The 57,671-nt window shown below is 65.9% G+C and carries 50 protein-coding genes and 1 tRNA gene (2 of these 51 cut by a window edge); 21 read left to right on the top strand and 30 right to left on the bottom strand.

What is annotated here, in order from left to right; genetic code table 11:
* Positions 1 to 314, bottom strand: partial view of a TlpA disulfide reductase family protein gene (locus L8G49_RS11695; RefSeq protein ID WP_242185859.1) — the 5' portion only. Its footprint begins 187 nt before the window's first position; only the first 314 of its 501 coding nucleotides appear in the window; it begins with the start codon at positions 312 to 314; its stop codon lies off the left edge, out of view.
* Between the two features lie 111 nt (positions 315 to 425).
* Between L8G49_RS11695 and L8G49_RS11690 the strand changes: the two genes are divergently transcribed.
* Positions 426 to 746 (top strand): HNH endonuclease, encoded by a 321-nt coding sequence (locus L8G49_RS11690; protein WP_242185856.1) that lies wholly within the window; start codon positions 426 to 428, stop codon positions 744 to 746.
* Between the two features lie 143 nt (positions 747 to 889).
* On the top strand, positions 890 to 1,765 hold the full coding sequence (locus L8G49_RS11685) for an SDR family oxidoreductase (RefSeq protein ID WP_242185854.1): 876 nt from the start codon (positions 890 to 892) through the stop codon (positions 1,763 to 1,765).
* 419 nt (positions 1,766 to 2,184) lie between these two features.
* Here L8G49_RS11685 and L8G49_RS11680 read toward each other — a convergent pair whose 3' ends face one another.
* From L8G49_RS11680 to L8G49_RS11660, 5 genes are all read right to left on the bottom strand, one after another.
* Positions 2,185 to 2,718 (bottom strand): GNAT family N-acetyltransferase, encoded by a 534-nt coding sequence (locus L8G49_RS11680; protein ID WP_242185852.1) that lies wholly within the window; start codon positions 2,716 to 2,718, stop codon positions 2,185 to 2,187.
* Positions 2,715 to 3,287 (bottom strand): 4'-phosphopantetheinyl transferase superfamily protein, encoded by a 573-nt coding sequence (locus L8G49_RS11675; RefSeq protein WP_242185850.1) that lies wholly within the window; start codon positions 3,285 to 3,287, stop codon positions 2,715 to 2,717. Before L8G49_RS11675 ends, L8G49_RS11680 begins: the two co-directional genes overlap by 4 nt.
* Entirely contained in the window at positions 3,284 to 7,327 is a 4,044-nt protein-coding gene (locus L8G49_RS11670) for a Pls/PosA family non-ribosomal peptide synthetase (protein WP_242185849.1), read from the bottom strand. The genes L8G49_RS11675 and L8G49_RS11670 overlap by 4 nt, the downstream gene beginning before the upstream one ends.
* A gap of 201 nt (positions 7,328 to 7,528) precedes the next feature.
* On the bottom strand, positions 7,529 to 10,084 hold the full coding sequence (locus tag L8G49_RS11665; RefSeq protein ID WP_242185847.1) for a TonB-dependent receptor: 2,556 nt from the start codon (positions 10,082 to 10,084) through the stop codon (positions 7,529 to 7,531).
* A gap of 330 nt (positions 10,085 to 10,414) precedes the next feature.
* Complete coding sequence (locus tag L8G49_RS11660) at positions 10,415 to 11,419, bottom strand: YncE family protein (RefSeq protein ID WP_242185844.1); 1,005 nt, start codon at positions 11,417 to 11,419, stop codon at positions 10,415 to 10,417.
* 199 nt (positions 11,420 to 11,618) lie between these two features.
* Here L8G49_RS11660 and L8G49_RS11655 point away from each other — a divergent pair, with 199 nt between their 5' ends.
* Positions 11,619 to 12,104, top strand: a complete 486-nt coding sequence (locus L8G49_RS11655) for a DUF2721 domain-containing protein (RefSeq protein ID WP_242185842.1) — start codon at positions 11,619 to 11,621, stop codon at positions 12,102 to 12,104.
* Positions 12,101 to 13,531 (top strand): cardiolipin synthase, encoded by a 1,431-nt coding sequence (gene cls, locus L8G49_RS11650; protein ID WP_242185840.1) that lies wholly within the window; start codon positions 12,101 to 12,103, stop codon positions 13,529 to 13,531. The genes L8G49_RS11655 and cls overlap by 4 nt, the downstream gene beginning before the upstream one ends.
* 85 nt (positions 13,532 to 13,616) lie before the next feature.
* Here cls and L8G49_RS11645 read toward each other — a convergent pair whose 3' ends face one another.
* Positions 13,617 to 14,927 carry an NAD(P)-binding domain-containing protein gene (locus tag L8G49_RS11645; protein WP_242185838.1) on the bottom strand — a complete coding sequence of 437 codons (1,311 nt, stop codon included), beginning with the start codon at positions 14,925 to 14,927 and terminating at the stop codon, positions 13,617 to 13,619.
* 248 nt (positions 14,928 to 15,175) lie between these two features.
* Here L8G49_RS11645 and L8G49_RS11640 point away from each other — a divergent pair, with 248 nt between their 5' ends.
* The 4 genes from L8G49_RS11640 to L8G49_RS11625 are packed head-to-tail and all read left to right on the top strand — an operon-like array spanning position 15,176 to position 20,098.
* The gene (locus L8G49_RS11640) at positions 15,176 to 16,072 is read left to right on the top strand and encodes a hypothetical protein (protein ID WP_242185836.1); all 897 of its coding nucleotides are present in this window, start codon (positions 15,176 to 15,178) and stop codon (positions 16,070 to 16,072) included.
* The gene (locus L8G49_RS11635) at positions 16,072 to 17,772 is read left to right on the top strand and encodes a cytochrome C (RefSeq protein ID WP_242185835.1); all 1,701 of its coding nucleotides are present in this window, start codon (positions 16,072 to 16,074) and stop codon (positions 17,770 to 17,772) included. Before L8G49_RS11640 ends, L8G49_RS11635 begins: the two co-directional genes overlap by 1 nt.
* A complete protein-coding gene (locus L8G49_RS11630; protein WP_242185832.1) occupies positions 17,769 to 18,278 on the top strand; it encodes a hypothetical protein in 510 nt (169 codons plus the stop codon). Before L8G49_RS11635 ends, L8G49_RS11630 begins: the two co-directional genes overlap by 4 nt.
* Positions 18,278 to 20,098, top strand: coding sequence for a hypothetical protein (locus L8G49_RS11625; RefSeq protein ID WP_242185830.1), 1,821 nt, complete (start codon positions 18,278 to 18,280; stop codon positions 20,096 to 20,098). The genes L8G49_RS11630 and L8G49_RS11625 overlap by 1 nt, the downstream gene beginning before the upstream one ends.
* On the opposite strand, the gene L8G49_RS11620 is transcribed toward L8G49_RS11625, so the two are convergent.
* Complete coding sequence (locus L8G49_RS11620) at positions 20,036 to 20,758, bottom strand: response regulator (protein ID WP_242185828.1); 723 nt, start codon at positions 20,756 to 20,758, stop codon at positions 20,036 to 20,038. The two genes, L8G49_RS11625 and L8G49_RS11620, sit on opposite strands and share 63 nt — an antisense overlap.
* A complete protein-coding gene (locus L8G49_RS11615; RefSeq protein WP_242185826.1) occupies positions 20,724 to 22,199 on the bottom strand; it encodes an ATP-binding protein in 1,476 nt (491 codons plus the stop codon). Before L8G49_RS11615 ends, L8G49_RS11620 begins: the two co-directional genes overlap by 35 nt.
* A 274-nt stretch (positions 22,200 to 22,473) precedes the next feature.
* Between L8G49_RS11615 and L8G49_RS11610 the strand changes: the two genes are divergently transcribed.
* Entirely contained in the window at positions 22,474 to 23,793 is a 1,320-nt protein-coding gene (locus L8G49_RS11610; RefSeq protein WP_242138853.1) for a M20/M25/M40 family metallo-hydrolase, read from the top strand.
* A 204-nt stretch (positions 23,794 to 23,997) separates the two neighbouring features.
* Here the strand turns inward: L8G49_RS11610 and L8G49_RS11605 are convergent, their stop codons facing one another.
* Together L8G49_RS11605 and L8G49_RS11600 are read right to left on the bottom strand one after the other, a co-directional pair.
* Positions 23,998 to 24,405 (bottom strand): hypothetical protein, encoded by a 408-nt coding sequence (locus L8G49_RS11605; RefSeq protein WP_242185825.1) that lies wholly within the window; start codon positions 24,403 to 24,405, stop codon positions 23,998 to 24,000.
* Positions 24,406 to 24,470: 65 nt separating this feature from the next.
* Entirely contained in the window at positions 24,471 to 24,956 is a 486-nt protein-coding gene (locus L8G49_RS11600; protein ID WP_242185824.1) for a GAF domain-containing protein, read from the bottom strand.
* Positions 24,957 to 25,194: 238 nt separating this feature from the next.
* Here L8G49_RS11600 and L8G49_RS11595 point away from each other — a divergent pair, with 238 nt between their 5' ends.
* Positions 25,195 to 26,892, top strand: a complete 1,698-nt coding sequence (locus L8G49_RS11595) for a catalase (RefSeq protein WP_277923236.1) — start codon at positions 25,195 to 25,197, stop codon at positions 26,890 to 26,892.
* 70 nt (positions 26,893 to 26,962) lie between these two features.
* Positions 26,963 to 27,529: an ankyrin repeat domain-containing protein gene (locus L8G49_RS11590; RefSeq protein WP_242185823.1), complete on the top strand. Its 567-nt coding sequence runs from the start codon at positions 26,963 to 26,965 to the stop codon at positions 27,527 to 27,529.
* A 161-nt stretch (positions 27,530 to 27,690) separates the two neighbouring features.
* On the opposite strand, the gene arfB is transcribed toward L8G49_RS11590, so the two are convergent.
* The gene (arfB, locus tag L8G49_RS11585) at positions 27,691 to 28,095 is read right to left on the bottom strand and encodes an alternative ribosome rescue aminoacyl-tRNA hydrolase ArfB (RefSeq protein WP_242185822.1); all 405 of its coding nucleotides are present in this window, start codon (positions 28,093 to 28,095) and stop codon (positions 27,691 to 27,693) included.
* Positions 28,088 to 28,792, bottom strand: a complete 705-nt coding sequence (locus tag L8G49_RS11580; protein WP_242185820.1) for an RNA pseudouridine synthase — start codon at positions 28,790 to 28,792, stop codon at positions 28,088 to 28,090. The genes arfB and L8G49_RS11580 overlap by 8 nt, the downstream gene beginning before the upstream one ends.
* Before the next feature lie 109 nt (positions 28,793 to 28,901).
* Here L8G49_RS11580 and L8G49_RS11575 point away from each other — a divergent pair, with 109 nt between their 5' ends.
* A complete protein-coding gene (locus L8G49_RS11575; RefSeq protein WP_242185818.1) occupies positions 28,902 to 29,675 on the top strand; it encodes a M15 family metallopeptidase in 774 nt (257 codons plus the stop codon).
* Between the two features lie 46 nt (positions 29,676 to 29,721).
* Here L8G49_RS11575 and L8G49_RS11570 read toward each other — a convergent pair whose 3' ends face one another.
* The gene (locus L8G49_RS11570; RefSeq protein WP_242185817.1) at positions 29,722 to 32,064 is read right to left on the bottom strand and encodes a TonB-dependent receptor; all 2,343 of its coding nucleotides are present in this window, start codon (positions 32,062 to 32,064) and stop codon (positions 29,722 to 29,724) included.
* Between the two features lie 290 nt (positions 32,065 to 32,354).
* On the opposite strand from L8G49_RS11570, the gene glp reads away from it, so the two are divergent.
* Together glp and lexA are read left to right on the top strand one after the other, a co-directional pair.
* Complete coding sequence (glp, locus tag L8G49_RS11565; RefSeq protein WP_242185816.1) at positions 32,355 to 33,545, top strand: gephyrin-like molybdotransferase Glp; 1,191 nt, start codon at positions 32,355 to 32,357, stop codon at positions 33,543 to 33,545.
* Positions 33,546 to 33,601: 56 nt separating this feature from the next.
* Entirely contained in the window at positions 33,602 to 34,276 is a 675-nt protein-coding gene (lexA, locus tag L8G49_RS11560) for a transcriptional repressor LexA (protein ID WP_242138844.1), read from the top strand.
* Here the strand turns inward: lexA and L8G49_RS11555 are convergent.
* Both L8G49_RS11555 and L8G49_RS21010 read right to left on the bottom strand, forming a co-directional pair.
* On the bottom strand, positions 34,273 to 35,592 hold the full coding sequence (locus tag L8G49_RS11555; RefSeq protein ID WP_347272059.1) for a ComEC/Rec2 family competence protein: 1,320 nt from the start codon (positions 35,590 to 35,592) through the stop codon (positions 34,273 to 34,275). The genes lexA and L8G49_RS11555 overlap by 4 nt on opposite strands.
* On the bottom strand, positions 35,514 to 36,563 hold the full coding sequence (locus L8G49_RS21010; RefSeq protein ID WP_277923235.1) for a ComEC/Rec2 family competence protein: 1,050 nt from the start codon (positions 36,561 to 36,563) through the stop codon (positions 35,514 to 35,516). The genes L8G49_RS11555 and L8G49_RS21010 overlap by 79 nt, the downstream gene beginning before the upstream one ends.
* A 28-nt stretch (positions 36,564 to 36,591) precedes the next feature.
* Between L8G49_RS21010 and gltX the strand changes: the two genes are divergently transcribed.
* The 3 genes from gltX to L8G49_RS11540 are packed head-to-tail and all read left to right on the top strand — an operon-like array spanning position 36,592 to position 39,548.
* Complete coding sequence (gltX, locus tag L8G49_RS11550) at positions 36,592 to 38,058, top strand: glutamate--tRNA ligase (protein WP_242185815.1); 1,467 nt, start codon at positions 36,592 to 36,594, stop codon at positions 38,056 to 38,058.
* Positions 38,059 to 38,076: 18 nt separating this feature from the next.
* Entirely contained in the window at positions 38,077 to 39,363 is a 1,287-nt protein-coding gene (locus tag L8G49_RS11545; RefSeq protein ID WP_242138842.1) for a citrate synthase, read from the top strand.
* The gene (locus L8G49_RS11540) at positions 39,360 to 39,548 is read left to right on the top strand and encodes a hypothetical protein (RefSeq protein ID WP_242185814.1); all 189 of its coding nucleotides are present in this window, start codon (positions 39,360 to 39,362) and stop codon (positions 39,546 to 39,548) included. The genes L8G49_RS11545 and L8G49_RS11540 overlap by 4 nt, the downstream gene beginning before the upstream one ends.
* Positions 39,549 to 39,645: 97 nt before the next feature.
* On the opposite strand, the gene L8G49_RS11535 is transcribed toward L8G49_RS11540, so the two are convergent.
* The 5 genes from L8G49_RS11535 to L8G49_RS11515 form a co-directional block, all read right to left on the bottom strand.
* Positions 39,646 to 39,834 (bottom strand): hypothetical protein, encoded by a 189-nt coding sequence (locus tag L8G49_RS11535; RefSeq protein WP_242185813.1) that lies wholly within the window; start codon positions 39,832 to 39,834, stop codon positions 39,646 to 39,648.
* Positions 39,835 to 39,902: 68 nt separating this feature from the next.
* The gene (locus L8G49_RS11530) at positions 39,903 to 41,327 is read right to left on the bottom strand and encodes a HAMP domain-containing sensor histidine kinase (RefSeq protein ID WP_242185812.1); all 1,425 of its coding nucleotides are present in this window, start codon (positions 41,325 to 41,327) and stop codon (positions 39,903 to 39,905) included.
* Positions 41,324 to 42,466: a DUF2336 domain-containing protein gene (locus L8G49_RS11525; RefSeq protein WP_242185811.1), complete on the bottom strand. Its 1,143-nt coding sequence runs from the start codon at positions 42,464 to 42,466 to the stop codon at positions 41,324 to 41,326. The genes L8G49_RS11530 and L8G49_RS11525 overlap by 4 nt, the downstream gene beginning before the upstream one ends.
* A 35-nt stretch (positions 42,467 to 42,501) precedes the next feature.
* Positions 42,502 to 43,662 (bottom strand): hypothetical protein, encoded by a 1,161-nt coding sequence (locus tag L8G49_RS11520; protein WP_242138837.1) that lies wholly within the window; start codon positions 43,660 to 43,662, stop codon positions 42,502 to 42,504.
* Between the two features lie 84 nt (positions 43,663 to 43,746).
* A complete protein-coding gene (locus L8G49_RS11515; protein WP_242138836.1) occupies positions 43,747 to 44,040 on the bottom strand; it encodes an Hpt domain-containing protein in 294 nt (97 codons plus the stop codon).
* 218 nt (positions 44,041 to 44,258) lie between these two features.
* Between L8G49_RS11515 and L8G49_RS11510 the strand changes: the two genes are divergently transcribed.
* Positions 44,259 to 46,463, top strand: a complete 2,205-nt coding sequence (locus L8G49_RS11510) for a hypothetical protein (protein ID WP_242185810.1) — start codon at positions 44,259 to 44,261, stop codon at positions 46,461 to 46,463.
* Between the two features lie 75 nt (positions 46,464 to 46,538).
* Here the strand turns inward: L8G49_RS11510 and L8G49_RS11505 are convergent, their stop codons facing one another.
* From L8G49_RS11505 to L8G49_RS11465, 9 genes are all read right to left on the bottom strand, one after another.
* Positions 46,539 to 46,925: an Hpt domain-containing protein gene (locus L8G49_RS11505; protein WP_242186099.1), complete on the bottom strand. Its 387-nt coding sequence runs from the start codon at positions 46,923 to 46,925 to the stop codon at positions 46,539 to 46,541.
* A gap of 266 nt (positions 46,926 to 47,191) precedes the next feature.
* On the bottom strand, positions 47,192 to 47,527 hold the full coding sequence (locus tag L8G49_RS11500; RefSeq protein ID WP_242138834.1) for a hypothetical protein: 336 nt from the start codon (positions 47,525 to 47,527) through the stop codon (positions 47,192 to 47,194).
* 76 nt (positions 47,528 to 47,603) lie between these two features.
* On the bottom strand, positions 47,604 to 48,425 hold the full coding sequence (locus L8G49_RS11495; protein WP_242185809.1) for an SDR family NAD(P)-dependent oxidoreductase: 822 nt from the start codon (positions 48,423 to 48,425) through the stop codon (positions 47,604 to 47,606).
* Entirely contained in the window at positions 48,422 to 49,408 is a 987-nt protein-coding gene (locus L8G49_RS11490; protein WP_242185808.1) for an aldo/keto reductase, read from the bottom strand. The genes L8G49_RS11495 and L8G49_RS11490 overlap by 4 nt, the downstream gene beginning before the upstream one ends.
* Positions 49,409 to 49,525: 117 nt before the next feature.
* Positions 49,526 to 49,786: a hypothetical protein gene (locus L8G49_RS11485; RefSeq protein WP_242185806.1), complete on the bottom strand. Its 261-nt coding sequence runs from the start codon at positions 49,784 to 49,786 to the stop codon at positions 49,526 to 49,528.
* A gap of 187 nt (positions 49,787 to 49,973) precedes the next feature.
* Positions 49,974 to 50,050: transfer RNA gene (locus L8G49_RS11480), tRNA-Met, on the bottom strand.
* A gap of 59 nt (positions 50,051 to 50,109) precedes the next feature.
* Positions 50,110 to 50,625 carry a 2'-5' RNA ligase family protein gene (locus L8G49_RS11475; protein ID WP_242138830.1) on the bottom strand — a complete coding sequence of 172 codons (516 nt, stop codon included), beginning with the start codon at positions 50,623 to 50,625 and terminating at the stop codon, positions 50,110 to 50,112.
* Positions 50,626 to 50,627: 2 nt separating this feature from the next.
* Complete coding sequence (locus L8G49_RS11470) at positions 50,628 to 52,529, bottom strand: potassium transporter Kup (RefSeq protein WP_242186097.1); 1,902 nt, start codon at positions 52,527 to 52,529, stop codon at positions 50,628 to 50,630.
* A gap of 142 nt (positions 52,530 to 52,671) precedes the next feature.
* A complete protein-coding gene (locus L8G49_RS11465) occupies positions 52,672 to 53,112 on the bottom strand; it encodes an Lrp/AsnC family transcriptional regulator (RefSeq protein WP_242185804.1) in 441 nt (146 codons plus the stop codon).
* Between the two features lie 131 nt (positions 53,113 to 53,243).
* Here L8G49_RS11465 and ald point away from each other — a divergent pair, with 131 nt between their 5' ends.
* From ald to L8G49_RS11450, 3 genes are all read left to right on the top strand, one after another.
* A complete protein-coding gene (gene ald, locus L8G49_RS11460) occupies positions 53,244 to 54,350 on the top strand; it encodes an alanine dehydrogenase (protein WP_242185803.1) in 1,107 nt (368 codons plus the stop codon).
* Between the two features lie 209 nt (positions 54,351 to 54,559).
* Positions 54,560 to 55,690, top strand: coding sequence for a S1 family peptidase (locus L8G49_RS11455; RefSeq protein WP_242185802.1), 1,131 nt, complete (start codon positions 54,560 to 54,562; stop codon positions 55,688 to 55,690).
* Between the two features lie 198 nt (positions 55,691 to 55,888).
* On the top strand, positions 55,889 to 57,671 hold the 5' portion of the coding sequence (locus L8G49_RS11450; protein WP_242185801.1) for an L-dopachrome tautomerase-related protein. The gene runs 248 nt beyond the window's last position; only the first 1,783 of its 2,031 coding nucleotides appear in the window; it begins with the start codon at positions 55,889 to 55,891; its stop codon lies beyond the right edge, outside the window.

The following is a 57,671-nucleotide window of genomic DNA, read 5'->3' as shown; positions in this document are numbered from 1 at the left end:
CGCATCGCCGCCGCCTGCCGGTCGAGCAAGCGCGGCTCGGTCCGCGTTCCCGCATCGATCGCGAACACAGCCACACGCGCGCTGCCATGGTGCGCGAGCACGGTGTCCAGCTCGGCAAGCTCCCGCTTGCACGGCCCGCACCAGCTCGCCCAGAAATTGAGGATCACGACGCGCCCCGCCAGGCTGCGTGAATCGACCGTCGCGCCGTGGTAAAGCTGCACGGTGAAGGGAGGCGCCTGCTCCCCCGCACGCGGCGAGGCGACCGGAGCGATCGCCGCCAGAACGCCGATACAAGTACCGAACAGACGCTGCACCTCCTGCTCCCAAGATGGATCGACGTGGACCGATCCCGGAATATACGGTCCGAGGCTTGGCGGTAAGCCTCGTCGCACCATATTGCGCCAATGGGCGGACGTGTGAAGCGAATGGCGGGGCTTAAGCAGGCTGCGGAGCGCATGCCGGTCGGCGACTTGGCCGGACGATGCGGCCTTTGCGACCGGACACTCGGCCGAAAGATCGAGTGGCACCACCGCATCCCCAAAAGCCGCGGTGGTACCGAGGTCCTGCCGGTTCATCCCATCTGTCACCGTATCATTCACGCCAGTGTCTCCAACCAGGATCTCGCCACGACCTTCGCGGACCTCGACGCCTTGCGCGCGCGCCCGGATATCAGCCGATTCCTGCGATGGATCGCGGACAAGCCTGCGGATTTTCACGCACCGACCCGCCGCGCCGATCCGCAATAGCCGCATAGGGTCCGGCCGCCGCACCAGGACCTGCCTGCGCGGCATTCGGGCCGTTTGCGCGCATGCATTCCGTGGCCCGGCGCTCCTGGCACTTAACGACCTTTCGACCGTTCCGCTGCGACCAGAACAGCAGGATACGCTCCATGACCAACGATCCCCGCACCAACCAGCCAACGAGCTTTCCCGGCGAACCGCAGCAGCCCGCCCCCGGGCTTGTCGTCGACATGAAGACCAAGCCCGACCACGGCGAGCAAAGCTACGTCGGCAAGGGGCTGCTGGCAGGCAAGGTCGCGCTCATCACCGGCGGCGATTCGGGCATCGGCAAGGCAGTCGCGATCGCCTATGCGCGGGAGGGCGCCGACGTCGCGATCTCCTACCTTCCCGTCGAGCAGGCCGATGCCGAGGACACGCGTGTCTGGGTCGAGCAGGCTGGTCAGCGCTGTGTACTGTTGCCGGGTGACATTCGCGACCGGGATCACTGCGCCGCGCTGGTGGAGCGGACGGTTGCGGAACTCGGCGGCCTCGACATATTGGTCAACAATGCCGCGGCGCAGACGATGAATGACGATCTGGCCAGCATCGATGATGATGAGATGCAGGCCGCTTTCTCCGCAAACGTGTTTGCCATGATCCGTCTGGCCAAGGCCGCGGCGCCGCACATGCAGCCGGGGTCTGCAATCGTGAATACGACCAGCGAGCAGGCCAAGGTCGCGAGCAAGAGCATGATCGTCTATGCGGCGACCAAAGGGGCGATCTCCAGCCTCACGGTCGGGCTGTCCAATCTGCTGGTCGCGAAGGGCATCCGCGTCAACGCCGTCGCGCCCGGGCCGATCTGGACGCCGATCCAGCCGATCGCCAAGTCGCCGGAGGAACTGGAAACGCTGGGCCAGGACACGCCTTTGGGCCGCGCCGGCCAGCCCGCCGAACTCGCCCCCGCCTATGTTCTGCTGGCGTCGGCGGAAGGAAGCTACATGACCGGCGCGGTAATCGCCGTGACCGGCGGGGTTCCGATCAACTGACCGGCGGACAGGCGGTCGCGACACAGGCAACGACCGCCTGTTGGCGAGCGGCACCGCATCGCGCCAACCGCACGCGCACGGGGTGCGTGCGGTTGGCGCAAGCCGACGTCTTGGGCGCTGGCGACATCCGCTATCGCATCGAGGACGCGTCTGCCGTCCGCGCGTCGTCCCGGACGCGCGCCACATGCAGTACAAAGGCTGATTGCGGTTTCAGCCGCGGGGGCTGCAGACCGGTTGCCATCAGCGCCTGGCCCGACACTCAAGGACGACCCCCAGCGAAGCCAGGCCCAGGACCATCTGCGGCTCGCAGGCACGCGCCGCCCTGCGGAGACCATCTTTGCCGGGTCTTTCGCGCGGCCGCCCGAGCCGCGGTCGACGACGACGAAAGAACGAAACGGCAGGTACGCAGGGTCTACCGTTCAGGCGGTGCCGAGCTTTGCGATTGCCCGCTGCAAAGCGTCGTCCCGCCGGGCCGTGAGGTCCGACAGCGTGGCTTGCGCGAGGTCGAAGCGCAGTTCGTGCATCGTCATCCCGGAGCGATACCCTTCCGGCCACACAGCCGTCGGCTCGAAGCCACAACGTTCGAAGAACGGCGCGACCAGGGGCGATGTATCGACGGTCACGTACCGCGTGGCTGGATCGGCGTGACGGATGACGTGGATCAACCGCTCGAACACCAGCAAGCGACCGAGGCCGCTGCGGTGATACCGCCGCGCGGCCATCCCCCAATAGAGCAGCGCCTTGTTGTAATGGTCCCAGACCTCATAGCCGCCAAACGCCGCCGCCTCGCCATCCACCGTGACGATGAGCGCGGGACCGTCGGGCTCGTCGAGCGTCTCCTGCAACCAGTCGCGGTCGCCTGCCCCAAAATACTCGGGCAGGTTTGTATCGAAAATGGCCAGCACCGCGGAACGGTCCGTTTCCGTATAGTCGCGAACCTCGATCCTGCTCATGCTGCTTCATCCCACATCGCGACCGTTTCGATGGCATCCCCGGTATCGCGGGTCCAGCAGCGCGACCGTCCTTCACACACGGCGCTTGCGTGAACGCGATCGAGGATGCTGGTCTCGATCATTTCGGGAGTGAGACGGCGCGGCTCGCCAATAAGCTTGGCATGCGCCTCCTTGATCGTCCACCGACGCAACCACGCGCGGGGCTGGTCGCTGCGGTCCAGCTTCCGCAGCGCGGTCGCTTCGCCCGCGCTGAGCATGTCCCATAGCGGGGCCACGCCGTCGACCACCTCGCGGTCAACCGCAATCGGTCGCAGCGCGACCGCAATCAGCGACCGGCCGCCGCGTTGCGACAGCCCGATGTACCAGCCGGGTGGACTGGCCACGCGCGGTGCCCCCGCGGGACTGCGGGCAAGCTGGACGACGCCGGCGCTCAATTCGGCCCGTCGCGCAACGAGCGCACAGGCGAGCGTATGGCGCGCGGTCGGCCCCGCATCGGGCACCCGCCACACCACCGGTGCGGCGCCCTCGGGTAGCGCCGCAAGCGGACCGTCATGCCACAGCGGGGTCATGCCTCGTTCGCGATCCGGGCCGGACTGCCCTCCCAATTGGTACCGTCGGGCAAGGTCTCGCCCTTCATCACCACCGACAAATCGCCAAGCTGCGCGTCCGCTCCGATCTCGGCGTCGTAGAGAACGATCGCCAGCGATCCGATCGTTGCGCGATCACCGATGCGGATCGCCCCGACCTTCATCACCCGGTCCTCGAACAGATGGGTCTGCAGCCCTGCAAAGTCGTTGAGCGCAACATCGTCTCCGATCGTCACGAGATCGTGTTCGGTCAAATCGGTCGTGTCGATGTAACAGCGCTTGCCGACCTTTGCGCCCATCAGCCGCAGGTAGACGCCGATCCACGGTGTGCCGCGCAACGGCTCGAGCAAATTGGCGACCGCAAGATTCTCGTAGGTGGCGGTGACGAGTTCGGTGCGCCAGACGAACGGGCTCCACAGCGGCGCGGTGGTCACCTTGTAGCGCCCCACCACCGTCCATTTCAGCGCGAGTACGAACGCGCCGCAGGCCAGGCAGAAACCGACATACAGGAAGGGGAACGCCAGTCCGATGACCAACCCGCCGCGTTCGAGATCGTCGAGATCGCCGACGACGGACAACAACAGGCTGAAGAAGACGAGGAACGCGGTCAGCGACAGGGTCGTCCGGACCGCCTCGATCGATAGCCGCGTCGCGATCAGCCCGCGTGACGGATTGAAGCGGGCGCCCTCATCGAACATCGTCGCGACCTGCCGCACTGGAAGCTTGATGGCCGGCGATCCGAACCAAGTGCTGCCGGTCTCCAGCGCATCGGCCGGGTCCTCGGGCGGCTTGGACAGCACGCCGATCAGCACCTCGTCACCAATCTGTGCACCGCTCGGCAACAGGGCCGAATTGCCGATGAAGCTGCGCCGGCCAATCCGCGTCTGCGCCAGTTCGATCGTGCCATGACCGATCCTTGCTGCCCCGAAGATGACGGAGTCGGCGATGAAGCTTTCCGGCCCGATCTCGACCAGATCGGGAACGATCGCACTCGCCGTCGAGATTTCCGCGCGCCGTCCGACGGTGACGCCGAGCGCACGATACCATGGGATGACATAGAGGGTCGCGAAGATGGGGTGGAGCAGCCGCAGCGCCAGGTCGTTGATCTGTTTGACGAGCCAGTAGCGAACGTAGAAGCCGCTATCGAGTGCATACGTCCCCGCCGATACCTTGCCGAGAATCAACCGCTTCGCCGCCACCGTCAGGACGCACATCATCACGACATAGGTGATCGCGAGCAGCGGCGAGACGAGGACATAGGCATAGCCGGTGGTTGCCCAGTCGAGCTCCATGAGCGCGATCAGCCCAGGTGCGATCGGCAGGATCGCGATGATCGGCAGGAGCAGCGCGCCGATCAGCAGGCCGAGCGTCGCCGCGGGCGCCTCGCGGCGACGTCGCGTCGGACGCGCGGGCACGGCCCCCGCAACGGCAGCTGGCGACCCCGTCCAGCGCTGGCGTGGCGGTACGGTCATTTCGGCCGGCAAGGCCGACATGTCGTCGAGCACGGCATCCTCGCCGAGGACGGCGTTGCGACCGACCACCGCCTGCGAACCGACAAACGCTCCTGCCCCGAGCGTCACCGTGCCCAGGCGCAGCATTCCCCGCTCGACCGAGCTGGTGGCGATCACCGCTTGATCGCTGATGATCGCGTCGTCCCCTGCTTCAAACAGGTCTGCGGTATCGATGATGCCAGTGCCGATATAGGCGCGCTTGCCGACCTTCGCGCCCAGCATGCGGTAATAGCCGCGGATCATCGGCGTTCCGGCCAGATAGGGCGTCGCCGTGACGCCGATGATCCGCCGAACCAGCCACCAGCGGAAATAATAGCCGCCCCACAGCGGATAATCCCCGGCCTTGAAGCGACCAATGATGACCCATTTGGCGACGACGGACAGCAGCATCGTGGCGATCGGCACGATCGTGAAAAAGGCGGCGCTCAGAACCAGCGCACTGATCCGGTCCATCCGCCCGGCGAGATGGGTATAGGCGATATAGGGCGAGAACCATTGCAGGCCGGCGAGCGCATAAATCGGTAGCAGGGCGATGGTCTGCGCGGCGACGCACAGGTGCCGCTTCCAGGGCGCGATCCGCACGAACGTCCCGGCATGTTGCACCGTCACCGGTGCTGCCCCACCGATCCGCAGCGCCAGCGCGCGGATCGTGGGAGCAGCGTACACGTCCTCCAGCGACAGCCCCTGCAACCCCGGGACCTTCCGCGCGGCAGACACGAGCCGTGCGGCCTTGAGCGAATGCCCCCCAAGGTCTTCGAACAGGTCATCGAGCACCGAGACCGGCTGCGGTGCGAACGCCTCGGCCCAAACACGGTGCAACTGTTCCTCGAGCGGTGTCGCCGGGGCGGCAATCGCACGATCGGCATCGACGATAAGCTCGGGCTTGATCAGCGCCTTGCGATCGACCTTCCCGGATGCGGGCAACGTCGGCAAGGCGGCTAGCAGCTGATAGGCGGCGGGCCGCATGTAATTGGGCAGCCGTTCGGCAACGCGGGTCTTGAGATCGGCGACATCCGCCGTCTCCCCCGTCCGCGCGACGACGAACGCGGCAAGGAATTCCGCGCCATCGGGATCGGCAAAGAGCTGTACGACGGCCTGCGCGACGCCGGGTGCTTCGCCGATCACCGCTTCGATCTCGGCGAGTTCGACGCGGAATCCGCGGATCTTCACCTGCGTGTCGATCCGGCCGACGAAATCGATGTCGCCCGCCGCGTCGAGGCGCACCAGATCGCCCGAGCGATACACCCGCTCCGGACCGCCCGACACCGTATCGAACGGCGTGTGGGTGAACTTCTCGGCGGTCAGATCGGGCCGATTGACGTAGCCTAAGCCGACGCCCGGTCCACCGATAATCAGCTCCCCCTCCTGCCCCGCCGGCACCGGATGGAGCGTTTCGTCGACGATCCACGCGGTATAGCCGGGCAATGGCTTGCCGATCGTAATGCGCTGGCCGGGCTGGACCTCGGTCCAGGTCGCGGTGACGGAGGTTTCGGTCGGGCCGTAGGTGTTGAGCAACCGCAGCCCCGGCCGCGCCAGCCGACGCGGCAGATCGGGCGGGCACGCCTCGCCGCCCATGTTGATCAGCCGGAGCGTCGGAACGGGATGCTCGACCAAGGCAATGAGCGACGGCACGACGTGCCAGATCGTCGCCCCCGCATCGGCGAGCGCCACCGCGACGTCGGGACCGCTGGTTGCCAGCGACTCTGTCGCAACGAGCAGCTTGGCGCCCACGAAGAACGCGCTCCACATCGTCTCGACCGACATGTCGAAGGCAAGGCTGAAGCCCCCGAACACGACGTCACTTGGATCGAGCGCCAGGATCGCGCTTTCCGATCGGACGAGATGGCAGGCATTCGCATGGGTGATCATCACCCCCTTGGGCCGCCCGGTCGTACCGGAGGTGTAGATGATGTAGGCCAGATCGCCCGGCGTCGCGCCGGTCTCGGCCCGCGCGAGCGGTGCCACCGGTTCGGCGGCGAGGTCGCCCAGTTCCGCATCGATCGCGAACGTCGCCCCGGCCATGCTCGCTGCGCGCGCCGCGACGGTCAGCGTCAGCTTCGCACCACTATCCTCGACGATGAAATCGATGCGGTCCTGCGGATACCCCCAGTCGACCGGGACATAGGCGGCCCCGGCGCGCAGCACGCCCAGGATCGCCATATACTGATCGAGACCGCGCGGCAGGCATAGCACCACGCGATCACCACAGCCGATGCCGAGCGCCCGCAGCCGGTGCGCCAACGCCAGACTACGGCGCGCCAGCGTGTCATAAGTCCACGTCGTGCTGCGCCCATATTCCTCGCTGGCGCCGATGAGCTCCAGCGCCGGCGCCGTTCCGCGATGCACGCCTTGCGCGTCAAACAGTTCGTGCAGCAGCTCGTCCCGGGCATAGGGCTCTTCGGGCCGTAATGCGGGGGCCGGGGCGATCGACGCTTCTATCACGGCTGCGACGATCGGCGCGTCCAGGGTCGTTACCCCATCCGCCTGCATCCGAATGGCTCGATCTTTCAAAATCTTCTGTCCCGACATCCACGACTGCCGGTCTTGTGGACGGAGGCAACGGTAAATCCAAGTCGCGATGCTCAGCCGACATCTATCCGGGCGGAAAGGTGCGCGGACCGGTGCCCCACCGTCCCCGTAGGGATCGAGAGGGCGCTGCCGGTTCGTCCGCACCGCGCTACGGTGCGTTCGAACACGGCAGCGGCGTGACGATCAGAACTTGAACCGGAAGCCAGCCTCGTAGCTCTGATCGTAAAATTCGCGCTGGGTCGTGCGGTTTGACAACCCCTCATAGTAGCGCAGCGGCGAATTGTTCAGGTTCTTCGCGTTGAAATATACCGCCATGTTGCGCGTCACCTGATAGGAAGACGTCAGGTCCAGCTGCGTCCGCTGGTCCTCGAACGTATCGAACCCGCTGCCGCCGCCGACACCGAAGATCGCGGCATCGACATGGCTGAGCGACAGGCGCAGCTGAAGCCCGTGCGCCTCATAATAAGCGGCGAGGTTGTAGGTCAGCGGAGAAGTGCCCGGGAGCCGGCTGCCCTCCCCCGGGCGGATCGCGAACTGCGACCAGACATAGGTGACGTTGCCCAGGACACCGAAGCCATCAAACGGCGCGGGCAGAAAGCTCAGTTTCTGGTTGTACTGCGCCTCGATACCACGCGCGTGCGACGATTTGACGTTGGTGTAGCTCGTTACGTCATACCCCGCATAGGAGGTGCCGCCAGCGTCGACATATGTCGTATTCTGCTGGAGATTGTTGACGATATAGTTGTTGAATTCCTTGTCGAACCCACCGACCGACAGGATCCCGGAATCCGCCATGTAATATTCGAGCTGCGCGTCGAACGCGTTGACGGTGGTGGGTTTCAGACCGGGGTTGCCGACCGACACCGCGAGATTGCCGGTATCGATGACCGCGCCCGACAGAAGCTGAAGGAAGCCAGGGCGACCGATGCCGGTTGAATAGGTCGCGCGCGCGATCACCTGTGGCATCAGCTCGTAGCGCAGCTGTACCGTAGGGAACACGTTGGTATAGCGGGACTTCCGCGACGCGGGCGTGAAGACGTTGCCGTCCGCGATCGTGGTTCCGCGATACGTACCGTCGGTGTTTTCCACGCGCACCCCGGCCAGAACGCCGAGCTTCCCGAACGTGCCGGAATATTGCGCATACCCGGCGTAGACATTCTCGGTATCGTTGAAGAAACCTTGCGCATTGCGTTGCGCATTCGCGGCACTGGTGAATTGCGCCAGCGGTGCCAATACCGCGCGCATTGCCAAGATACTCGGCGCATATCCGACGTTGTAGGTTCCGTTATAATAGTCGGTGTACGGACCGCCCCCGAGTACCGCGCTCAATGGCGTCGTAGGCACGCCGGCATAGCTCACGTTGTTGGGCTGATCGATCTTGTCGCGAAAACGCAGCTTCCCACCGACCTGAAACCGACCGTCTCCGCCGAGCAACGTGGTTGGCACGGTGACGTTCAGCACGGCTGCATATTCGCGATCGTGCGCCCGCTCGGTGGCATTGTTGGCGCCGGTGAGCGTGAACTGTGTCGGATCACTGGGGTTGAAGCCGGTCGGCGTCAGCGTCGGGTACAATCCCGTGATATTGTCATAGGCAACCGTGAAGGTCGGTCGTCCGGGGCGGGTGAAGGTCGAATTGCGATCATAGTCCCGGTGATAGGTCGAGGCAGTATAGGAAAACTGATAATCAACGATCAGCTTGTCGAAATCGTTACGACCACCGGCGGCGGCGATGAAGTTCAGATGGGTTTCCTGCTCGTCGCGAAGCGTCACGCGCGCGTCGACACCGGAAGCGGTGATGACGTTGCCACTCGTCGCGATCGTATCACCCAACCCCCGATATTGCAGGATCGAGCGGTGCACCGACTCGGTATAGCCAGCGTCGTTGGCGCGAATGTAATAATGGCTCTGCGCGTCCGGGTTCCAGTCCAGCTCGCCCCCGAAACCGAAGCGGCGGCGATTGTACGAATAGCGCCGCAGGTCGAGCGCATCGAGCACCCTGTCGCCCGGCGCGCCCGGTTGGACGGCATCGAGCAACCCCGGCTCGACATCGTCGAAGCCGCGCTTGTCGGTGTGGAACGAGCCGGTCAGCACGATGGCAAACTGCTTGTCAGGGCCGAAGGCCGTGCCGGCGGCGGCCTCGCCGATGAACACGTCGCCGTTCTTGTGCGCGCTTTGATAGCCACCGCCAATCGTCCCTTCGACGAACGGTTTGTGCAGGCCAACCGCGGTGCGTGGCGTCAGTTCGACCGAGCCGCCGAGGCCTTCCGCTTCCTGATCAGGCAGGCCGCTCTTGCGGACGACGAGCCGATCGACGGCACCGATCGGCACGGTGTCGAGTTCGACGGCACGGCCGCCGCCGCCGAAATACGTCCCGCCGGGTTGGGTATTGAGCAGGGTCACGCCGCCAAACGTCGTCCCGTTCAGGTTGCCGTCGATGCCACGGATGTTGACGAAGCGTCCTTCGCCGGTGTCGATCGCGAGACTGACGCCGGGAACGCGGCCCAACGCTTCGGCGGCATTGAAATCGGGATATTTGACAATGTCTTCGGCGGCCTGAACGTTGATCAGATTGGGCGCCGCTTTCTCCTCTGCGCGCGCATTCTTGGACGCGCGGGTTGCCGTGACCACGATATCGTTATCCGGTCCCGGGGCCGACTCCGCGACGGTCTGCGCTTGCGCGCCGAGCGGGAGAAACGCGAACACCGCCGTCGGAAACAGCGACAACGTCCTGGTTTTCATAATGTTATCCCCAATCCTTGCGTTGAGCGGTCCAATGACCGCGCTTTTTCGACGCTCCCGGTTCTCTTCGGGTGGGGATTTATTGTTACAGGATTGGGACTTCGGGCCGTTCTTTCCTAAGGTTGGCAAGAAACAATCTTGAGCGCTTCGGTCCTTTGCCTGTCCATACTGGAAATTGCCGTCGCGCGTGCCCGATCACCAACCACGACGGCGCCCAGAACGAACGGCGTGGGGTTCTAACACCATTGGCGTGCTCTTCCTGCCCGGGGCTCGTGCGATGGACCGGCGGGGCGACAGCAACCACCGTGCCACCGCCGCCCCGCACGCGCGTCAGGCGCGCTTGACCACCAATACGTGAAAGGACCCGGGCACCATCGCGGGCCGGCCGCCGCCCGCGGCAGGAGCGTCAAACTTGGCCGTGGGCAGGTAGATCGCCCCCGTTTTCGGATCGAGCGCGCCGGTCCGCGCCCCGACCTCGGTCTTGACGGCGCCGGCATGCGTCACGACGCTGCCACTGATCGAGAGAATATCGAGCACGCCGTCCTTGCCGCACGGGACGAACGCGAGCCCGCGTGCCTCGTCCATGATCACTGCATCCGGCCCGACGCCGATATCGACCAGCGCCGTCAACCGGCGCGAACGCGCGTCGACGATCGCGGCTTTGCCATTGGCGCACGCGGCGATCAGCCGGCCATGCGCAACGTCGTACCCGAGGCCGGTCGGCGCCTTGCAGCCCGGGAGGGCGATCGCCTTCCCCATGACTCCGCGCGTGACATCGACCGTCTCGATCTCGTCGGAGTCTTCGTTGTTGATGAAGAGCGTTCCGTCCGATCCGAATGCCGCATATTCGAGGGCGGGCTTCACGCTGATCGTCCCGGTCACTTTGGCCGCTGCAAGGTCGATTACGGACACGGTGCCGCTGTCCGCGTTCATCACGAACGCATGCGCGCCGCTGGCGTCGAGGATGGCGGCATCGGGCTTCTTGCCGACCACGATATTGGCGGTTTGCGCGCCGGACCGGGTATCGAACAACCGCACCGTGCCGTCGGTCCCGCTCGTCACGAGCAGCTTGCCGCCGCGCAGGGGAACGACCGCGTGCCCACGTTGCACCGTGCCGAGCGTGGAGACCTTGCCGGTCGCAGTATCGATCACCGTAACGCTCGTGCTGCGCGCGACATAAACATGCGTGCCGTCCTCATCGGCGCGGGCATAGTCCCAGGAGCCATCGGGCCCCGCAATGGACTGGGCGACCGTATACGTGGGTGCAGACGTCGCCGCGACCGAGAGCGGCATGGTCGCAACGGCGAGCGAGGCAAGAAGCAATTTGCGGGGCATTGCAGTCTCCAGGATGACGGGTACGGCCTTCTGGCGCAGCCGCTCCGGCGCGTCACGTTAGGGATTCCTAATCCGCGTCTTTCACCACGGTGCCATCATCGATGCGCGGACGAGGGGACCGACCGGCGCTCGACGAGCAAGGCCAGGCGCCTCATGCAACGCTCTTTCCTTGTCGAGGCCAGCCGGGCATGAGGGACGAATGTTTGGGTCGACCGATATCTCTGGCGCGGCGCACGTCGTCCAACTGGCGCTGACCCCGATCTTCCTGCTGACGGGTCTCGCATCGTTGTTGAACGTGTTCACGACCCGCCTTGGCCGGATTTCCGACCGCGTCGATCGCCTCGCAGGCGACGCATCCAGCCATCCCCGGCAGTTGGCGCGACTGCGCCTTCGATCCGCCGCGCTCGACCTTGCCGTCTTGCTGGCGGCGCTGGCTGGCGCGCTGACATGCTGCGCCGCCCTGACGCTGTTTCTGGGTGCGCTGCGAAACGCCGGCACGGGGCAAGTCCTGTTCGCGCTTTTCGGGTCCGCACTGATCTGTGCGATCACCGCGCTCGCCGCGTTCGGGTTCGAAACGATCCTGTCGGGCCGGTCTGTCCGGGAGCAAGCGCAGCCAGGTGGCGACCAACAGGAACATGGCGCGGCCCTACCGATCGCCGGCATGCGAAACGCGGACGACACGTGAGCAGTATCGACACGGCGGTATGGTTGACGCTGGGCGCGATACACCTGGCCGTGATCCTGCGCGCAATTTTGCTGGAAGGGCGTGACACCTACGCGCGCGCGGCATGGGTCCTGCTCCTCGTCGCGCTGCCGGGGGTCGGGACCGTCCTGTATGTGCTGTTCGGGGAACGGTGGATCTCGCGCAAATTCCGCAAGCGTGCACGGGATTGCTACCACGCGCTTCTCCCCTTCGCGCCGCCAGCCTCGACCAGCCCGGTTTCGCCGGCCTTCACGGGTGCCTTTCGCACGTGCGAAGCGGCGAGCCGATGGCCCGTTTCGACCGGCAACCGGGCGCACGTCGCGTCCGGGGCGGATGCGGCGATCACCGCGATCGTGGCGGATATCGATGCGGCGACACTGACGGTGCATCTGTCCTTCTACATTTGGTTGAGCGACGGCAACGGCACCAAGGTTGTCGACGCGGTCTGTCGTGCGGCGCGGCGGGGTGTCGTTTGTCGGATCGTCGCCGATGCGATCGGCTCGCGCGCGCTCATTGGCTCCCGCCACTGGAAGCGCATGCGCGATGCGGGCGCTCGGCTCTGCGCGTCGCTGCCCGCTCCGCTCGGATTGGGTTTCCTCGCCGGGCACCGCACCGATCTGCGAAACCACCGGAAGATCATCGTGATCGACGGCGGGGCGACCTGGGGCGGCAGCCAGAACTGCGCGGATCCGGCGTTCCTGCCCAAACGGACGTTTGCCCCGTGGGTCGACATTCTGGTTCGATACGAAGGCCCGATCGCGCGGCAGGCGGAATTGATCTTCGCCTCGGCCTGGATGGCGGAGACGGGTGAAGACATGCGTCCGGTCCTGGCAACCGAAGTCCCCGGCGCGTTGCCCGGCGGGATCACGGCCATTGCGGTCGGAACCGGGCCGTTGTCTCCCGATGCGACGATGACCGATATCTTCGTCGCCGTGCTGGCCGCGGCGCGCGAGCGGGCCGTGATCACGACGCCCTATTTTGCGCCCGATCCTCCGCTGCTGAACGCGATCGTCGCCGCCGCGCGGCGCGGGGTAGAATTGACGATCGTCTTTCCGCAGCGAAACGACAGTCGGATCGTGGGCGCGATCAGCCGCGCCTATTACCCCGTTCTCGCCCGGGCCGGTGCCCGCATCTACGAATTCCGCGGCGGCCTGTTGCATGCCAAGACATTGGTCGTCGACGATGCGCTCGGGCTGGTCGGTTCCGCCAACATGGATCGCCGCAGCCTCGACCTGAATTTCGAGAATAACGTGCTGTTCGAGTCGTCTACGCTGGCGGCTGAGGTCGGCGATCATCAGCGGCGGTGGCTAGCCGATGCGGTCGAGATCGACCATGATGGCGTCGCGGAGCGGTCGCTGCTGCGCCGCCTGTTCGACAACCTGCTGACCATGGCAGCCCCCTTGTTCTGACCGAAGCGATCCGACCCAGGCGATCGCATGTTCGTGGCCGGGCGGGGTGCTGGCCATCTTTGGTGTCGGACCGGCCGGGTCGACGTCAGGGCGATCCGAACTTCCGCTCGACCGAAACCCCGGCCTTCCGCAGGAACTCGGTCGGCAACACGCCCCCGGCGCATACGATCACGTCATCATTCGCGATTTGCGCTCGCCCGCGTGCATTGACGAGCGCAACATGCCGATCGTCGATTTCCAGGACCTTGGTTCCGGTGCAGCAAACGAGCCGCCCCCCGGACACGAGCATTTCCAACGTGGCACGGTTCTTTTTTCGGGCCCGATCGAATGCCTCGCCGCGGTGCATCAAGGTCACCGTCGTTCGCGGAACATCGACCAGTGCGATGGCGGCTTCGATGGCGCTGTCACCGCCGCCGACGACCAGCACGGAGCGCCCGACATATTGTTCTGGTTCGATCAATCGATAGACGACCTTGGTCTTCCCCTCGCCCGGCACATCGAGCGTGCGCGGCGTTCCGCGCCGGCCGATGGCGAGCAGCACGCGACGGGCGTGGACGGTCCGCGCCGTCGTCGCGATCGAGAACCCGACGCCCTGCGGGACAATCTCCAGGACGCGTTCTTCATAGGCGATCGGCACGCCGGCTTCGTCGACGACCTTGGTCCAGATCCCGATCAGGTCCTCCTTGGAAATCTCGCGGAAGTTGAGCGTCCCATAGCCCGGCAGCTCGACCGGCGCGGTCATCGCGATTTTCCCGCGCGGGTAGTGCGCGACGGTTCCGCCCAGACTGTCCTGCTCGATCGTTTCGCACCGCAGCCCGGCCTGTTGCGCCGCCAGACTCGCCGAGATGCCGGCCGGTCCCGCACCCACGATCAGCAGATCCAGCATGTCGCCCGTGCGGTCGTCCTGCTTCGTTGCCGCAGCGATCGAGCCAATCGCCTGCCGGCCCTGCTCGATCGCATTGCGGATGAGCCCCATCCCGCCGAGTTCCCCGGCGATGTAGATGCCGGGCACGTTGGTTTCGAAGCTGGGGTCGACATAGGGGATGTCGACGCCCCGGGTTGCGGTGCCGAACACCAGGTCGATGGCGTCGGCCGGGCATGCCGTCTTGCAGGCACCATGACCGATGCACCGGGTCGGGTCGATCAGATGGGCTTTGTCCTCGATGAGCCCGAGCACGTTGCCCTCCGGACACGCCAGGACGCATGCGCCACAACCGATGCACGCATTGAGGTCGACGACTGGATGGAGCGAGGGAGGCTCGATCAGGCCGGCGTCGATCGCGTCATCGCGAATGGCCTTGTGGAGGTCGGAGCGGCGTTGCCGGGTGAGCACGTAGCTGGCCCAGATCGGTATGGCGGGCATCGCATAGGCAAGCCCAATCGTGAAATCGGTCACGGTATGTTCTCGACGAATTGTTAGGCGCATCGCCCTTCGATGGGCCGATACCGCAGAAATACGTAGTCAGCTGAATGGGTCCGTAACGGCCGCTTGCGATCGTCGAGCGGTGGGGAAAACGCGCTGGTTGGCGGCCGTTTCAGACTTTCGAAGGATACGTCCGCACCGGACCTTCCTTGTCCCGAATCCCTCATTCCTTTATGGTTCGAAGGCCGTGCTGGCAGGCGCAGGCGTACAGGAGCGTGTTCGTGCCTGCCCGCGTATCTGCCTTTTTCACCGCTGACGGACCTGCGCTGTCCTGGCGCCTGCCAAAGGCGTTGGCCGCCCGGATCCCGAGCAGCGTCGGCCTCGCGGTCGGCGCTGCCGTGCTGGTTGGATACCGCAACCGAGCCCATCTCGGTATCCGGCCCGATAGCGGGGTCGGATACTGGCTGGGAATCATCGGCGCCGCGATGATGCTGGTGCTGCTCGCCTATCCGCTCCGTAAGCGGCTGGGACAGGCCATTCCCGGATCGGTCGGTTTCTGGTTTCGGTTCCATATGCTGCTCGGGCTGCTTGGCCCGGTCGCTATCCTGTATCACGCACGGTTCGCCTATGATGCGCTGAACAGCGGCATCGCGCTTGCCGCGATGCTGATCGTCGCGGGTAGCGGGATCGTCGGACGCTATTTCCATGGCCATCTGTATCGCGGCTACCGGCTGCAGCACGTCGAGGCGAGCGAGCTGGCCGACACGATAATGACCGCCCGCGCGGCGGTCCGCGAGGATGCCGACGATGCGATCATGCCGGAGCTCGCATCGTTCGCGTCGCGTGCCGCCGATATCCGCGGATCGCTTCCGGTCACGATCGCAAAAGCGCTGTCCCTCACCCTGGCAATGCGGTTGCGCCAAGGCACGCTGCTCCACGAGATCCAGCATCACCTCGTCCTCGTCGCGGCCGAACGACACTGGTCGAAAAGTGACCTGCAGCAGCATCGGCGGGATGCCGCGCGCCACCTGGACGACTATTTCCGCGCGGTGCGGCAGGCCGCGACCTATGGCGCATTCGAGCGGCTGTTCGCGCTGTGGCATCACCTTCATCTTCCGCTGTTCGGCTTTCTCGTGCTGGCGGCGATCACGCATGTCATCGCCGTGCATCTGTACTGATGCGACGGCAGCTGATCCTCTCGCTGCTCGCCGTGCTGGTCGCGGTTGCCGCGTTCACGATCGTGACCCGGCAGGTTCTGGAAAGCGTCGTCAGTCCGGGTCCGCTCAGCGCGCCGCACGCCAGCCTGCGTGGCCGGTGTCTCGCCTGCCACGTGCCGTTCGCGAAGGCGGCGCAGAACACGACCTGCATCGCGTGCCACGCGCGGGTCGGACGCGATATCGCCGACCACCGCGGATTTCATGGCCGCGTTTCCGCCATCGCAACGGCCCGGTGCAGTGCGTGCCACCAGGAACATCGCGGTCCGCATGGTGACATCGTCCATTTCGATCCGCACCATTTCGATCATCGGCTCAGCGATTTCGCCCTGACCGGTGCGCATCGCGGGGTCGCCTGCCATGCGTGTCACCGCCCGCACCTGGCGTTCGCTGCCGCCCCCAGCGCATGCACGGCGTGTCATGCCAAGCAGGATGTCCACCACGGCCGCTTCGGAAAGGACTGCGCGTCCTGCCACGATTCACGATCGTGGAAGACGATCCACGCGTTCGATCACGCGCGAACCGGCTATCCCCTTATCGGCCTGCATCGCCGGACGGCCTGCGCCGGGTGCCACGGTAACGGGCGGCTGGCCGGAACGCCGCGAACTTGCATCGCCTGTCACCGCAGCGACGACGTCCACCACGGTGCCCGCGGCAGCGATTGCGCCGCGTGCCACACGCCGGCGGGATGGAAGCTCGCCACGTTCGACCATAATCGCGACACGCGCTTCCCCCTGATCGGTGCCCACGCATCGGCCGGCTGTGTGGGCTGTCACGGCCAGAACATGGCCCAACGGCATCCACCGACGACCTGCATCGCCTGCCATGCGAACAAGGATGTGCATCACGGTCAGTTTGGCGCCGATTGCGCAACCTGCCATGCCTCCACCCAATGGCAGTCCGTCCATTTCGATCACGACCGGATGACCCGATTGCCCCTGAAAGGCGCGCATCGTGGCGTCGTCTGCACCGCGTGCCACGTCGGACCGCTGCATTCGGTCAAGCCGCCCTCCACCTGCATCGGTTGCCATCGCGCCGACGACCCGCATCGCGGGCGTCTCGGTCCCAATTGCGCGAGTTGCCATAACGAAGCACGGTGGCGCGAGGCGCTGGGCTTCGACCATGGGCTGACGCGGTTCCCCTTGCTCGGGCAGCACGCGCGGACGCCCTGCATCCGGTGTCACGTCGATCGCAGCTTTACCGCCAAGGGGCTGGCCTGTGCCGCCTGCCATGCCGATGACTTTCACAAGGGCCGTCTGGGCCAAGCGCCCGACTGTGCGCAATGCCATGTCCCGAGCGGCTGGGATCGATGGCGGTTCGATCATGCGCGCCAGACCGGTTTTGCCCTTGATGGCAAGCATCAGGGCCTTGCCTGCGCAGCCTGCCACCGGGTGGCCGCACGCACCGCCAAGCTCAACCCGAGCTGTTACAGCTGCCACCGCGCCGACGATGCGCACCATGGCGCTTTCGGCCAGCAATGCGCCCAATGCCATTCGACCAAGGGGTTCCTGCCGGCCACGGTCCCGGCCCGTCTCGAGTCGACAAATGCGAGCCGCGCCCCGGCCCGGGAATGTCCATCAGACGGTCTGCATGGCGCCGTCCTGCAATGCTGGCAGCTCGCGCAACAGCGGTCGTCGCCCGACGACATCCGGAGGCGTCGATGAAAGCTCTATCCTTCGTGGCCTTCTGCCTCGCGACCCTGCTGTTCTCGATCACAGTCGTGGCCGAGGTGCCCGGGAAGCACGGGATTGTCGACCGGATGGACCATTATGCGACCGGCTTTCCGCTCGAGGGTGGCCATGAACGGGTGGCATGCGAGGACTGTCACCGCGGCGGCGTCTTCAAGGGGACGCCACCACGCTGCGGCGACTGCCACAACGGAGTCCTCGCCGAGGCGCGCGGCCCGCGACACATCCCGACGGCGCTCTCGTGCGACACCTGTCATTCGGTCCAGGACTGGCGACTGTCGCGTTTCGACCATACCGACGTGCTGGGCGGATGCGTGCGATGTCACAACAATTTCACCGCCCCGGGCAAGACCGCAACGCATCCGGCGACGAGCAACACCTGCGAGGATTGTCACGACACGGTCCATTGGAAATTGCTGCTCCCTGGCATCCACGCGTCGGCTCGCCCCGACACCCGGCGCGCGCACGGCGGCTTTGCCTGATGGTCGTCGCAGCCCCTGCGCCGCTCGCGGATTGGCAACGGCCGGCAGCCGTCGCGGCGCCGTCGACGGACCCGCTCGTCGCTGCCTGCCGCGGCACCGTGCTTGCGCCCCAGGTGGAAACGCCTGCGGCAGTGCCCGACGTCAATGCCTCGGCGACGCGGGAACGGGATGCGGAAGACGCGATCCGGAGCAGCGATACGGCGCGGGCCCTGGCGCTGCTTAGCCCGTTGGTCCTACAGCCGGGCGATCCGCACATGCCCCGCGCCTGCGAGCTGGTAGGCCTGCTGCGCGAGCGCGCTGGCAGCCAGGACGATGCCCGGGCCGTCTATCAGGCGTATCTTCTGCGTTTCCCGCAGGATGAAGGCGCGCCGCGCGTGCGGCAGCGTCTTGCCGCGCTGGGTGATCGCACCGCGCCGATCGCCAGGGCCGCAGCGCCAGGGTCGAGCGTCGCCGCGGCAAGCCGCGCGTCGCTGCGGGGTATCGTGTCGCAATTCTATCTGCACGACCGCAGCAAGAGCGTGTTCCTTTCCGCGCAGCCGGCTACGGCCTCGACCAACCCGGACCTTCGCGACAATGTCGACGAACTGTTGAGCGTCGCCGATATCAGCGGTCGCGCGACGCTCGGTACAACCCGGATCGAAGCGCGCGCATCCTTCGGTCATGTCTCGGAATATCGCCCGGTCATCCTGGTAGGTGCGGATCGCAATCGCGGGTCGTACGATCTGCTCGACCAGCTGTATCTGGACATCGCGACCGATCATGGGAATGCGTCCGTCCGGATCGGACGACAGGTCCGCTATGGCTCGGGCATCTTTGGTCGCTTCGACGGGGTCCGCGCAGGGGTGGATCTCAGACCCAATGTGCGGCTCAACGCGGTTGCCGGTTTCCCAGTATGGTCGGAACGGCAGACGTCGGTCGACCGCTCACGCGCGTTCTACGGACTGAGCGCCGAGCTGACGTCGTCGAACGGCCAGCGCGCGGTCAGCGTCTACTGGTTCGACCAGCGCGCTGCAGGACTGGTCGATCGCCGGGCGGTCGGGATCGAGGGACGTCTTACGTCCCGCCTTCTGTCGATCTCCGGCCTGGTCGACTATGACGTCGCTTTTGCCACGCTCGACGCCGCGCTCGTCAATGCCTCGATCCGGCTCGGCCGCACGTCGAACGTGACGGTCCTGCTGCAGCAGTTCCACGCGCCGACGCTTGCGCTGACCAACGCCGCGCTTGGCCAGTCCACCCCCTCGCTCGACGTGGTGCGCGACCTGCTCGCGCCCGATGCGCTGCGGCAGGCCGCCCGCGACCGGACCCTGCTGACGCGGTCCGCCAGCGTCACCTATACGCGAGACCTGTCTCCCGCGTGGCACATCATCGTGGACGGCAGCGTGTTCGATACCAGCGCTTCGCCAGCATCGTTCGGTGTACCGGGGTTCCCCGCCGCCGGCACGGAGTTTGCCTTCGGGGTTCAGGCCATCGGCGAAGGGCTATGGATGCCGCGGGACACCTGGTTGGTCGGTCTGCGCTCCGCCATCCTGCAGCGGTCGCACCTTTACGCCGGCGATCTGACCGTACGCCTGCCCATCGCCCCGCGCCTGACGGTCGCCCCGCGCCTGCGCCTCGCGCTGCGTGACCAGCGGCTCGAAACGGGTAATCAGCGAGTCCTCGCACCGTCGGTTCGCATCGTGTGGCGCCTGACCCACAATACCGAACTCGAGGCGGAGTGCGGCGGCAATTTCAGCTGGCAACGCTACACGACCCAGCGCTTAACAGGGTCGCGGTTCGAACGCGCCTTCATCGGGCATATTGGGTATCGCATTCGTTTTTAGGCCCGACGACGGGGCCTTGTGCAGTCCTGCCAGCATCCCGATCCGGACCAGGTTCGACGTTCCGTGAATGTTGATCTTCGTCATGATGCTAGCACGATACACTTCGACCGTTCGGACACTCAGCCGCAGGTCATGAGCGATCTGCTTGTTGAGGTGGCCGGCAACGATGCCTTGCAAAACCTGGCGTTCCCGGCGGGAAAGGCGGGTAATCAACGCTTGCGCGTCGGCCCGGGCATGTCCCTCGATCGCGCTATCCTCCGGGTTACCGTCGCACGTCAGCGACGACTGGACAGCATCGATCAGGACCTGGGGGTCGAACGGCTTTTCGATGAAGTCCCGCGCGCCTAGCTTCATCGCCTGCACCGCGAGCGGCACGTCGCCGTGACCCGTAATCAGGATGACCGGCGTCTCGAGTCCGCGTGCCTTCAGGCGCGCGAGCAGTTCGAGACCGGTAACGTCCGGCATGCGGACGTCGCTGACGATACAGTCACTCGACACACCGTTTGTCTGGTCCAGGAAATGCGCGGCGGACGCATGGGCCGAAACGTCAAATCCGGCAGCGCCCAGCAACCGCACCAGCGATTGGCAAACGTCCACGTCATCCTCAATCACCGAGATGCGCGGCCTATGCAGCAAGTCTGCTTCCTCCCGCGTCGGCAAGTGGCAAGCTGAACCAGAAGCGCATCCCGGCACCCGAATTTGGTTCGCATCCGATCTCGCCTCCCAAGGTTTCGACGATCGTCTTGGCGATTGACAGACCGACGCCCAGACCATCGCTCTTGGTCGACTTGAACGGCGCGAACACATCCAGCGCGCTGTCGGGTGCGACGCCCGCCCCCGTATCTACAACCGATATGACGACATCGTTCCGCGACCCCGCACGCGCCTCGACCCGGATCATACGGACCGCGCTTTCGCTCATGGCTTCGATCGCATTGCGGATCATGTTCAAGAGAACCTGCTGAACCTGAACCGGGTCGATCAGGACCGCCCCCAGATCAGGATCGAGATTCACGACCAGACGAACACTGGCATCGCGCACCGCGAACTGCACCAGCGAAACCGACTCGCTGATGATCGCCCCGACGGCAATGACCTGTCGTACTTCTGGCTTGCGTGTCACGAAGACTCGCAAGCGCTTGAGGACGGCTCCTGCACGCAGCGTATGCGCCAGCGATGTCTCGAGCGCATCCGTGAGCTGGCCGCGGTCGATGGTGGCCCGGTCGACCTCGATCTTCGCGGCACCGAGACAGGCGCCGATCGCCGCAAGGGGCTGATTGAGCTCATGCGCAATCGCAGAACCCAGCTCACCCAACGCCGTTGCCCGCGATACGTGCAGCAGCTGCCGCTGCACGTCCTCGAGCCGCGCGGCCGCAGCCAGCGCCTCGGTTTCGTCCTGCAAGTGAACCGTCAGCCAGCGCCCAGCGGCCGAGGGGACGCTGGAGGCGGTCAATCGCAACTGAAGCGCACGACCTGACGTAGTCGATCCGGTCGCCTTGATCGCGCGGTCACCATCACCTGCCGACAAGTCCTGCAGTAGCTGGCGAAGCGATCGTTGCCCTGTCGGAAGTCCCACGACGAAATCACCGAGCGGACGACCAAACACCGCATTGCCGTGCACGTCGAACAGGGCGCAGGCCGCGGCATTGATCGCCCGAACGAAACCTGCCGCATCGACGATGACGATCGGAGCGGGCAAGTGGTCGAAGATCGACTGCAAATGGGCTTCGCGAATACGAAGCTTCTCGGCAAAGACATTGCGATGCGCTTGTTTCTGGCGTTGCCATCCCCCGATCACGGCGAAACACGCCGACAGGCAACCGACCACGGCGATATTTTTCCACGTGAGCAGCGCCATCGGCAGTGTCAGGGCCATAACCGCCTGAACGACCAGGTTGGAGACCGAAGTGACGAGTCCGCCGAACGTGCCGGTCAGAAAGGTGACCAGCAGGACAGCGGCAATCCCCCAGAGGAACGGAAGCTGGATCTCCAGCACTACGTCGAACGCCACGGTGACGCACAACGCCAGGCCACACCCGACCATTGCGGCAAAACCGGCCCAAGCGTGATCGACCAGCGGCGGCGGCGTATCGTCCAGCATCTGCCACAGTCGCCTCACGCCCGCCCCCTCAGGATTAGACTTCGAACGGGCCACGAAATAGCACGGTTTGACGTACGTCGAAAGCACTTGATGAATGCCCGATGAATGTGAAGACACCGCTGGGCGCTGCCGTGTCTGGGAATGGGCGGACAGCGGCCGTCGACCATTCGAGCGCCCTGCAATTTCCTCGGGCGCACCAGGGTCGCAATGATTGCCGCCCGGGCGTCACACACAACCCCTTGAAGCGCTGGCACTTCCCCGCCACCATGCAGCGATGCGCTCGCTCCTCCCCCCCCTCGCCGCTCTCGCGATCCTTGCCACCCCCGCGTTCGCCAAGGACGCGGCCCAGCCCGTCCCGGACCCCGCCCGCCTGAAAGCCACCGTCGAAAAGCTCGTGAGCTTCGGCACGCGGCACACGCTCTCCTCGCCCGACGACCCCGTCCGCGGGATCGGTGCGGCGCGCAAATGGGCGGGGGGCGAGCTCACCCGCATTGCGGACGCGTGCCACGGCTGCATCACCGTCGCCAATATCGCGCAGACGATGACCAATGCGCGCGCGCCCAACGGCGTCAACATCGTCGACGTGCTCGGCTTCCAGCAGGGGCTCGACCCCAAGCGCGTGATCATCGTCGGCGGACACATCGACAGCCGCGTCACCGATGTGATGGACATTACCAAGGATGCGCCCGGCGCGAACGACGATGCCTCGGGTGTCGCGCTGGTGCTTGAGGCCGCACGCCTGTTGTCGAAGGAGAAGTTCCGCGCCACGATCGTCTATGCGATCTTCTCGGGCGAGGAACAGGGGCTGATGGGCGCGTCGCTGCTCGCCGATACCGCCAAGCAGCGCGGCTGGACCGTCTCGGCAATGCTCAACAACGATATCGTCGGTAATACGGTGGGGCAGAACGGCGTCCGCGTCGCCGATCGGGTCCGCGTCTTTTCCGAAGGGATTCGGGCATCGGAGGACTTGCCCGCGCAGATCGCCCGCCGCGGCAATGGTGGCGAGGACGACGGCCCGTCGCGCAGCCTCGCCAAGGCGATCGACGGAGTCGCGCAGGGGATCCCCGGCGGGCTCGACGTGATGCTCGATCGCCGCCCGGATCGCTTCGGGCGCGGCGGGGACCATGAGCCGTTCCTCAAGCTCGGTTACCCGGCGGTGCGCTTCTCGGTCGGTGCCGAAAATTATACGCAGCAACATCAGGACCTGCGCACCGAGAACGGCATCCCGTACGGCGACACGGTCGACAAGATGGACTTCCCGTATCTGGCGAAGGTCACCGCGATCAACGTCGCGACGATCCGCCGCCTCGCGGCCGCCCCCGCCGCGCCCGACGGCGTGACGATCGCGGGTGCGGTGGCGACGGATACCACCGTGACCTGGCAGCCGGTCGTCGGCGCGGTCCGCTACCGCGTGCATCTGCGCCGCAACGACGCGCAGGACTGGCAGAAAGTGGTCGAGGTGCCTGCCCCGGCGGTCACGACGGTGCTGAAGGACGTGATCGTCGACGACACGTTCGTCGGGGTCGGCGCAGTCGGCGCGGATGGGGCGGAGAGCCTGGTGACGTTCGCCGGTCCCGAGCCGCGCAAGCGCTGAGGTGGAGGATTGCCGGGTAGGTCGGTTTCAGGGTTCGCTAGCGGTACAATCACAACAGCTTCCCCGGCGAAGGCCGGGGCCCAGTAGAGGGCGACTTATGGCGGTTGCCATGCCACGTTACAGCAACCTCCGCTACTGGGCCCCGGCCTTCGCCGGGGAAGCGGGGATGGGTCGTCAAGCGGACAACCTGTCGAAGCGCGATCGCTATCGCCGCGAACGGCTGCGATGACGGCTGCGGCGCTGCACACGCGAAGCGACGGCTCTGTCCGGATAGCCATAGGATGCGCCGCTCTGCACCGTCACGACGCTGCTGCCCCCGGCCTCATACCGTCGCGCAGCACTGCCGGAATACGCCGCGTTCGTCGCGTACGTGGTAACCCCGCCGCGCGACACGACCGGCGGCAGGACGATCACGGGCGGCTCGTCGACCGAGCCGTACCCGCCATTGCGTTCGGCCCGATCGGCCGCCTCTCGCACGATCTCGCCTGCGTCGACGTAGACCGCCGGCCCCGTATCCTGTTGCGATGGCGGTGCGGGCGACCGCTGCGCCGCGGCGGCGGTCGCTCCCGACACCATAGCAAGCGCCATCGTCAAAACACCCAGACGTCGCATCAGACCCCTCCCAGCAAATTCTTGCCTGCCGGATCGGGATGAAGGTTCGGTAAACCCCGCCCCGTTCAGCCAGCGATGCGCGGGGCAAGCAACGCCATCAGCGCCTCGCACCCCGTGGCATCCTGTGCGTCGAACCGCGCCGCGCTCGGACTGTCGAGATCGAGCACACCGATCAGGCGGTCGTCATGGACGATCGGCACGACCAGTTCGGAGCGGCTCGCCGCATCGCACGCGATATGGCCGGGGAAGGCATGGACGTCCTCGACCACCTGCGTCTCCCGGGTCTTCGCCGCCGCACCGCAAACGCCGTCGCCGAGCGCGATGCGGATGCACGCGGGCTTGCCGAGGAACGGCCCGACGACCAGTTCACCACCGACCATCCGATAGAACCCCGCCCAGTTGAGGTCGGGCAGATATTGCGAGATCAGCGCTGCCGCATTCGCCATGTTGGCGATCGCATCCGGCTCGCCATCGGTGAGCGCGTCGAGTGCCGCGTGGAGATCGCGGTAGAGGTCAGCCTTGGAACTCTCGTCGATCGTGAAGGCGTACATGGCGGGAAACTCCGGAATCGTCGCGGGGGTGTGGCGGTGGCTTTAGAACGCTCCACACCTAATTGGTATCGCTCACGCTGCCGCGCCACCCCGATGCGCGTGATCGTCTCGGGCACTTGCTGTGATCGGAAAGTTCCGTTTCGGTTTCATCGCCCCGTCCCGCAGGGGGCTGCGCTGCACGGTTCGTCGCCTGCCCCGGTGCGACCAGCCGATGCTGCCAACAAGGGATCCGATTTTGATGAACGCTACCCCACGCCATCGTTTTGGCGCGCTCCTCGTCGCCGCCGCCTCGACAAGTGCGATCGCCGCACCGCTGGCGGCACAGACGCTGTCGCCCGCCGACACGCAGGTCGAGACCCGCATGACCACCGCCGCCGCCCCGACCGGCGCGGACAAGCCCGCCGCCGCACAGGCCGGCGTCAATGGTACGGTCGATGCGAAGGGCGGCGCGCGCACCACCGCGCCCGTCCAGATGACGCGCGACAATGGCGCGCCGATCGGCGAGAACCGCCACAGCAAGGCAGCGGGCGACCTCGGCCCGGTGCTGATCGAGGACACCACGCTGATCGAGAAGCTCGCGCGGTTCGACCGTGAGCGGATCCCCGAGCGTGTCGTCCACGCGCGCGGCACCGGCGCGCAGGGCGTCTTCACCGCAACCGCGGACATGGCCGTCCTCACCAGTGCCTCGCTGTTCACCGCTGGCAAGCAGACCCCGGTGTTCGTCCGCTTCTCGACCGTGATCCATCCCTCGGGCAGCCCCGAAGGCCTGCGTGATCCGCGTGGCTTCGCGACCAAGTTCTACACCGATCAGGGCAATTGGGATCTGGTCGGCAACAACCTGCCGATCTTCTTCATCCGCGACGCGATCCAGTTCCCGGACATGATTCACTCGCTCAAGCCGTCTCCGGTCACGAACAAGCAGGATCCCAACCGCCTGTTCGACTTCTTTTCGGCGACGCCCGAGGCGACCAACATGCTCGCGCACGTCTATTCCAACCTCGGCACGCCCGCATCGTACCGCACGATGGACGGCAATGGCGTCCACGCGTTCAAGCTGGTCAACGCCAGGGGCGAGGTGGTCTTTGCCAAGTTCCGCTGGATCAGCCGTCAGGGCGTCCGCAACCTCAACGGCGCGCAGGCCGCCGCCGCCGGGTTCAACTATTTGACCGACGACCTGTACGGCGAGATCGCCAAGGGCAATTTCCCCGTCTGGGACCTGATGGTCCAGACGATGAAGCCCGCGGACTTCGCCAAGCTCGACTATAATCCGTTCGATGACACCAAGGAGTGGCTTGGCGTGCCGTTCCGCAAGATCGGCGAAATGACGCTCAACAAGGTGCCCGACAATTTCTTCGAGTACACCGAGCAGTCGGCGTTCGCGCCGTCGAACATGGTGCCCGGGATCGAGGCGTCGCCGGACCGGATGCTGCAGGGGCGCCTGTTCTCCTACGCGGACACGCAGCGGTATCGCCTTGGCGCCAACGCCCTGCAATTGCCGGTCAATCGTCCGCTCGCGCCGGTCGCGAACAATAATCAGGACGGGGCGCTGAATGCATCGCAGCGGACCTCGGACGTCAACTACTTCCCCTCGACGACCGAGCCCAAGTCGACCGACGCACGCTCCCGTGCAGCGCCGTATCAGGTCAATGCGATGGTCGATGCGAAGGCCATCTCGAAGACCAGCAACTTCGCTCAGACCGGCGATTTCTACCGCGCGCTCAAGCCGCAGGACAAGGCGGACCTGATCGCCAATCTCGCGGGTGACCTCAACGTCGTCACCTCGGCGCGGACCAAAACGGTGATGGTCAGCTATTTCTACCAGGCGGACAAGGACTTCGGCACGCAGCTCGCGACCGCGGTCCATGTCCCAATGGCGGACGTCAGCCGTGCGGTCAGCGACTATCGCGCTGCCAATCCCGCGAAGCCCGCGCGCTGAGCGATCGACCGGCGACAGCCCCTGATCGGGCTGTCGCCGGTACGCCTCCGCCTCAATCGAAAAGACCGACATGGCCCTGTTTGCGATGCTTCTTGCCGCTGCAACCCCTCAGTCTGCTGCCCCCGCCCCCGCCCCTGCCCCTGCAGCATCCCTCCCTTCACCCGAGCGTCGGCAGCAGTTGCTGTTCGAGGCGGCGCGGCTTGGCCGGACCGACCTGATCGCGCCGCTGATCAAAGCGGGCGCGAACGCCAATGCCTATGACGACCGCGGCTTCACCCCGCTGATCCTCGCGGCGTACAATGGCCAGCTCGCGACGGTCGAAACACTTATCGCGCAGGGCGCGGACCCGTGCCGCGCCGATCGCGACCAGGGCAACACCGCGCAGATGGGCGTCGCGTTCAAGGGGGACGACGCGGTCGCGGCGCGGTTGCTCAAGGCGGGGTGCAACGTCAACGCGCGCAACGGCGCGGGGCAGACCGCGTTGATGATGGCGTCGCTGTTCAACCGCACCAAGCAGGTCGAGATGCTGATCGCGGCGGGCGCGGATCGCACGATCACCGACCAGTCGGGACGGTCGGCCGCATCGGTGGCGGCAGATCAGGGCAATGCGGCGATGGCGAAGCGAGTCGCGCGGTGAAGGGATAGGAGCCCAACCCCTACCCGTTCGCCCTGAGCGAAGTCGAAGGGCCGCTTGCATGACGGACCGAGGCCAGTGGCGAGACCGGGGCTTCGACTCCGCTCAGCCCGAACGGGTTGAGTCACCACCCGCAAACCGGAATTGACCGCAGACGGTGTTCGTCAGTCCACGCTGACCCGCCCCCGCCCCGCCTTCACCACCGCGCGGCCCTTCTTCGAATCGACCCGGCGTGCCTTCGCCGCCCTGCTCGGCTTGGTCTTCACCCGGCGCGCCTGCCGTTCGTGCGCGCGTTCGAGAAGCTCGACGATCCGCTCGCGCGCATCGACCCGGTTGGCCTCCTGCGTGCGAAACCGCCGCGCGGTGATGACCAGCGTACCGCCCGCGGTCATCCGGCTCCCGGCGACCGTCTTGAGCTGCTGATACGCCCAGGGTTCGAGCCCGAGCTTGAACACGTCGACTCGCAGCTGGACCGCGGTTGCGACCTTGTTGACGTTCTGCCCGCCCGGCCCCGAGGCGGCGAGGAACCGCTCCTCGATCGCATCCTCGGGCAGCTCGATCCTAGCCATCGGTCGGCGTTTCGGGAGCCGCGTCGGGTACAGCTGCCGCCACTGCATCGGCCTCGGTGAACCCCGCCGCGATGAACCGCGCAGGCAGCGGCGCCTTCGCCACGATCGGCTCCTTCCCCGCGCGTGGGATCGTCAGTTCGGCGGCGTGCAGCAGCGTCTCGCCCCCGCCCGCGCCATAGACCGGATCGCCGACGACCGCCGCGCCGAGTCCCTCGAGCGCATGGACGCGGATCTGGTGGGTCCGCCCGGTTTCGGGAATGAACTCGACGAAACTGCGCCCGTCCTTGACCGCCAGCAGCCGCCAGTGCGTCCGCGACGCCTTGCCCTCGGGGCTGCCGACCATCCGCCAGCCGTCCTCGACCGTACTCACCTTGGCGAGCGCGAGATCGATCAGGCCGCCCTCCCCCTCGACCACGCCCTCGAGCACCGCGAGATAGCGCTTGCGCACCAGCCCTTGCTCGAACGCCTGCTGCAGCCGGGCATGCGCCTTCGGGTTGCGCGACAGCAACAGGCACCCGGAGGTATCGCGGTCGAGCCGATGGACCGGCACCGGCCAGCGCTTGAACCCGAAGGTCAGCCCGTCGAGGTGGTTTTCAAGGCTCAGCGAGCCGTCGCGCGGACGGTCGACCGGGAGCCCGGCGGGCTTGTCGATGACGAGCGCCTCGCCATCGAGGAAAAGAACATGGTTTGCCAGCATGGCCGCCTCTTGCCACCGCAAGCCCGCGCATGCCAGAGGCGCCGCGTCGACAGTGGTGAGAAGACGTATTTTGCGGGGTGTTCAGTCGACGTTTCGAACGGCCACGGCGGTGTTGATCGCACTCCTGGCGGGATCGGCCGCCTTGGCCCAGCCCGCGCGACCCGGAGCACCGACCAGTCTGGTAGCGTCCGACGACGGCCGCATGCTCGGACACCTGCCGTACGGCGACGCGCGCGCGCAGGATCTCGTGATCGCGCCCTCCGGCTTCTCGGTTGGGGCGACTTGTCGCGTCCATCGTGACATGCTTCCGGATCTCGACCAGATGCTGGCGGCCGCCGCGACCGCACCGGGGGTTGGGAACAGCCTGCGCGGCATATCGTGCCACCGTGACGTCGCGCGGCAGCATGCGGTCTTCTGCCACGAGCGGCATCGCGCAACCTGCATCGATGCGGTCGATCGCGCGCGGTCCGTCGCCCCGCCGGGATATAGCGAGCATGCCACCGGCTATGCGATCGACTTCGGCCTTCGACCATCGCGCGCATGCCCCGACGTGAGCTATTGCTTCGCCTCGACTGCGCCGGGGCAATGGCTGCTGGCACATGCTCCCGATTATGGTTTCGAACTGTCTTTCCCGGCGGGCAACCGACAGGGCTTGACATGGGAACCGTGGCATTGGCGGTGGGTCGGCACGCGGGAGACAGTTCCCGGGGCCCTCGCGGCGCGCGCGCTGTTTGCCAGAGCCCGCACGCTATATCCGGCGCTTCCGATCGCGCGTGATGTTCTGGCAGCCAATGCCGCGGCCGCACCCGTACCGGGCAACAGGATCGCCCCGACGCTGTTGCCCTTGCCCGATATCGGCGGGCTCAAAATCAGACGCCGGTAGGCGAGCCAACCACCCCCGAAGGCATGGCCGGCTCGCTCCCGTCGGATCAGAACTTGCCGCTCAGCGACACACCGATGATCCGCGGATCGTTGAAGACGGCGGCGTTGTAGTTATCGAGCACGCCCTTCAGGTTCTTCTCGTTGGTCAGGTTGCGCACGAACACCGCGATCTCATACGCGTTCGCCGGTCCGGCGTAGCCGGCTTTCAGACCCGCTTCGAACGTGCCGTCGGACGTGTATTCCACCGTCTTATAGGGCACGAAGCTGGTGTAGCCCTGTACGTTCACGTCGCCCGAAACGAACAGTTTACCGCCATTGCCGAGCGGCAGGTCATAGCGCGCATTCGCGTCGAGTTGATATTTCGGGGCGTTCGGCAGGACGTTGCCATTGATCTGGGCGAGCACGGCCGTGACCGCTCCGGCACCGTTGCGGACGTTGATCGTGGGATTGAGCACGGTGCACGTCTTCGCCCCGTTGAGGAAACAGACCGGCGCATAGACACGCGTATCGTTGACCTCGGTGTGCAGCACGCTGCCCCCCAATCCCAGCGTGAAGTCGCGCAGCGGACGCCACGTCAGTTCTGCCTCGCCGCCCCATGCCTGGGCCTGATTGGCGTTGAACAGCAAGCCGTTGTTATTGGCATCGTTGCCGTTCAACTGGATGTTGTCGACCTTGTAGTAGAAGCCGGTCGCGTTGAACCGCAGCGTGTTGTTGAGCAGGTTCGACTTGACACCCGCCTCGTACGACATGATCGTCTCGGACGTCGCCGTGACGAAATCGCTGCCGAATACAGCGTTACGCCCCTGGATCGTAGGCCCGCGGAAGCCGCGCGCGACCCGCGCGTAGACGCTGACATCGCGATCGATCTGGTACAATGCACTCGCATCCCAGCTCGGCTGCGTATCGGACAGACGAACATAAGGCCGCACATTGTCGGTCGCGATCGGCGCCCCCGCGGCATTCAGGCGACGCTGGACGAGCCGTGTCGACTTGGTGTCGTTGGTGACGCGCACGCCGCCGGTGAGAGTCAGCTTGGGCAGGATCTCGTAGCTGATCTGGCCGAAACCGGCGTAGGATGTATTGACGTTGCGGATCACGACGAAGTTGTTGGGATTGCGCGCAGCCTGCCCCGGCAACAGGAAAAAGCCGCGCTGGTCGAACTCGGTCGTGTCGCGCGAATCGAAGTATATCCCGCCGATCTGCCACTTGAAGCGGCCCTTGCCGGCATTGGACAAGCGAACTTCCTGGCTGAGCTGATCAAGATCTCGTACGCGCCCTTGGCTCTCGGCGGTGAACAGCGCACCCGGATAGTTCGCGCCGATGCTGCCATCGGTATCGCCGCGGCTATAGCCTGCGGTCGTCTCATAGGAACTGATCGACGTGAGCACGACGCCGCCGAAATCGTTCGTCGCGTTGAACGACCCGCCATAGGTCTTGTACGCCTGCGGATTGTTGGCGCCTTCGTCGAGGCCGACGACGCTGCGCGGCTCCGCGCTGACGTCGTTCGACCCGAGCTTGATCGCACCGCGATGGAAGATCGTCGAGGAGCCCTTATAGTCGCGCGCATGAGCCGACAGCAGCCCGGTAAAACCGGTTTCCGGGGGCGTCAGCATCAATTGAATGCGAACGTCCTTCTCGTCGAACCCGCCGAGCTTGTCCTTGCCGCCGACGGTCCCGTCGTCGCTCGGGCCGGCATACCGGTTGTCGATCCAATTGTCGCGATGCTGGAACAGCCCCGACACGCGGAACGACAGGACGTCCTTCACGATCGGGCCACCGACGCCCGCGTCGATCGTCGCGGTATTGTAGCTGCCATAGGATGCCGAGGCGCGGCCCTCGAACGTGTTCGTCGGGCGATTGGTATCGAACTTGATGATGCCGGCGGTCGTGTTGCGTCCGAACAGCGTGCCCTGCGGGCCACGCAGGACTTCCACCTGGCGGACGTCGAACACCGGATTGGACTTCAGGACGACGTGCTCGAGCACGACATCGTCCTGGATGATCGACACGGGCTGCGAAGCGCCCAGATAGAAGTCGATGTTGCCCAGACCACGGATGTAGAAGCGCGGAAAGATGCGGCCCGTCGTCGTCTCGGCGTACAGGCCCGGAATACGATTGGCGAGTTCGAGAATATCGCCGCCGCCGGTCTGGAACGTCCGCAGCGCATCGCCACCGATCACGCCGACCGAAACCGGGACTTTCTGCAGGTTCTCGGTACGGCGCTCCGCGGTGACGACGATATCGCCGAGACCATCGGCCGTGGTGGGCGCGTCGCTCGTCGCGACAGCGACCGGATCGGGGGCCGTCTGCGCCTGTGCCATCGATGCGGCAAACACAGCGGAGCCCGCTGCCCCCGCCAGCAACACGGATTTTACAAAAGTCTTGTTCACGAAAAGGTCCCCTTGATCGTCCGGGGAGAACGGCTGCTCGACACGATCGAGCGCGCCCATTGGCGTCGCCCGCACGTCGGCCCATCCAAGGATCGGAAGCCATTCCCCGCGGCGGCGGCTAGAACGGGATTGTTTCGCAGTCATGACGAATCGTACACGGCGGCAGCATCGGGCGCACTTCAGTGATCAGGTGTGTCCTGGCGGCATCAATGCGCCGGTGGCGGCTCCGTTGGTCGCGGCTGACGACAGGGGTCGACGCAACCCGAGCGAAGGCGATAGGGACAGCCGCCATGACTGAACGCCCCCCCCTTCTTGCCGTCGAGGATGCGCAAGCGCGTCTTCTGACGCTGGCACCGCGCATTGCCACCGAAACGGTCCCCTTGCGCAAGGCCGCCGGCCGCTGGGCCGCATGCGCCGTTACGGCTCGCCGGACCCAGCCGGCGCGCGATCTTTCCGCCATGGACGGCTATGCGGTTCGCTACGATGATCTGGGCGGGCCGCTTCGCCTGATCGGAGAAAGCGCGGCGGGCCATCCCTTCGACGGCGCGCTGAATGCGGGCGAGACCGTCCGGATCTTTACCGGAGCCGCGCTGCCCGCCGGTGCCGACGCGGTGCTCATCCAGGAGGAGGCCGAGCGCGATGGCGATGCCGTCCGCCGATCGGGTGCCGGCCCCGCCCGTGGCGGGAACATCCGGCTGGCAGGCATCGATTTCCGTCTCGGCGACGTGCTCATCGATCGGGGCGATCGGCTGAGCCCGGCGCGGATCGCACTCGCGGCCAGCGGGGGCCATGGCGACCTGCTTGTCGCCCGCCGAATTCGGGTCGCGATCGTCGCAAGCGGTGACGAGCTCACCCTGCCGGGGTCGCCCTTGGAGGATGGTACGCTTCCGGAGTCCAACGGGGTCATGCTCGCTGCGATGCTCGCGGATTTGCCGGTCGATATTATCGACCTCGGCATCCTGCCCGACCGGCTGGAGACGATCACCGACGCCTTCGTAGGGGTAGACGCCGATATTCTGGTGACCACCGGCGGCGCATCGGTGGGGGATCACGATCTCATCCGGCCCGCCCTGGCCGCGGCCGGCGGGTCGATCGATTTCTGGCGGATCGCGCTGCGTCCCGGCAAGCCGATGCTCGCGGGCAAGATCGGGGAAATGCTCGTGCTCGGCCTGCCCGGGAACCCGGTGTCGGCGTTCGTAACGGGCGCGATCTTCCTGAAGCCGCTGATCGCCGCGATGGCCGGCGCGCGCGATCCCCGCCCGATGGCCTATCCGGGCATCCTGGGCGCGCCCCTCAAGGAAAACGACCGTCGCCAGGATTACATGCGCGCGACGACGCGTGCTGGGCGGGTCTACCCCGCCGACCAACAGGATTCATCGCTGCTGGCGACGCTGGCGGGCGCTGACTGTCTGATCATCCGCGCGCCCCATGCGCCGGCGGCCGCTGCCGGGGACTCGGTGGAAATCCTGCCGATCGCTTGACGCCCGCCTTTCTGTTCCGTATAGGTTCGCAGTCTGTTCCGACGAAAGGGCCCGGGATGCTAACGCGCAAACAGCATGAGCTGATCTGCTTCATCAACGACCGGCTGGAGGAGACAGGCGTCTCGCCCTCATTCGAGGAAATGAAGGAAGCGCTCGATCTCAAGTCGAAGTCGGGCGTGCACCGTCTGATCAGCGCGCTCGAGGAACGGGCGTTCATCCGTCGGCTGCCCAACCGCGCCCGTGCGCTCGAAGTGCTCAAGATGCCCGAGCGGGGCGCCAAGACCCCGACACGCGCAGCACCGGAAGCGCCGCCGGCGAACGTGCGGCCGCTGCCCAATCCAGCGAACGACGTGATCGAGATCCCGCTTCACGGACGGATCGCAGCCGGCGTGCCGATCGAGGCGTTCGAGGGCGCCTCCATGCTCGCCGTGCCGGCGGCATTGCTGGGCGGCGGCGAACATTATGCCTTGGAAGTCGCAGGCGATTCGATGGTCGAGGCGGGGATCCTCGACGGCGATTACGCGCTGATCAAACGCCAGGACGTCGCGCGGGATGGCGAGATCGTCGTGGCGCTGATCGACGACAGCGAGGCAACGCTCAAATTCTTCCGACGCGAGGGAGCGATGGTCCGGCTCGACCCGGCCAATCGTTCCTATGATCCGCAGCGGTATACGCCGGCCCAGGTGCGCGTGCAGGGCAAGCTGGCTGGCTTGCTGCGCCGCTACGACTAATCGCGCGCTGGATCCTGCGTTCCTGCAGGACGGTCGGTGGCCCTCCGTCGACCGTGACGGATCGGCACCCGATCTGCTGGGATCGTAATCCACGGGTGCCGGTCGCCGGGCGTGCGCACGGTGCGAACCGTTGCGCTGGCCGCTGACCACGGGGCAGCGGGGTGGAAGGTAATCGCGACTCCGCCCGTCTGCGTCAGGGTGGATCGATCCAGCCGCAGCCAGCGCGGACGGCACCGTCGGGACAGCCATCGGTCGCTGATGACGATATCGGCACGTGCGCAGGCTCGGATAAAGTCGTCGATCGGGACGAGGTACGGGCTACGCGTCGCCAGAATGGTCCAGCGTCGAGCGCCGATGATGCGGGTGGCCATGCACAGGTCGCGGCTGCAACGCGCGTCGCGCTGATCGGACCATAACACCGGCAACCCCGCCGTCCCGCCGCTTTGCGCCATCATGTCGGCGGTATAGTCGCCGGTTCGATCCCGCAGCAGCGCGACGTCCCCCGCCTGGGTTCGGATCGCGACATGCCGTCCATCTCCCGTCACCAACAGGTCGGGAGCGGGCGTCAGGAACGCCCATAACGCACCGGTCAGCAGCGGAACGACGCCGAGCCGTCGCCATCGGGTCCGCCACAGGGCGATCCACAGGCCGCCCGCGACCATTGCCGCATAAGCGCCCGCCGGCATGGCCGGCAAGGGCGCGACCGAGCCGGGGATCGCCGCCGTTGTCCTTGCAATCCAGAGCAATGCGTCGAGCGCGAGCCGGGTGGCCCACCAGAACGGTTGTCCGGCACCGATCGTGTCGAGCAATAGGGCGGCGGCCTCCAGCGGCATGACGACGAACGTTGTCAGCGGGATGGCGACGATATTCGCGACCGCTCCGTAGACCCCCGCCTTCTGGAAATGGAACAGCGAGATCGGCAACAACGCGGCTTCGACCACCAGCCCGGTCATCAGCAAGGATCCCGTGCTACGCAGCAGATGCTTCAGGCGCGGCTCCTCCCGGGCTGCGACCAGCGCCCGGATACCGGGATGGTCGTTCCAGGCGATGATCGACGCGACCGCTGCAAAGGACAGCTGGAAGCTCGGGCCCGACAGGGATTCGGGGTATAGCAGCAGGACCACCACCGCGCCCGCCGCGACCAGCCGCAAGGTCAGCGCTTCGCGCCCGAGGGCGAGCGCGACCAGGACGCACAATGATGCGACACAGGAACGTATCGTCGGAACCTCGGCGCCTGTCAGCAAAGTATAGCCGATCGCGACCACGGCCCCCGCCGCGCCGGCACGAACGGCAATCGCAGACGCAGGGCCAGCCACGGAGACAGCGCCAACAGGCGCGTGACGAGGATCATCGTCGCGGCAACCGCTGCGCTGATGTGGAGCCCACTGACCGACAGGAGATGGGCGAGGCCGGAGCGCCGCATCGCCTCGGTATCGTCCAGCGGAATCGATCCCTGGTCCCCGGTCGCCAAGGCGGCCGCAATGCCCCCCGCCCCGCCGCCTCCGGCCCGCTCCTGGATATGCGCGGACAACGCCTCGCGCAGACCGGGCAAAACGGCTGGCTCCCCGCCCGCGAGGACCGTTACGGGCGCAAAACCACGGCCCGTCGCGCCGATCCCGTCAAACCACGCGGTCCGGGCATAGTCATACGCGCCTGGCACCGCCGGTTCGGGCGGGGGCATCAAGCGCGCCGCGAGGCGTATGGTCGCCCCTGCCACGAGACCAACCGGAACATCCGCCTTTGCTAGATTGAGGCGCAACGCGGGTGGCAGTTCCGGAAGCCGCCGCGATACCGCTTCCGGGCGGGAGACGACCGAGATCGGCGCCAGCCGCAATCGCACCAGATCCCGCGCGACCAGCGGCTCGACCCGTTCCACCCGCGCCGTGAAGGTCAGAATTGCGGGGCGCGCCAGGATCGGATGCGCGATCCGCTCCGACCGCCACCACACGAGCCCCAGCCCCAGCGCGACCGCCAACGCGCCAACCGCCAGCGCGCGCGCGGCCCGCCCATGGCGTCCGCGCGCCACGGAACCCAGCGCGATCGCCACCGCCACGAGCATTGCGGCACGCCATGCGCCCGGATCGGGCAGGACAAACCACAGCGTGATGCCCAGCCCCAGCATCACCGGCAGCCATAGGGCGAGCTGGTCGCGCTCAGCCTCCAGCCAGCGTTCGACCTCGTCCGCCACCGCCATGCCGCCGGACCCGAGATGTGACGGCCATGCGCGCACGCCGATTTGAAGCGCCGGAAAGCGCGTGCTAGGGGCGCTGCAGGCTGATCCGGCCATCGAAATTCTAGTCTGGGAGTATGCGCGGTTGAGCGCAATCACTGAAACCACCACCGCTGCCAGCAGCGCTGATAACGCTGCCGCCAATGCACAGGTCGTGACGCGGTTTGCGCCGTCGCCGACCGGCTTTCTCCATATCGGCGGTGCCCGTACCGCGTTGTTCAACTGGCTCTACGCGCGCCACCACGGTGGCCGGTTCCTGTTGCGGATCGAAGATACCGATCGCGCCCGCTCGACCCAGCCGGCGATCGATGCGATCCTGACATCGCTGCGCTGGCTCGGCCTCGATTGGGATGGCGACGAAGTGTATCAATCGGCACGCGCCGATCGCCATGCCGAAGTCGCGCATCTGATGGTCCAGCGCGGGCATGCCTATCGCTGCTATCTGACTCCCGAGGAGCTCGCGGCGATGCGCGCCGAGGCTGAAGCCGCCAAGAAGCCGCTTCGGGTGCGCAGCCCTTGGCGGGACCAGGCGGCCGCGGCGGACGACAGCCGCCCCTTCGTCGTCCGCCTCAAGGCGCCGACCGAGGGTGCCGTCACGATCGATGATCGTGTGCAGGGCGCGGTGACGGTTCAGAATGCCGAACTCGACGATCTCGTGCTCCTGCGGTCGGATGGAACGCCGACCTATATGCTCGCGGTTGTGGTCGATGACCACGACATGGGCGTGACGCAAGTGATTCGCGGCGACGATCATCTCAACAACGCCTTCCGCCAATTGCCGATCATCCGCGCGATGCAGCAGATCGAGGGAGGTTGGCCCGATCCCATTTACGCACACATTCCGCTCATCCACGGGTCGGACGGTGCCAAATTGTCGAAGCGCCATGGCGCGGTCGGCGTCGAATACTATCGCGACGAGCTCGGCATGCTGCCCGAGGCGCTCGACAATTATCTGCTGCGGCTTGGTTGGGGGCATGGTGATCACGAGATTATCAGCCGCGCCCAGGCAGTCGAGTGGTTCGATCTGGCCGGTGTGGGCAAGTCACCATCGCGGTTCGACTTCAAGAAGCTTGAAAACCTGAACGGCCAATACATTCGCGTCGCGGATGATGCACGGCTTGCCGCGCTTGTTGCCGAACGCCTTGATTTCGAGCCGACGGATCAGCAACTGCAAGTTCTTGAAGCGAGCATGGCCTCGTTGAAACCGCGGGCAGCGGATCTGCTCGATCTCGCCAACGGCGCCGCCTTCCTGTTTCGCAAGCGCCCGCTGGAGATGGATCGCGATGCTACCGCGCTTCTGTCCGGCGACGCCCCCCGACTGCTCGCCCGGCTGCACGCAGCGCTTGACGCAGTCGAAAGCTGGGATACGGAGAGCCTCGAAACTGCGGTACGGCAGGTCGCCGATGACGCAGGGGTCAAACTCGGACAAGTCGCGCAACCACTGCGTGCGGCGTTGACCGGGCGCAAGACCTCGCCTGGAATTTTCGACGTGCTCGATTTGCTCGGGCGTGAAGAGAGTCTTGGTCGGATCGCCGACCAGATGCTTGCTTAAGTCACGAAAGGACAAAGGATGACCGACACCGCCAAACTGAGCGCCGCCGGCAAGGACCTGGATTTGAAGGTCATGCATGGCAGCGTCGGTCCCGACGTGCTCGATATCCGGAAGCTGTACGCGCAAACCGGCATGTTCACCTACGACCCGGGTTTCACCTCAACCGCCAGCTGTGATTCCGCCATCACGTACATCGATGGCGATGAGGGCGTTCTGCTGCACCGCGGCTATCCGATCGGCCAGTTGGCCGAGCAGTCGACCTTCATGGAAGTCTGCCACCTGCTGTTGAACGGCGAACTGCCGACCAAGGACGAGCTCGACAAGTTCAGCTACACGATCAGCCGCCACACGATGCTGCACGAGCAGCTGGCGACCTTCTATCGCGGCTTCCGTCGCGATGCGCATCCGATGGCGATCATGTGCGGCGTCGTCGGCGCGCTCAGCGCCTTCTACCAGGATTCGGCGGACATCACCGATCCGCAGCAGCGCATGATCGCGAGCCATCGCCTCATCGCCAAGATGCCGACGATCGCTGCGATGGCGTACAAATATTCCATCGGCCAGCCGTTCATGCATCCCAAGAACAACCTGAGCTACACCGGCAACTTCCTGCAGATGACGTTCGGCGTTCCGGCAGAAGAATATGTGGTGAACCCGGTCGTCGAAAAGGCGATGGACCGGATCTTCATCCTCCACGCCGACCACGAGCAGAACGCGTCGACCTCGACCGTTCGTCTCGCAGGGTCTTCGGGCGCCAACCCGTTCGCGTGCATCGCGGCGGGCATCGCCTGCCTGTGGGGCCCGGCGCATGGCGGCGCCAATGAAGCCGCGCTCAACATGCTCCGCGAGATCGGCACCGTCGACCGCATCCCGGAGTATATCGCGCGCGCCAAGGACAAGAACGATCCGTTCCGCCTGATGGGCTTCGGTCACCGCGTCTACAAGAACTACGATCCGCGCGCGACCGTGATGCAGCAGACCGTGCGCGAAGTGCTCGGCGAGCTCGGCGTGACCGATCCGGTGTTCGATGTCGCGATCGCGCTCGAGGAAATGGCGCTCAGCGATCCGTACTTCATCGAGAAGAAGCTGTTCCCGAACGTCGACTTCTATTCGGGCGTGATCCTCTCGGCGATCGGTTTCCCGACGACGATGTTCACGGCATTGTTCGCGCTCGCCCGCACCGTCGGGTGGGTCGCGCAGTGGAACGAGATGATCTCGGACCCCGAGCAGAAGATCGGCCGTCCGCGGCAGCTCTACACCGGACCGACGCAGCGCGATTACGTTGCGCTGGATGCGCGCAAGTGAAGACCCTGGTGGCCCTCGTCGGTGTGCTCGCCACGCTGATGGGGCTGCTGTGGATCGGCCAAGGTTTGGGGCTGGTCCATTGGCCTGCGTCGAGCTTCATGATCGCGCAGACGCAATGGGCCGTCTACGGCGCGGTTCTGGCCGCAGTCGGACTGGGTGCAATATGGTGGTCGCGGCGGCGCTGACCCGAAGCGACGTGCTCTTCGACAGCTGACTGATCCCTGACGACCTGAACATCAGGTCGTCAGGGATAAGCTCGCGGCGCCGGGCCCGCCACGCAATTCAGGCGGCCTTGGCGCCCGGCGTGCCGCATTTGGCGAACTTGCCGTTCAGCCGGCATCGGGTCGGTTTGGGCGTCGCGGTCGCACATTTCATGAAACGCCCCTTGGCGTCTTTGCAGGGGGCCGCAAGGGCGGGCGCAGTCCCTGCCGCGAACGCCAGAATCGACGCCGCCAGAATAATCTTACGCATACAAACTCTCCTCACCCCTACATGGGCGAGAGGAAGGTACGCCAAGCGCTGCCGGCGTCAATCCGCGATTAGGATAAGCGCTCCATGCCCCGGAGCGGCAGCGAAAAGACGAAACGGGCACCCTGTCCTGGTGCGCTGTCGACGGTCACGTCCCCTCCCATCGCGCGCGCCAGGCGTCGCGCGATATAAAGGCCAAGGCCCGATCCGCCCGCCTCATTCTGGTCGACCCGCGCAAACTTTCCGAAGATGCGCTCCTGATCGGTCGAAGCGATTCCCTTGCCCTGGTCGGCGACGATGATGGCGGCGATATTGCCGTCACGCTCGGCGCGGATCCAGACCATGCCATCGATCGGAGAATAGCGCACAGCGTTGGCGATCAGGTTGACCAGGACCTGCAACGCCCGCCGGAATTCGCCCGTCGCCGGTAGCATTTCGCCGAACGCCGGCTTGTCGATCCGAACCCGGGCGGAAGACGCGCGGATGTTGAGGAGGCCCGCTGCTCGTCGCGCGACATCCGCCAGGTCGATCGCGTCCTGGGCTACGACAAAATCGGGCCGTTCGATCGCCTGGAGATCGACCAGATCGTCGACCAGTCCCATCAAATGCCGACCGGCGCTCGCGATGTCCGCGGCATACTCCGCATAGTCCTGCCGCAAGGGCCCTTCGGACTGCGCATGGATGCTGTCGGCGTTGGCAATGATCCGGTCCAACGGAGCGCGCAAGGTCTGGTCCAGCCGCGCGGCGAAGGCGTTGGCGACCGAGTCCATGACGGCATCGCCCGCGATTGCTGCCGGATCCTTGGGCCGGACCGGGATTGCCGGGTCGACGATGTGCGCCGCTCCGATGAAGCCGATGAAGCCACCGCTCGCATCGCGACGCGGCGACGCCGACAGGAGTACGGCCTGCCCCGTATCGCGCACGGTCGCAGGTTGATCGTCGAACCGTCGTTGCAGGGCGAGGCCGTGCAGGATCGGAAACGCCCCGACGTCGTCCTCTGCGAGCGCGAACAGGCGCGTCAGCGGCTGGCCCAATAGCGCCCCGCTCGGCAAATCCCCCGTAGCGGCGGCGTTGGCCGACAGGAAGGTAAGCGACAGTGCGGAGTCGGTTTCCCACAGCCAATCCGCCGCGCTGCGCAGGAAATCGGCGCTGCACGCTTCGTCCACCGCGGGCGGCTGCCAGGACGGTCGGGGGCGCCACCCCGTGATCGTCAGGTCGATCCCGTCGGGCTCGGCGGACGACGGTGTCGGTTCGGCACCGACCCGCAGGTCCAGATCGGCGCCCCCGTCGGCAACGACCACGTTGCGCGACACGCGGATCGCGAGGCGCAGTGCCAGCCGCGCAAGCGTTACCAGCGGCGGAACCGCCAATACATGCCCCAGCGCACCGCCCGCGCGCGCGTTGAGGTCAAGCAGAGCCTGGTCTGCCGCGATCAACCGACCGTCGCGATCCAGCTTTGCACGGACGGGCGTGAACGCCGGGTCATCCAGGCTCACGCCGGTGCGCCCCGCACCGCGGATGTCCGCCGGGTGCCACGCGCAAACGCCGTCAAGGCGGCGCGATAATCCCGGTGCAGCAACAGGGGCGCGAGGGCGTGGCGTGCCGCGACACAGTCGATCTCTGCAATATCATTCAACGTATCGGCAAAGCCGTCGATATCCCGCCGGGGATCGGCTTCGGCGAGTGACAGACCGAACCGCGCGATCGTCGCGCGGTCCAGATCGATCGCGCGCAACGTCAGCCATAGGCGGTCGCCGGAAGGGTCCAGCACGATCTCGCGCGTGTCGGCATAGTCGAGCCCGAGGCCCTGCGCGATCAAGGCGATACACAGGGACAAGCGACGATCGAGCAGCGCCTCCATCAGCAACCGCGCGCGGTCGGCTGGCGTCGGGTCCAGCGCGACTGCAAGCTGCAACGCGACCGCCTCGAGCCGATCGCGCTCGTGATGCGCCGCTATCACGTGCTGCGCCGCCTCGGCAAGCGCGCGATCGAGCGCGGAAGTCGTTGCGCCGGCCGCGTCAGGAAGATCGGTCCGTACCGCGGCCGCGCTCCACCAGACGAGCCGATGCTGCAGTTCGGCGGGGAGGTCGCTCGACGACGAAGTCCCGTCAGGACCGCTGAGGCGACGACGGCTTTCCGCGGCCAGCAATGCCGCAGCGCCCGCCCCTACAGCAGGATTGGCGTGATGCAGCAGCCGGGGCAACAGGCTGGACCGCTCGGGATCATCCGGCGCAGACGTCGGTAGCGCATCCGCGATCGCATCCTGCCGGATCCGGCCGAGCAATTCCCGCATCACTTCCGGATCCCGCAGCAACCCACTGGCGATCAGACGTCCGATGATTGGCAGTGCCGGCGCGCTGACCCGGTCGGCGAGCGCGGCTTCGTCCCGGGCAATCAGCAGACGGGCAGCATGTCGTCGGAGCGTTGCCTCGACCGCGCCGGTCAGTTGGGCAAGCAGTCTGGTCATGCCCAGTCGCGTGCGATCGTCCAGTCGCGCATCGTCCGCAAGGAACACATCCTCGATCGCGCCGCACAACCGATCTTCCGCGCGCACCGCCGCCGCCGCCGCGCGTTCCAGCAGCGTCGTGACGCCGCTCCGGCCCCCTGCATCCTTTTCGCGATCGTTGATCGGCATGCCGGGGACTTACGCCGTTTGTCTCCCAAGCGGGACTAGGGCTTTTGCCGAAAAGCCTCGATTGCGGCCGCAAGTGTCCCAGCAGCGTACAGTCCCGCCGCGGCCAACCCGATCAACGGCCAGCCGATCACGACCAGCGGTAGCAGGATCACGAGGTACGCGGCGGGGCTCGCCCACCAGCGGCGTAGCAGCGCCGGCAGGGCAGCACGTTCGAGCAGCGCGCCCGCGACGATCAATCCGCCCGCCAGTGACGTTCCCGCGACGGGGTCCGCCCTGACCCCGATCGCCAGCACGACGAGTGCGACGATTCCCGATCGCGCATGCATCGCGACGGCGGCGATCCTGTTCTCTTCCCGGACCCAGCCGAGAGCGGTTGCGACGCTCGCTGCGACCAGCGCCACGGCAGCGAGCATGAGCCCGATCACGGGGTGCCGTGCCACGATCACGCCCAGCGCGGCAACGCTCAACGCCCCGGCGAGCGTCAGCGGCGCCAGCGTGGGCACCAGTCGTGCCATCAACGGGGGAAGCGAAAGCCGGACCAACGGCGCGAGCAGGAAGCGCTCCGCCCACCGGACCGGCTTGGCCACCAGTGCGGCGACGGTGCTGGTGCCGCGGCGTGTCAGCGCGTCCGCGCTGCGCTCGATCGCATGCTTGGGGGCATCTCGGGGGTCGAGGCGGACCTGTTCGGCGCCGGCCTGCGCCGCGACCCGGAGGAGCGTCGACTGGAAATCATAATCACGCGGCATTGCAGCCACTTCTGCGACGCGCTTGCCATCCAATAGCGCCAGCCCCGCCCACGCCGCCTTGGCACTCACGCGCTCGTAGCGGTGATCGTCCGGATCACAGATGACGATCGTATCGTGGCCGGCGCTCGCGAGGCTCTGGATGATGTCGCCGCTCGTCACCACGCCGTCCGCGACGATCAGGACGCGGGCCAACGGGTGGAGCTTGGCGACGGCATCCTGTGCGCTGCGCACCGCGTCGACCGATCCGCCGCGACGTCCGATCCGACCGATCACCCCCAGCAGCTCGGGGGTCATGCGCGATACGACGAGGATGATCTGCGTCGCGCCCGCTGCCGCCAGCAACCGCGCCTGGAACTCGACCAGGGTCAGCCCACCGAACGGAAGGGTGCCCGCCAGCGTCCCCGGGCGATCGTCGGCGTCCTCGGTCGTAAAAATCAGTCCTGCCAGCATGGTCGCGCTGTTACGGCGTTCCGAAGATCTTGGCAAAGGGGCAGCGCGGACGGCCCGTCTTTCGACAAGAGCCGTCACGAGACCTCACAATCGATCGACCACCCGTCGCAGGCGCCGCATCAAGGCAGCATCGTGGGGGTCGGTTTCGGCGGCCTCCGTCGCGATCGCCATCAACCGCACCGCTCCGAAACTGGCCGCCAGCCCGCGGAGCCGCCAGGCGGCGCTGCGCCATTCGGCATCGCCGGACGCATTCTCCAGGGCATGGAGTCCGCGACGGACACTTTCGAGGAAGGCGACACGCAATTCGGCGATCAGCATGGGCTCATCGCCTACTGCCGCCGCGAGCGTCGCATCAATTGCACCGGGATCATACGCCATGGATCAGCCTCTAAGGACCAAGGACTTAAGGTTAAGTTGCGCTATTCGCTTTGCCTAGCGGGTTTTCGTGGTAAAGATCGGCGATGAACGGGGGTTCTCGCATCATCGACCTAAGGCCGAATGGCCGCTCACCGTCCGGCCCAACGTCCGGCAACGCGACCCGTGGCGGCTTGCTGTCGCAGTTGGAAGCCCTCCCGTCCGACGCGGAACCCCTGCCCATGCACCATCTTTCCCACCCCGACGACTTCATCGACGAGGAAGTGCCAGTTGCGCGCTTTCCCTGGCTAGCCGTAACGGGCGGGGTGCTGGCGGCGGTATGGATTGTCGCGATGCTATGGCTATCCTGGCCGGACCTGCCGCAGCTGACCGCCCCCGGGGTCGTCACTTTCGTCGCGGGGCTCTGCGTTCCGCCGACGCTGATCGGAATCGTGTTGCTGCTCGCGTTGCGCACCAGCACCGCCGAGGCACGGCGGTTCGGACGGACCGCACAGGCAATGCGCGCCGAGGCAAGCAATCTCGAGCGTACGATCGACCGGCTGTCCACCCGCATCGACGATCATCGCATCCAGTTGACCGAACAGAGCGAATGGCTCGGGACGCTCGGCGACACCGCGGTTGCGCGCCTCGCGGGCGTGGGCAACGGATTGCGGGACCATATCGCTTCGGCCGACGCGCATGCGTCCACGCTCGCCAAAGCGGCAGAAAATGCGCAGACGCGGCTCGATGTCCTGCTCGCGCTGTTGCCCCGCGCGCACGGCGAAACCGATGCGCTCGCGCAATTGCTGAAGGCGACGGGCGTGACGGCGAGCGAGCATGCCGCCGCGCTGGACGCGCAGTTGTCCGCCCTCGCCGAACGCGGACGCGAGGCAGATGCCGTGGCGAACGGCGCCGCACAGAAGCTCGCGGCGCACATCACCCGCATGGAAGCGACCAGCGAAACCGCCGGTGCGCGGCTTGAACAGGTGACCGGCAACATGTCGCTCGCGGTCGATGGACTGCTGGGACGGACCGCCGACGCGATCGATGAAGCCCGCAAGGGCATTGCCGCGCAGGGCGATGCCTTGCTGGCGATGCTCGGCACGAATCAGGCCGCCTTGGAGCGGGTCGCCCACGACAGCGCGGACGGCCTGGCGTCGAGGATCGTCGAGATCGAGGCGCTCATAGACCACATCGCTGCCCGCCTCGATGCGCAGCGCGGGACTGGCAGCGACATCTTTGCGGAACTCGATCACGGCATCGCGCATGTCTCGGGCCGGTTCGACGCGCTTCATGCACAGGGGATCGATCGCAGCCAGACCCTCGCCGCCTCGATCGGCGCGCTGGGCGGCTCCGCGCACGCGATGACCGAGGCGCTGCGGATGGGCGATACCGTGGCAACCACCGCGATCGGGACGATCGAGCGACTGCTGCTTGCGCTCGATGCCACCGCACGCGAGATCGATGAGACCCTCCCTGACGCGCTGACGCGGCTCGACACCAAGGTGTCCGATACGCGTCGCCATGTCGGTGCAACGAAGCCCGAGTTGCTCGCCCTCGTCACCGCCGCCGAAAGCACACACGATGCGATTGAAGCGATTGCGCATGTCGTCGCCAATCAGCGCGATACGGTTGACCAGCTGGCGGGGACGCTCATCGACACACTGAGCGACGGCAAACTCAAGGCAGATGCCTTGGGCCAGATGGTCGACGATACGATCGGCCAGACGCACCGCTTCGCCGACGAAGCCGCGCCGCGCCTGGTCGAGGCGCTCCTGCGCGTCCGCGACACGGCGAGCGCCGCCGCCGATCGCGCGCGCGAAACATTGGCGAGCGTCATTCCCGATGCCGCGCTTGCGTTCGAACAGCACAGCGCAGCCGCGGTCGAACGGGCCGCGACGCGCGCGGTCGAACACCAGCTCGCCGCCATCGCAACGGCCGCCGACGCCGCCGCCGATGCGGCGGCGCGCGCGTCCGCGCGACTGGAGGATCGCATCGCGGCCCTGTCCGACGCGTCCGCGATCCTGGAAACGCGGTTCGAGGATGATCGGCTGGAACGCGAGGCCGCGGACCAGAATTCGATGGCGCGACGGGTGTCGCTGCTGGTCGAGGCGCTCAATTCGGCCTCGATCGACATTGCCAAGACGTTTTCGGCGGATGTTTCGGACAGTGCCTGGTCGGCCTATCTCAAGGGCGACCGCGGGGTGTTTACCCGGCGGGCCGTCCGGTTGCTCGATACGACCGAAGCGCGGCAGATCGCCTATCTGTACGATCACGACGACGCGTTCCGCGACCACGTGAATCGCTACATCCACGACTTCGAGTCGATGCTGCGGGCGATCCTCTCGGGCCGCGACGGCTCGCCACTGGGTGTGACGCTGCTGTCGTCCGACATGGGGAAACTGTACGTGGCGTTGGCTCAGGCGATCGAGCGCCTGCGGACCTGATGGGTCACGGGCCTAGGGCTCTGGAGAACGCCTAGGTATTCAGGGTGGATTGGACGTGGCGTGGGCCGCTCGCGATCACCCGATACGACGGCCGAAGCCCTGGCGGCGTTGAACCACTGGGTTGCCCTCGGCTTCGAGGATCGACAGCGTCCGCTCGAACAGACCACGCAGGGCTGCGACCTCCGAGATCGCTTCGTCGGGCGTATCGTGACCCTCGACGCAATCGCGCGCCACCACCTCGATCCGTTCGGCCAGCGCACCGAGCGGCTCGGCACCGAACTGACGCGCCTCGCCCTTCAACGTATGCGCGGGAATGATCAACGCCGCGGCATTTTGGGCCCGCATGGCGGCCTCGATCGCGGCGACCGACTTTACGCCGTCCTCCCGGAAATAGCCGAGGATACGGACGAACCCTGCACCGAGTTCATTCCGCGCGCGCGTGAACGCGACCCAGTCGATCAGATTTCTGTCGTCGAGTGACACCGTCGTCTCCCCCCAAACACGTCCGCCACGGACATGAAGGTCATGCGGCCGGTCTAGTCGGATATCGTAAACGAGGCGTTGACGGGGCTCGCAAATTCGCCGCTCTGTCGAATTTTTTCGCGTGATGTCATGCGGATGTTCGCGAACTGTCGTTTCCGCGACATGCGAAAGCGCCCTGTCCCCTCGCGGGGACAGGGCGCTTAAACGTTTATCAAACCGTTCCGCCAGACGCGGTCGGGTATGAATCAGCAGCCGTTACGGCGGTTCTGCGACTCGTCATGCTTCTTGTCGAGATGACGACCGAGCAAGGCGCCGCCGACGCCGCCAGCCACCGTTCCGAGCGTACCACCGCCGAGGACGTTGCCCAGTACCGCGCCACCGGCGCCGCCTGCGATCGTACCGGTCGTGCCGTTGCTGCGCTTGCAGTCCTGATACCGGCGCGAGTCGCGACCACGATACGAGCGATCACGATAATCGCGGTCCCGGTAGCCATCGCGGTAACCGTCGCGATCCTGTGCTGCGAGAACCGGGCCCGGGAGCGCTACTGCAGCCATCATGACCGCCATCATCATCTTCTTCATGATCTTGTCCTTCGTCACTAAACCCTGTGGCCGAACAACGGCGCACCCGTCTGAAAGTTCATTTTCGCGACGGTTGTCATTCGGCCATGTAGCGATCGAAGCGGTCCTTCCAGTCGGGATGCCACCGCGACAGTGCCGGACGATTTTCCGCCAGATCGCCGGCCGCCCACAGGATCCGTTTGCGATCCTGCTCGGGCGTCGTCTCGTTGTCGGGGCACAGGAGATAGAAATCCCCCGCTGCAATCCCCGCGAGCATGAAGGCAACGACCTGGTCGGCGGACCAGGCGCCCGCCGGCTGTTCGACGGCGCCGCGCGCAGTCATGCCGGTAAAGGTGAACCCGGGGATCAGCAGGTGCGCGCTGACGCGGTCACCCGTCTTCTGCCGAAGCGTGTGAGCCAGACCTTCGGTCAGCGCCTTCACCCCCGCCTTGCTGACATTGTACGCGGTGTTGCCGGGTGGTTGCGTGATGCCCTGCTTGGACCCGGTGTTGATCACCAGCCCGGCCGCCTCGCTCGCGATCATGCCGGGTACGAAGCTCTGCACGCCGTGCACCACGCCCATCAGATTGACGCCGAGCACGAGATGCCATTCCGCCGGATCGGCCAGGACGTCGCCCCCTGCCCCGACTCCCGCGTTGTTCATCAGGACCGAAACGGGTCCGTACCGATCAGCAATCGTGGCGGCGAGCCCTTCCATCGCGGCGCGGTCTGCGACGTCGACCGCCATCGCCAGCGCACCACTACCAATCGAAGCCGACGCGGCGTCCAGGGCGGCACCAGCGCGATCGACGATGATCACCCGCATCCCCAGGGCGGCAAATGCGGTCGCCGCCGCCAGACCAATCCCACTCGCGCCACCGGTTACGACGGCGAGTTTATCCTGCGAGAGAGCGCTCACAGGTTCAGTGCTGCCATCTGCGGCGCGGCGTACCGCGTACCGGTGGCGGCGCCCGGCGGAAGGATCGCATCGATCCGCGCCAGATCATCCGCGCTCAGCACGACGTTGAGCGCCCCGAGATTGTCCTCGAGATAGGTCCGGCGCTTCGTGCCCGGGATCGGGACGATGTCGGTGCCTTGCGCCAGGACCCATGCCAGCGCGAGTTGAGCCGGCGTACAGCCCTTGTCCCTGGCCATCTCACCGACCGCATCCGCCAGTGCGAGGTTCTTGGCGAACGCCTCGCCCTGGAACCGCGGATGGTTGCGCCGCGTATCCCCCTCGGGGAGGTCGGCGGGGGTCTTGAACTGTCCGGTCAGGAACCCGCGACCTAGCGGCGAATAAGGCACGAATCCGATGCCCAGTTCGCGCACCGTCGGTAGCAGCGTTTCTTCGGGTTCGCGGCTCCACAAGGAGTATTCGGTCTGCAGCGCGGTGATCGGATGCACCGCATGGGCCCGGCGGATCGTTTCCGGTGCTGCTTCCGACAGACCGAGATATTTGACCTTTCCGGCCTTGACCAGATCGGCCATTGCACCGACCGTCTCCTCGATCGGCACGTTCGGATCGACGCGGTGCTGATAATATAGGTCGAACACGTCCAGCCCGCTTCGCTTCAGGCTGGCGTCGCATGCCTGCCGGACATACTCGGGGCGTCCGTTGATCCCCTGGAAACTGCCATCCGTGCCGCGAACGTTTCCGAACTTCGTGGCGACCTTGATCCATTCGCCCCGTTCCCGGACGACGCGGCCGACGAGCTCCTCGTTACGGCCAACCCCGTACATGTCGGCCGTGTCCAGGAAATCGACGCCGAGGTCGATCGCCCGGTGGATCGTCGCGGCGGATTCGACGTCGTCTCCGCTGCCGTAAAAGTCCGACATGCCCATGCACCCGAGCCCGAGCGCCGAGACCTCCAGCCCTTGCGAGCCAAGTTTACGCATTTCCATTCGAACTCTCCTTGGATCGGGCAACGACGGCCCGGAACATCGATCGCCCAATGTCTCGGCGCGCAAAGGGTTGCGCCATGCCTGCCGCCGCTACGGCGATCAGGCTCCGGGATGCGTTCAACCGTCGCTCGGCACGACTTCGACGATATCGAGCGCATAGTCCTTCCAGCCACGCATCCGTGCCGCCTCGGCCGCTGCCTTGGTCTTGCGCCGCGCGTCGGCGAGGGACTTGGTGTGGCCCCAGAAGACTTCGGTTTTCCCGCTCTCCAGAATGGCCACGATTCGCCAGTAATGCGTGAACGCGACCGCGGTCGGTCCGATCGTCTTGCTATACCCGTCCGGAAGGGTCGCGGTCAGATAGGTGCGCTTCTTCGCCATGGTGCACGCTGATGTACCCTAGCGCGATCTTGCTCAAGTGTCCTGCACAGGCTGGTGCACACAACCCAATCAGAAGTGCAGCGCTCTGACGGGCGTCGAAACCACCCTGTGTCTACGTTGAGACCAAAAGTGATAACGCAGGCTGCGCCTCGACACGGCCCATTTCGATACGGCGGCACTACCGATTTGGTAGCGGAGGAGGGACTTGAACCCCCGACCCCAGGATTATGATTCCCGTGCTCTAACCAACTGAGCTACTCCGCCAAGCCGTATCGAAGAGGGGGCGCTATAGGAGCGAGACCGTTGCGCGGTCAACCGCCTTTTCACGCAAAAATGTGCCGGGACAGCGGTTCCCATGGTCCACCGCGATACCACCAGCTCGCAAGCCCTGCGATCCGTACCGTCCGCGGCCTGAAATCCCCCTCCAGCGTCTGCAGCAACGCCTTGGCCGTGGCGGGCTCGACCTTGTTCTGGATGGTGACATGCGGGCGCCAGCCGGCGCGATCCTGCGGCGTCAGCACGGTGGCGAAGGCATCCGCCAGCCCCGCACGAATCTCTTCAAGCGCCGGCGAATCGATGCGGAACGCCACGCCACGCCCCAGCGACATCAATCCGGCGATCCGCGCGTCAGGCGCCGGGACGCCGCGCGTTTCGGCCGTCAGCCGCTGCTTGATCTCGCGGTGCAGACTGGGCGCCAAATGATGGAACATCGTCAGATGCGCGGCCAGTTGGTTGCGCTCGGGCGGGAAGTGCGTGCGACGCAAGTCGTCGAAGAACAGCGTATCCGCAGCGGCAAACAGCGCGGTCACGATGATCGGCGCACCCCCGGTGGGCTCCATGGTCAAATCTCGAGCTGGCTGCCGAGTTCGACCACGCGGTTGGTCGGCAGGCGGAAGAACTCCATCGCGCTTTCGGCGTTGCGCAGCATCCATGAGAAGAGCTTCTCGCGCCAGATCATCATCCCGGGCCGCGACGACGGCAGCAGCGTTTGACGCGCGAGGAAAAAGCTCGTGTCGATCATCCTGAACTCGGCACCGCAGCGATGGACGTTGGCGAGCGCGTTCGGAACGTCCGGCTCCTCGACAAAGCCGTACCGCAGGATCATCCGGTGGAAGCCAAGCCCGAGGTCGTCGATCGAGCAGCGCTGGCCCTCGGGGATATAGGGTTCGTCGGCGATCTTGACGGTCAGCAGGATGATCCGCTCGTGCAGCACCTTGTTGTGCTTGAGATTATGCAGCAGCGCATGCGGCACGCCTTCCGGCGAAGACGTCATGAACACCGCGGTTCCCGGCACGCGCGTCGCAGACGTTGCGGCGGACTGGATGAACACCTTGATCGGCATGGCTGATTCGCGCATCCGGTCGATCATCAGCTGCCGCCCCTTCGACCAGGTCGTCAGCACGACGAAGATCAACAGGCCGACCAGCAGCGGAAACCATCCGCCCGACGGGATCTTGGTGAGATTCGCGGTGAAATACGCCCCGTCGACCAGGAAGAACACGCACAGCAGCGGAACGGCCAGATAGACGGGCCAGCGCCACAGCCGGAACAGTACGATCGACAACAGGCACGTATCGATCAGCATCGCTCCCGTGACCGCGATGCCATAGGCCGAGGTCAGGTTCGACGAGGTGCGGAAGAACACCAGCAACAGAAGCACCATGGTCCCGAGGATCCAGTTGATCATCGGCAGATAGATCTGCCCCACGGTCGCAGCGCTGGTGTGTTCGATGCGCAGGCGCGGAATGAAGCCCAGCTGGATCGCCTGATGCGTGACCGAGAACGCGCCCGAGATGACCGCCTGCGACGCAATCACCGCCGCCGCGATCGACAGCAGCACCAGCGGCAGCCGGAGGTGCTCGCCCGCCAGCATGTAGAACGGGCTTTCGAGCGCGGGCATCCCGATGCGGGACAGCAGGGCACCCTGTCCCATGTAGTTGAGCATCAGCGCCGGCAGCACCACGCAAAGCCAGGATACGCGGATCGGATTGCGCCCGAAATGGCCCATGTCCGAGTATAGCGCTTCCGCGCCGGTCACCGCCAGCACGACCGACCCGAGCGCGAGGAACGCCCGCACCGGATCGAGCGCGAAGAATTCAAATGCATAATGCGGCGACAGCCCCCACAGGATCTGCGGCGTCTCCATGATACTGAGCAGTCCGAGCGCAGCGATCACCGTGAAGTACACCAGCATCACCGGCCCGAAGAACAGGCTGACCCGCGCGGTCCCGCTCCGCTGGATGGAGAACAACCCAATCACGATCGCCATGGCAATCGGCAACACGAACTGGCCCAGCCCCGGTGCAGCGACCTTCAGCCCCTCGACCGCGGACAGGACCGACACCGCCGGGGTGATCATGCTGTCGCCGTAGAACAGCGCGGTGGCGAACACGCCCAGCAGCACGATGCCGCGCGACCAGCGCCGCGTCGTCGTCCGGCCGTTGACCAGCGCCAGCAGCGCCAGGCTCCCCCCCTCGCCCTTGTTGTCGGCCCGCATGAGGATCGTAACGTATTTGAACGTCACCACGATCATCATCGACCAGAAGATCAGGCTGACGACGCCCATGATGTGGAGCGCGTCGACCGCAAGCTTGTGATGTCCCGAAAAGGTTTCGCGAAAGGCGTAGATCGGGCTGGTGCCGATATCGCCGAACACCACGCCGACCGCGCCGACGGCAAGACGAACGAGCCCGTTCTTGCGATGCTGAGGTTCGATGGCGGCGGAGTCGCCCGCCGTCGTCAGGTCCGTAGCGGATGCGTCCACAATGCTCACAATGCGCTGAATTTCATACCGATTCAACCGGATGGGTCAGGATGATCCCATGATACCGGTGCCTCGACGGAGCAGCGAATAGCATGCGCCCCCAGCCCCCGCAACGCCACGCTCACGCCTCGCTCGCCAATGTACGAATGGTGAACTGCGTGACGAGACGATGAACCCCCGGCAGGGCCGACAACACTTCGCGGTGAATCCGTTCGTAACTGTCGTCCTCGCGTACCAGCACCTTGAGCAGATAGTCGGATTCCCCGCTCATCAAATGGGCTTCGCTGACCTGCGCCGTGCGGGCCAGCGCCTGTTCGAAATGCATCATCGTCGCCTGCCGCTGGTCGGTCAGCGTCACCGAGACGAACACGGTCGACGGATTCCCCCGCGCTGCCGGCGAGAGCCGCGCGCGATACCCGAGGATCAGCCCCTGCTGCTCCAGCGCCTTGACCCGGCGGTGCGCGGCGGAGGGCGACAGACCGACCCGTTCCCCCAACGCCTCGCTCGTGATCCCCGACTCTGCGCCCAGCTGCGCGATGATCTTGCCGTCGATATCGTCCATGCGCGATTGCATTGCGTGGCGACGGCAAATAACGCAATCCTATCCCGTAAAAACCGGTGGACGGTGCGCCTTTGCAAGCACTTTGGCGCCACGCTGATGTATGCTGCCGCAAACTGGATCGGAGAGTTTGAATGCGCGTCGGTGTCCCCAAGGAAATCAAGAACCACGAATATCGCGTCGGGCTTACGCCCCCGTCCGTCGCCGAACTCGTTGCCGCCGGGCATTCGGTCGGCGTGCAGACCGGGGCAGGTCTCGGCATCGATTTCGAAGACGCCGACTACGTCGCAGCGGGCGCGACGATCCTGCCGGACGCCGCCAGCGTGTTCGCGCAAAGCGACATGATCGTGAAGGTCAAGGAACCGCAGGCCAGCGAGATCGCTCTGCTCGAGAGTCGCCATTTGCTGTTCACCTATCTGCACCTCGCTGCCGACAAGCCCCAGGCCGAGGGCCTGATGACATCCGGTGCGACCTGCATCGCCTATGAGACGGTCACCGCGCACGACCGCTCGCTGCCGCTGCTCAAGCCGATGAGCGAAGTTGCCGGTCGCATGTCGATCCAGGTGGGCGCCCATTATCTCGAGAAGGAACAGGGCGGTCGCGGCGTCTTGCTTGGCGGCGTTCCCGGTGTGGCCCCTGCCCGCGTCGCGATCCTCGGTGGCGGCGTCTCGGGCGTCAATGCGGCACAGATGGCCGTCGGAATGCGCGCCGACGTCACGATCTACGACATTTCGAACGCGCGCCTCGCCGAGCTCGACATGTTCTTCGGCAGCCAGATCAAGACCTCCTACGCCAGCAAGGCAGCGATCGCCGCAGCCGTGAAGAACGCGCATCTGGTGATCGGCGCCGTGCTGGTACCGGGCGCGGCGGCGCCCAAGCTCGTCACGCGCGACATGCTCAAGACGATGAAGCGCGGGTCCGTGCTGGTCGACATCGCGATCGACCAGGGTGGCTGCTTCGAGACCAGCCATGCGACCACGCATGAGGACCCGGTCTTCGAAGTCGACGGCGTCATCCATTATTGCGTCGCCAACATGCCGGGCGCGGTCGCGCGGACCTCGGCCTTCGCCCTCAACAACGCAACGCTTCCGTTCGTGTTGAAGCTCGCGAGCCTCGGGGCGGAAGCGGCGATGGCGGCCGACCCGCATCTGGCAAATGGACTCAACGTATCCGACGGCAAGATCCGCCACCAGGCGGTTGCCGAGGCGCTGGATCTCCCGTTCGACGCCTGGACGCACTGAGACGTCTCGCACGGCCTCGGCAAAACTGATACGGTCCGCTTGTGCGTATCGTTCAGCTTGCCGGGGCCCTGCTCTGCTGTTTGGGACTGCCTGCCACGGCGCAGGTGCTTCCCCCTCCAACGCCACCACCCGTGGTACAGATTTTACCTGCGACGGCGGCGCCTCGGCCGCCTTCGGCTGCGCCCGAACCCGTGCGGGAGACCGCGGCGATGGCGTCGCTGGAAGACGCACGAGAATATGCGCGGCAGTTCGCCGTTTCGATCGAGGAAGCGCAGAACCGCCTTCTGGCGCAAGACGCCAGCGTTGCCGCAACGGATGCGATTGCCGCCACGTATCGCGCACGGCTCGCCGGGGTCGCGATCGAGCATCGTCCGTCCTATCGCATTCTCGTCTATTTGACCGGATCCGATCCGGTTCCGGCGCAGCGGGTCGTCGTCGGCAGCTTCAGCGTGCCGATCCTGTTCCGCACCGGCGCGCGCGTCACGCGCGACCGTGTGATCTGGGCGATGACCTATCATCAGGCGGCTATCCGCGCCGCCCTGCGCACGCCGCCCGGGATGGGGCTCGATCCCCGCACGGGCGAACTCGTCATCACCATCGGCAACCGGGACGCGCAGGACGGTGCCGAGACGATTCGCCGGCGGATCGAGGCGATCGCCGGGGTACCCGTACAGGTCCGTGCGCTCGACCATATCGACGTCAATCTCGCGGTGGAAGGGGGTGCCCGGGTGGAGGGCGTCGATCCGGGCGATGGCCGACGCTATCTGTGCACGACGGGCTTTGCCATCACCGACGGAACGCGGAGCGCCATTACCACCGCCGCGCATTGCGTCGATCAGTTGAGCTATCGCAACCGCTACGGGGTGCTGGAGCCACTGCCGTTCGTCGCGCAATGGGGCTGGGGCTATCGCGACGTGCAGATCAACGCGTCCCCCGAACCGCTGGCGCCCACTTTCTTCGCGGATACGGCCAAGCAAAGGGTCCGGACAGTGACGGGGCAGCGCAGTCGCGCCAGCACGCGCGCCGGCGACTTCGTATGCCACCGCGGGGAACGCACAGGTTATAGCTGTGCCGTGGTCGAACTCACCGATTTTGCCCCCGCCGGCGATCTGTGCGGTGGCGCGTGTCTCCCGACGTGGGTCGCGGTTGCCGGACCCAACTGCAAGGGCGGCGACAGCGGCGCGCCGGTCTTCGCCGGAACGACCGCGCTGGGCATCGTGAAAGGCGCGAGTTACCGACGCGACGGATCCTGCGCCTTCTACTTCTACATGGCACTCGACTATCTTCCGGCGGGCTGGACGATCCTGCGCGACCCCATGCCCCTGCCTTCCCTTCCATAGCGCGACACCGCGCCCGGATCATTCCTGGTCGGTTGCACCGCGAAATACAGCCGATTGCAGGGAACGCTGCCAACCGCGGTGGGTTCGATGGTCGCCTGCCCGCCTCGGGACGAGGGTCCTTGACCTGATCCGTTGCGTCGTAGGTTCAACCAGGAGAGCCGGATTGGTTTGGCGCTCCGCAACGGGCGAAGCCGTGATATGCCAATTCTGACGACCGACGACCTCGACATCTCCTACAGCGACGATGGGCCCGCCACCGGAACGCCGGTTTTGCTGATCCATGGCTGGCCGGACGACGCCTCCACCTGGGACGGCGTGCGCCCCGCCCTGCACGCAGCTGGGCTTCGAACGATCGTTCCGTCGCTGCGTGGGTCCGGGGCGACGCGGTTCCGCGGCGATGCGCCCCGAACGGGAAACAGCGCGATCCTGGCAATGGACGCTATTGCGCTGATGGACGGGCTCGGGATCGATCGGTTCATGGTGGCCGGACACGATTGGGGCTCGAACACCGCGGAGGCCCTTGCCGTCGGGTGGCCCGATCGGGTCGAGCGGCTGGCGATGCTGGCGACCCCGCCGCGATTGGGGGGTATGCCGACCCCGCCGTTCGAACAGGCACAGCGGCAGTGGTATCACTGGTTCATGGCGACCGGTCGCGGTGCGCAGGCGGTGCGCGACGATCGCCGCGGGTTCGCACATCTGCACTGGGTCAATTGGGCGCCGCGGGGATGGTTCGACGAAGACACGTTCAACCGGGTGGCGCGGTCGTTTGCCAATCCGGACTGGGTCGATGTCACGCTCCACAGTTACCGCGCGCGCTGGGACGAGGCGGCGCCGGATCCGCGCAGTGCCTGGCTCGAACAGAAAGTGAGAGAAACCAAGGCCCTGTCGCTGCCGACACTGTATTTTCAAGGCGCGCGCGATGGAGTGAACCCACCAACGGCGGCAAGCGCTGTACCGGGCAAATTCGCCGGTCCGTTCGGTTTCGTGCAATTGGCGAACGTCGGCCATTTCCCGCAGCGCGAAGCCCCGGCCATTGTCGCGCGGCTTCTTGTCCGGCTCTTCAACGGCGACCCGCAAACCCTTCATTTCGATACTGAAAGGATGATGTCCATGGAAAAGCTCAAGCCTTGGATGGCGGGTCTGGCGGTCGCCGGGGCCGTCGCCGCCACCGCATTTGGCGCGGCGCGCGCTCGTAACGCCCCCAACCGCCTGTCGCTGGTTGCGCGTTTCGATCGTCAGGTCACCGGCGTCGCCATCACGGCGGATGGGCGCCGCTTCGTCAACTTTCCGCGCTGGACCGACGATGCTCCGATCTCGGTCGCGGAGGTTCTGGCCGACGGCTCGATCCGTCCCTATCCCGACGCGGAGTGGAACAGCTGGCGGAACGAACGGGCAAACGAGCTTTCGGTCTCGGATCATTTCGTCTGTGTGCAGTCGATCGTCGCCGACGGGCAGGGTCATCTCTGGGTCCTGGATCCGGGCGCACCCGGCAACGAGAAGATTCTGGAAGGCGCCCCGAAGCTGGTGCGGATCGATCTTGCCACCAACCGCGTCAGTAAGGTGATCCCGGTGCCCGGCGATGTTGCGCTGCAAGGGACCTATCTCAACGACATCCGTTTTTCGCCCGACGGGCGAACCGGATATATCACCGACTCCGGCACGCGCGGCGCGATCATCGTGGTCGATCTCGAGACGGGCCAAAGTCATCGGGCACTGGACGGTCATGTCTCGACGCAGGTCGACAAGACCGTGACGGTGACGGTGGACGGCAAGCCACTCGTCCGTCCGGACGGCCGACAACCCGCTTTTTCGGCGGACGGCATCGCGCTGTCGTTGGACGGCGAAACACTGTATTACCAGGCGCTTACTGGAAAGACGCTCTACAGCATTGCAACTGGGAAGCTGCGCCCTGCCGTAGCGGAAAGCGAACGCGCCGCCGCGGTGCGGACGGTGGCCACGACTCACGTCGCCGACGGTTTGT

Origin of the sequence: Sphingomonas sp. CARO-RG-8B-R24-01 (assembly GCF_022662295.1) — a bacterium.
Taxonomy (GTDB): Bacteria; Pseudomonadota; Alphaproteobacteria; order Sphingomonadales; family Sphingomonadaceae; genus Sphingomonas.
This window is presented reverse-complemented; position numbering and strand designations above follow the sequence as displayed.

Coding starts and splice junctions, on each gene's coding strand:
- L8G49_RS11690 (WP_242185856.1), top strand. CDS start 426: ATGGCGGGGCTTAAGCAGGCTGCGGAGCGCATGCCGGTCGGCGACTTG.
- L8G49_RS11685 (WP_242185854.1), top strand. CDS start 890: ATGACCAACGATCCCCGCACCAACCAGCCAACGAGCTTTCCCGGCGAA.
- L8G49_RS11680 (WP_242185852.1), bottom strand. CDS start 2,718: ATGAGCAGGATCGAGGTTCGCGACTATACGGAAACGGACCGTTCCGCG.
- L8G49_RS11675 (WP_242185850.1), bottom strand. CDS start 3,287: ATGACCCCGCTGTGGCATGACGGTCCGCTTGCGGCGCTACCCGAGGGC.
- L8G49_RS11665 (WP_242185847.1), bottom strand. CDS start 10,084: ATGAAAACCAGGACGTTGTCGCTGTTTCCGACGGCGGTGTTCGCGTTT.
- L8G49_RS11660 (WP_242185844.1), bottom strand. CDS start 11,419: ATGCCCCGCAAATTGCTTCTTGCCTCGCTCGCCGTTGCGACCATGCCG.
- L8G49_RS11655 (WP_242185842.1), top strand. CDS start 11,619: ATGTTTGGGTCGACCGATATCTCTGGCGCGGCGCACGTCGTCCAACTG.
- L8G49_RS11635 (WP_242185835.1), top strand. CDS start 16,072: ATGCGACGGCAGCTGATCCTCTCGCTGCTCGCCGTGCTGGTCGCGGTT.
- L8G49_RS11630 (WP_242185832.1), top strand. CDS start 17,769: ATGAAAGCTCTATCCTTCGTGGCCTTCTGCCTCGCGACCCTGCTGTTC.
- L8G49_RS11625 (WP_242185830.1), top strand. CDS start 18,278: ATGGTCGTCGCAGCCCCTGCGCCGCTCGCGGATTGGCAACGGCCGGCA.
- L8G49_RS11615 (WP_242185826.1), bottom strand. CDS start 22,199: ATGCTGGACGATACGCCGCCGCCGCTGGTCGATCACGCTTGGGCCGGT.
- L8G49_RS11610 (WP_242138853.1), top strand. CDS start 22,474: ATGCGCTCGCTCCTCCCCCCCCTCGCCGCTCTCGCGATCCTTGCCACC.
- L8G49_RS11605 (WP_242185825.1), bottom strand. CDS start 24,405: ATGCGACGTCTGGGTGTTTTGACGATGGCGCTTGCTATGGTGTCGGGA.
- L8G49_RS11600 (WP_242185824.1), bottom strand. CDS start 24,956: ATGTACGCCTTCACGATCGACGAGAGTTCCAAGGCTGACCTCTACCGC.
- L8G49_RS11595 (WP_277923236.1), top strand. CDS start 25,195: ATGAACGCTACCCCACGCCATCGTTTTGGCGCGCTCCTCGTCGCCGCC.
- L8G49_RS11590 (WP_242185823.1), top strand. CDS start 26,963: ATGGCCCTGTTTGCGATGCTTCTTGCCGCTGCAACCCCTCAGTCTGCT.
- arfB (WP_242185822.1), bottom strand. CDS start 28,095: ATGGCTAGGATCGAGCTGCCCGAGGATGCGATCGAGGAGCGGTTCCTC.
- L8G49_RS11580 (WP_242185820.1), bottom strand. CDS start 28,792: ATGCTGGCAAACCATGTTCTTTTCCTCGATGGCGAGGCGCTCGTCATC.
- glp (WP_242185816.1), top strand. CDS start 32,355: ATGACTGAACGCCCCCCCCTTCTTGCCGTCGAGGATGCGCAAGCGCGT.
- lexA (WP_242138844.1), top strand. CDS start 33,602: ATGCTAACGCGCAAACAGCATGAGCTGATCTGCTTCATCAACGACCGG.
- L8G49_RS21010 (WP_277923235.1), bottom strand. CDS start 36,563: ATGGCCGGATCAGCCTGCAGCGCCCCTAGCACGCGCTTTCCGGCGCTT.
- L8G49_RS11545 (WP_242138842.1), top strand. CDS start 38,077: ATGACCGACACCGCCAAACTGAGCGCCGCCGGCAAGGACCTGGATTTG.
- L8G49_RS11535 (WP_242185813.1), bottom strand. CDS start 39,834: ATGCGTAAGATTATTCTGGCGGCGTCGATTCTGGCGTTCGCGGCAGGG.
- L8G49_RS11525 (WP_242185811.1), bottom strand. CDS start 42,466: ATGCCGATCAACGATCGCGAAAAGGATGCAGGGGGCCGGAGCGGCGTC.
- L8G49_RS11520 (WP_242138837.1), bottom strand. CDS start 43,662: ATGCTGGCAGGACTGATTTTTACGACCGAGGACGCCGACGATCGCCCG.
- L8G49_RS11515 (WP_242138836.1), bottom strand. CDS start 44,040: ATGGCGTATGATCCCGGTGCAATTGATGCGACGCTCGCGGCGGCAGTA.
- L8G49_RS11510 (WP_242185810.1), top strand. CDS start 44,259: ATGCACCATCTTTCCCACCCCGACGACTTCATCGACGAGGAAGTGCCA.
- L8G49_RS11500 (WP_242138834.1), bottom strand. CDS start 47,527: ATGAAGAAGATGATGATGGCGGTCATGATGGCTGCAGTAGCGCTCCCG.
- L8G49_RS11490 (WP_242185808.1), bottom strand. CDS start 49,408: ATGGAAATGCGTAAACTTGGCTCGCAAGGGCTGGAGGTCTCGGCGCTC.
- L8G49_RS11485 (WP_242185806.1), bottom strand. CDS start 49,786: ATGGCGAAGAAGCGCACCTATCTGACCGCGACCCTTCCGGACGGGTAT.
- L8G49_RS11475 (WP_242138830.1), bottom strand. CDS start 50,625: ATGGAGCCCACCGGGGGTGCGCCGATCATCGTGACCGCGCTGTTTGCC.
- L8G49_RS11465 (WP_242185804.1), bottom strand. CDS start 53,112: ATGGACGATATCGACGGCAAGATCATCGCGCAGCTGGGCGCAGAGTCG.
- ald (WP_242185803.1), top strand. CDS start 53,244: ATGCGCGTCGGTGTCCCCAAGGAAATCAAGAACCACGAATATCGCGTC.
- L8G49_RS11455 (WP_242185802.1), top strand. CDS start 54,560: ATGGCGTCGCTGGAAGACGCACGAGAATATGCGCGGCAGTTCGCCGTT.